The organism is Streptomyces sp. NPDC029122, from assembly GCF_055569445.1.
This window is the reverse complement of the sequence record NZ_JBVHWK010000014.1, coordinates 1-56,174: the sequence shown is the minus strand read 5'-3', so window position 1 is coordinate 56,174 and position 56,174 is coordinate 1. Positions and strand designations below refer to the sequence as shown.

The 56,174-nt window shown below is 72.0% G+C and carries 50 protein-coding genes (1 of these 50 running past the window's edge); 25 read left to right on the top strand and 25 right to left on the bottom strand.

Features of this window, described 5'->3' with window-relative positions:
* The 3 genes from ACZ4WZ_RS18055 to ACZ4WZ_RS18045 form a co-directional block, all read right to left on the bottom strand.
* Positions 1–1,129 carry the 5' portion of a SpoIIE family protein phosphatase gene (locus tag ACZ4WZ_RS18055; RefSeq protein ID WP_467891334.1) on the bottom strand. Its footprint begins 998 nt before the window's first position, so only the first 1,129 of its 2,127 coding nucleotides appear in the window; it begins with the start codon at positions 1,127–1,129; the stop codon falls past the left edge of the window.
* 251 nt (positions 1,130–1,380) lie between these two features.
* Positions 1,381–2,100 (bottom strand): cytidylyl-2-hydroxypropylphosphonate hydrolase, encoded by a 720-nt coding sequence (fomD, locus tag ACZ4WZ_RS18050; protein ID WP_467891332.1) that lies wholly within the window; start codon positions 2,098–2,100, stop codon positions 1,381–1,383.
* Positions 2,101–2,203: 103 nt separating this feature from the next.
* Positions 2,204–3,607 carry a class II fumarate hydratase gene (locus ACZ4WZ_RS18045; protein ID WP_467891329.1) on the bottom strand — a complete coding sequence of 468 codons (1,404 nt, stop codon included), beginning with the start codon at positions 3,605–3,607 and terminating at the stop codon, positions 2,204–2,206.
* A 107-nt stretch (positions 3,608–3,714) separates the two neighbouring features.
* On the opposite strand from ACZ4WZ_RS18045, the gene ACZ4WZ_RS18040 reads away from it, so the two are divergent.
* Positions 3,715–5,244, top strand: a complete 1,530-nt coding sequence (locus ACZ4WZ_RS18040) for a ricin-type beta-trefoil lectin domain protein (RefSeq protein ID WP_467891326.1) — start codon at positions 3,715–3,717, stop codon at positions 5,242–5,244.
* 91 nt (positions 5,245–5,335) lie between these two features.
* On the opposite strand, the gene ACZ4WZ_RS18035 is transcribed toward ACZ4WZ_RS18040, so the two are convergent.
* From ACZ4WZ_RS18035 to ACZ4WZ_RS18025, 3 genes are all read right to left on the bottom strand, one after another.
* A complete protein-coding gene (locus ACZ4WZ_RS18035) occupies positions 5,336–6,109 on the bottom strand; it encodes a glycerophosphodiester phosphodiesterase (protein ID WP_467891324.1) in 774 nt (257 codons plus the stop codon).
* A 56-nt stretch (positions 6,110–6,165) separates the two neighbouring features.
* Positions 6,166–6,786, bottom strand: a complete 621-nt coding sequence (locus ACZ4WZ_RS18030) for a hypothetical protein (RefSeq protein WP_467891323.1) — start codon at positions 6,784–6,786, stop codon at positions 6,166–6,168.
* 160 nt (positions 6,787–6,946) lie between these two features.
* Positions 6,947–8,617, bottom strand: a complete 1,671-nt coding sequence (locus ACZ4WZ_RS18025; RefSeq protein ID WP_467891321.1) for a fumarate hydratase — start codon at positions 8,615–8,617, stop codon at positions 6,947–6,949.
* Positions 8,618–8,766: 149 nt separating this feature from the next.
* On the opposite strand from ACZ4WZ_RS18025, the gene ACZ4WZ_RS18020 reads away from it, so the two are divergent.
* Positions 8,767–9,432: a DUF1707 SHOCT-like domain-containing protein gene (locus ACZ4WZ_RS18020; protein WP_467891319.1), complete on the top strand. Its 666-nt coding sequence runs from the start codon at positions 8,767–8,769 to the stop codon at positions 9,430–9,432.
* 131 nt (positions 9,433–9,563) lie between these two features.
* The gene (locus tag ACZ4WZ_RS18015; RefSeq protein ID WP_388934188.1) at positions 9,564–9,965 is read left to right on the top strand and encodes a WhiB family transcriptional regulator; all 402 of its coding nucleotides are present in this window, start codon (positions 9,564–9,566) and stop codon (positions 9,963–9,965) included.
* A gap of 137 nt (positions 9,966–10,102) precedes the next feature.
* On the opposite strand, the gene glpX is transcribed toward ACZ4WZ_RS18015, so the two are convergent.
* The gene (gene glpX, locus ACZ4WZ_RS18010; RefSeq protein WP_388934184.1) at positions 10,103–11,134 is read right to left on the bottom strand and encodes a class II fructose-bisphosphatase; all 1,032 of its coding nucleotides are present in this window, start codon (positions 11,132–11,134) and stop codon (positions 10,103–10,105) included.
* Positions 11,135–11,359: 225 nt separating this feature from the next.
* Here glpX and ACZ4WZ_RS18005 point away from each other — a divergent pair, with 225 nt between their 5' ends.
* Positions 11,360–11,887 carry a DUF4245 domain-containing protein gene (locus ACZ4WZ_RS18005; RefSeq protein WP_467891537.1) on the top strand — a complete coding sequence of 176 codons (528 nt, stop codon included), beginning with the start codon at positions 11,360–11,362 and terminating at the stop codon, positions 11,885–11,887.
* A gap of 121 nt (positions 11,888–12,008) precedes the next feature.
* Here ACZ4WZ_RS18005 and ACZ4WZ_RS18000 read toward each other — a convergent pair whose 3' ends face one another.
* From ACZ4WZ_RS18000 to ACZ4WZ_RS17985, 4 genes are all read right to left on the bottom strand, one after another.
* A complete protein-coding gene (locus tag ACZ4WZ_RS18000; RefSeq protein WP_388934181.1) occupies positions 12,009–12,599 on the bottom strand; it encodes a malonic semialdehyde reductase in 591 nt (196 codons plus the stop codon).
* Positions 12,600–12,701: 102 nt separating this feature from the next.
* Complete coding sequence (locus ACZ4WZ_RS17995) at positions 12,702–12,941, bottom strand: exodeoxyribonuclease VII small subunit (protein ID WP_467891315.1); 240 nt, start codon at positions 12,939–12,941, stop codon at positions 12,702–12,704.
* A 52-nt stretch (positions 12,942–12,993) separates the two neighbouring features.
* A complete protein-coding gene (gene xseA / locus ACZ4WZ_RS17990) occupies positions 12,994–14,319 on the bottom strand; it encodes an exodeoxyribonuclease VII large subunit (protein WP_467891312.1) in 1,326 nt (441 codons plus the stop codon).
* A 33-nt stretch (positions 14,320–14,352) separates the two neighbouring features.
* Positions 14,353–15,732 carry an APC family permease gene (locus ACZ4WZ_RS17985; RefSeq protein WP_467891310.1) on the bottom strand — a complete coding sequence of 460 codons (1,380 nt, stop codon included), beginning with the start codon at positions 15,730–15,732 and terminating at the stop codon, positions 14,353–14,355.
* An 86-nt stretch (positions 15,733–15,818) separates the two neighbouring features.
* On the opposite strand from ACZ4WZ_RS17985, the gene ACZ4WZ_RS17980 reads away from it, so the two are divergent.
* Both ACZ4WZ_RS17980 and ppgK read left to right on the top strand, forming a co-directional pair.
* A complete protein-coding gene (locus tag ACZ4WZ_RS17980) occupies positions 15,819–16,823 on the top strand; it encodes a 4-hydroxy-3-methylbut-2-enyl diphosphate reductase (RefSeq protein ID WP_467891307.1) in 1,005 nt (334 codons plus the stop codon).
* Between the two features lie 21 nt (positions 16,824–16,844).
* A complete protein-coding gene (ppgK, locus tag ACZ4WZ_RS17975; protein ID WP_467891305.1) occupies positions 16,845–17,594 on the top strand; it encodes a polyphosphate--glucose phosphotransferase in 750 nt (249 codons plus the stop codon).
* 19 nt (positions 17,595–17,613) lie between these two features.
* Here ppgK and ACZ4WZ_RS17970 read toward each other — a convergent pair whose 3' ends face one another.
* Positions 17,614–18,099 carry a DUF6542 domain-containing protein gene (locus ACZ4WZ_RS17970; RefSeq protein ID WP_467891302.1) on the bottom strand — a complete coding sequence of 162 codons (486 nt, stop codon included), beginning with the start codon at positions 18,097–18,099 and terminating at the stop codon, positions 17,614–17,616.
* 150 nt (positions 18,100–18,249) lie between these two features.
* On the opposite strand from ACZ4WZ_RS17970, the gene ychF reads away from it, so the two are divergent.
* Complete coding sequence (gene ychF / locus ACZ4WZ_RS17965; protein WP_467891300.1) at positions 18,250–19,338, top strand: redox-regulated ATPase YchF; 1,089 nt, start codon at positions 18,250–18,252, stop codon at positions 19,336–19,338.
* 125 nt (positions 19,339–19,463) lie between these two features.
* Here the strand turns inward: ychF and ACZ4WZ_RS17960 are convergent, their stop codons facing one another.
* The 4 genes from ACZ4WZ_RS17960 to ACZ4WZ_RS17945 all read right to left on the bottom strand — a co-directional run bounded on the left by ACZ4WZ_RS17960 (position 19,464) and on the right by ACZ4WZ_RS17945 (position 22,521).
* Entirely contained in the window at positions 19,464–20,423 is a 960-nt protein-coding gene (locus ACZ4WZ_RS17960) for an SMP-30/gluconolactonase/LRE family protein (protein WP_467891298.1), read from the bottom strand.
* Between the two features lie 137 nt (positions 20,424–20,560).
* Complete coding sequence (locus tag ACZ4WZ_RS17955; protein WP_467891295.1) at positions 20,561–20,740, bottom strand: helix-turn-helix domain-containing protein; 180 nt, start codon at positions 20,738–20,740, stop codon at positions 20,561–20,563.
* A 159-nt stretch (positions 20,741–20,899) separates the two neighbouring features.
* The gene (locus ACZ4WZ_RS17950; RefSeq protein WP_467891293.1) at positions 20,900–21,481 is read right to left on the bottom strand and encodes a Uma2 family endonuclease; all 582 of its coding nucleotides are present in this window, start codon (positions 21,479–21,481) and stop codon (positions 20,900–20,902) included.
* Positions 21,482–21,549: 68 nt separating this feature from the next.
* The gene (locus ACZ4WZ_RS17945; protein WP_467891291.1) at positions 21,550–22,521 is read right to left on the bottom strand and encodes an SMP-30/gluconolactonase/LRE family protein; all 972 of its coding nucleotides are present in this window, start codon (positions 22,519–22,521) and stop codon (positions 21,550–21,552) included.
* A gap of 77 nt (positions 22,522–22,598) precedes the next feature.
* Here ACZ4WZ_RS17945 and ACZ4WZ_RS17940 point away from each other — a divergent pair, with 77 nt between their 5' ends.
* The 4 genes from ACZ4WZ_RS17940 (at position 22,599) to ACZ4WZ_RS17925 (ending at position 26,459) form a co-directional block, all read left to right on the top strand.
* A complete protein-coding gene (locus tag ACZ4WZ_RS17940) occupies positions 22,599–23,036 on the top strand; it encodes a MarR family winged helix-turn-helix transcriptional regulator (RefSeq protein ID WP_467891289.1) in 438 nt (145 codons plus the stop codon).
* 136 nt (positions 23,037–23,172) lie between these two features.
* The gene (locus tag ACZ4WZ_RS17935) at positions 23,173–24,300 is read left to right on the top strand and encodes an alpha/beta hydrolase (RefSeq protein WP_467891287.1); all 1,128 of its coding nucleotides are present in this window, start codon (positions 23,173–23,175) and stop codon (positions 24,298–24,300) included.
* Positions 24,301–24,585: 285 nt separating this feature from the next.
* Positions 24,586–25,671, top strand: a complete 1,086-nt coding sequence (locus ACZ4WZ_RS17930; protein WP_467891285.1) for an alpha/beta hydrolase — start codon at positions 24,586–24,588, stop codon at positions 25,669–25,671.
* An 8-nt stretch (positions 25,672–25,679) separates the two neighbouring features.
* Entirely contained in the window at positions 25,680–26,459 is a 780-nt protein-coding gene (locus ACZ4WZ_RS17925; protein WP_467891282.1) for a trypsin-like serine peptidase, read from the top strand.
* 31 nt (positions 26,460–26,490) lie between these two features.
* On the opposite strand, the gene ACZ4WZ_RS17920 is transcribed toward ACZ4WZ_RS17925, so the two are convergent.
* The 3 genes from ACZ4WZ_RS17920 to ACZ4WZ_RS17910 all read right to left on the bottom strand — a co-directional run bounded on the left by ACZ4WZ_RS17920 (position 26,491) and on the right by ACZ4WZ_RS17910 (position 29,544).
* Positions 26,491–27,435 carry an EamA family transporter gene (locus tag ACZ4WZ_RS17920; RefSeq protein WP_467891280.1) on the bottom strand — a complete coding sequence of 315 codons (945 nt, stop codon included), beginning with the start codon at positions 27,433–27,435 and terminating at the stop codon, positions 26,491–26,493.
* Positions 27,436–27,480: 45 nt separating this feature from the next.
* On the bottom strand, positions 27,481–28,299 hold the full coding sequence (locus ACZ4WZ_RS17915; protein WP_467891277.1) for an isocitrate lyase/PEP mutase family protein: 819 nt from the start codon (positions 28,297–28,299) through the stop codon (positions 27,481–27,483).
* 123 nt (positions 28,300–28,422) lie between these two features.
* Entirely contained in the window at positions 28,423–29,544 is a 1,122-nt protein-coding gene (locus ACZ4WZ_RS17910; RefSeq protein ID WP_467891274.1) for a pyridoxal-phosphate dependent enzyme, read from the bottom strand.
* A gap of 241 nt (positions 29,545–29,785) precedes the next feature.
* On the opposite strand from ACZ4WZ_RS17910, the gene ACZ4WZ_RS17905 reads away from it, so the two are divergent.
* From ACZ4WZ_RS17905 to ACZ4WZ_RS17875, 7 genes are all read left to right on the top strand, one after another.
* Entirely contained in the window at positions 29,786–31,357 is a 1,572-nt protein-coding gene (locus ACZ4WZ_RS17905) for a S8 family peptidase (RefSeq protein ID WP_467891271.1), read from the top strand.
* A 155-nt stretch (positions 31,358–31,512) separates the two neighbouring features.
* On the top strand, positions 31,513–32,673 hold the full coding sequence (locus ACZ4WZ_RS17900) for a DUF4190 domain-containing protein (protein WP_467891268.1): 1,161 nt from the start codon (positions 31,513–31,515) through the stop codon (positions 32,671–32,673).
* A 137-nt stretch (positions 32,674–32,810) separates the two neighbouring features.
* Positions 32,811–33,563: a GntR family transcriptional regulator gene (locus ACZ4WZ_RS17895; RefSeq protein ID WP_467891265.1), complete on the top strand. Its 753-nt coding sequence runs from the start codon at positions 32,811–32,813 to the stop codon at positions 33,561–33,563.
* 300 nt (positions 33,564–33,863) lie between these two features.
* A complete protein-coding gene (locus ACZ4WZ_RS17890; protein WP_467891262.1) occupies positions 33,864–34,058 on the top strand; it encodes an SPOR domain-containing protein in 195 nt (64 codons plus the stop codon).
* A gap of 32 nt (positions 34,059–34,090) precedes the next feature.
* The gene (locus tag ACZ4WZ_RS17885) at positions 34,091–34,537 is read left to right on the top strand and encodes a (deoxy)nucleoside triphosphate pyrophosphohydrolase (protein ID WP_467891260.1); all 447 of its coding nucleotides are present in this window, start codon (positions 34,091–34,093) and stop codon (positions 34,535–34,537) included.
* 154 nt (positions 34,538–34,691) lie between these two features.
* Positions 34,692–35,120: an ATP-binding protein gene (locus ACZ4WZ_RS17880; protein WP_467891535.1), complete on the top strand. Its 429-nt coding sequence runs from the start codon at positions 34,692–34,694 to the stop codon at positions 35,118–35,120.
* Between the two features lie 182 nt (positions 35,121–35,302).
* Positions 35,303–37,921, top strand: a complete 2,619-nt coding sequence (locus ACZ4WZ_RS17875) for a SpoIIE family protein phosphatase (protein ID WP_467891533.1) — start codon at positions 35,303–35,305, stop codon at positions 37,919–37,921.
* Positions 37,922–37,978: 57 nt separating this feature from the next.
* Here ACZ4WZ_RS17875 and ACZ4WZ_RS17870 read toward each other — a convergent pair whose 3' ends face one another.
* The 6 genes from ACZ4WZ_RS17870 to ACZ4WZ_RS17845 form a co-directional block, all read right to left on the bottom strand.
* On the bottom strand, positions 37,979–38,695 hold the full coding sequence (locus ACZ4WZ_RS17870) for a PspA/IM30 family protein (protein ID WP_467891258.1): 717 nt from the start codon (positions 38,693–38,695) through the stop codon (positions 37,979–37,981).
* A gap of 35 nt (positions 38,696–38,730) precedes the next feature.
* The gene (locus ACZ4WZ_RS17865; RefSeq protein WP_467891256.1) at positions 38,731–40,836 is read right to left on the bottom strand and encodes a TPM domain-containing protein; all 2,106 of its coding nucleotides are present in this window, start codon (positions 40,834–40,836) and stop codon (positions 38,731–38,733) included.
* A gap of 79 nt (positions 40,837–40,915) precedes the next feature.
* Entirely contained in the window at positions 40,916–41,698 is a 783-nt protein-coding gene (locus ACZ4WZ_RS17860) for a succinate dehydrogenase/fumarate reductase iron-sulfur subunit (RefSeq protein ID WP_467891253.1), read from the bottom strand.
* Positions 41,695–43,620 carry a fumarate reductase/succinate dehydrogenase flavoprotein subunit gene (locus ACZ4WZ_RS17855; RefSeq protein ID WP_467891250.1) on the bottom strand — a complete coding sequence of 642 codons (1,926 nt, stop codon included), beginning with the start codon at positions 43,618–43,620 and terminating at the stop codon, positions 41,695–41,697. Before ACZ4WZ_RS17855 ends, ACZ4WZ_RS17860 begins: the two co-directional genes overlap by 4 nt.
* 1 nt (position 43,621) lies before the next feature.
* A complete protein-coding gene (locus ACZ4WZ_RS17850) occupies positions 43,622–44,446 on the bottom strand; it encodes a hypothetical protein (RefSeq protein ID WP_467891248.1) in 825 nt (274 codons plus the stop codon).
* Between the two features lie 124 nt (positions 44,447–44,570).
* Positions 44,571–44,795, bottom strand: coding sequence for a hypothetical protein (locus ACZ4WZ_RS17845; protein WP_467891245.1), 225 nt, complete (start codon positions 44,793–44,795; stop codon positions 44,571–44,573).
* 400 nt (positions 44,796–45,195) lie between these two features.
* Between ACZ4WZ_RS17845 and ACZ4WZ_RS17840 the strand changes: the two genes are divergently transcribed.
* The 7 genes from ACZ4WZ_RS17840 to ACZ4WZ_RS17810 all read left to right on the top strand — a co-directional run bounded on the left by ACZ4WZ_RS17840 (position 45,196) and on the right by ACZ4WZ_RS17810 (position 56,058).
* Entirely contained in the window at positions 45,196–47,649 is a 2,454-nt protein-coding gene (locus tag ACZ4WZ_RS17840) for an ABC transporter family substrate-binding protein (RefSeq protein ID WP_467891243.1), read from the top strand.
* A 352-nt stretch (positions 47,650–48,001) separates the two neighbouring features.
* The gene (typA, locus tag ACZ4WZ_RS17835; RefSeq protein WP_467891240.1) at positions 48,002–49,906 is read left to right on the top strand and encodes a translational GTPase TypA; all 1,905 of its coding nucleotides are present in this window, start codon (positions 48,002–48,004) and stop codon (positions 49,904–49,906) included.
* 426 nt (positions 49,907–50,332) lie between these two features.
* Positions 50,333–51,955 carry a peptide ABC transporter substrate-binding protein gene (locus ACZ4WZ_RS17830; protein ID WP_467891238.1) on the top strand — a complete coding sequence of 541 codons (1,623 nt, stop codon included), beginning with the start codon at positions 50,333–50,335 and terminating at the stop codon, positions 51,953–51,955.
* A 95-nt stretch (positions 51,956–52,050) separates the two neighbouring features.
* The gene (locus ACZ4WZ_RS17825) at positions 52,051–52,998 is read left to right on the top strand and encodes an ABC transporter permease (protein ID WP_467891236.1); all 948 of its coding nucleotides are present in this window, start codon (positions 52,051–52,053) and stop codon (positions 52,996–52,998) included.
* Entirely contained in the window at positions 52,991–53,950 is a 960-nt protein-coding gene (locus ACZ4WZ_RS17820) for an ABC transporter permease (RefSeq protein ID WP_467891233.1), read from the top strand. The genes ACZ4WZ_RS17825 and ACZ4WZ_RS17820 overlap by 8 nt, the downstream gene beginning before the upstream one ends.
* Before the next feature lie 13 nt (positions 53,951–53,963).
* Entirely contained in the window at positions 53,964–55,019 is a 1,056-nt protein-coding gene (locus ACZ4WZ_RS17815; RefSeq protein ID WP_467891231.1) for an ABC transporter ATP-binding protein, read from the top strand.
* Positions 55,012–56,058: an ABC transporter ATP-binding protein gene (locus ACZ4WZ_RS17810; protein ID WP_467891229.1), complete on the top strand. Its 1,047-nt coding sequence runs from the start codon at positions 55,012–55,014 to the stop codon at positions 56,056–56,058. The genes ACZ4WZ_RS17815 and ACZ4WZ_RS17810 overlap by 8 nt, the downstream gene beginning before the upstream one ends.
* Positions 56,059–56,174: the final 116 nt, after the last annotated feature.

The following is a 56,174-nucleotide window of genomic DNA, read 5'->3' as shown; positions in this document are numbered from 1 at the left end:
AGTCACCGCCCACCCGGGCCGTCTCGGCGGCGGGCAGGTAGCGGGAGGCCAGGCGGACCCCGGTGGGCTGGGGGAGGCCGTCGGGCAGCATGGTGCGCTGGAGCTCGTCGGCGATGTACGCCTCGCGCCCGTAGAGCACCGCCTTGTCGATGCCGAGCGCGGTGTGCGTGGCCAGCTGGGCGGCGACGAGCAGGTCGTTCTGCTCGAAGGCGTCCCGGTCCGGGGTGCGCAGGAAGACCGCCGCGCCGATCACGCGCCGGCGGCCCCGCAGCGGGGCCAGGATGGCCCGCTGGCCGCGGGGCACGGGGTGGTCGGCGCCCAGCAGCTCCGGGAGCGCGTCCTTGGCCCCGGCGGCCGACCCGAAGACGGGCCGTACGCCGCGCAGGACTTCGGCGAGGGCCCCGCCGGGGCGGATCTCGCACAGCTCGGCCGCGGGCAGGTCGCCCTGCGGGCCGACCAACGGCAGCTGGCTGAAGTCGAGTTCGCCGTCGGCCCCGCCGCCGCCCGCGCCCTCGGCGGCGTCGGTCAGGTCGTCGATCGGCCGGAGCCGGTCGGTGCGGCGCAGCCTTAAGACGACCGGGCCGGCGGGCCGTTCGTCGCCGACGGGCAGCGGGTCGCGCAGGTAGACGAGGATGGCGTCGGAGAAGGTCGGCACGGTCGCCCGGCACAGGCCGAGGACGATCTCGTCGAGGTCGATGCCGCGCGCGATCCGGCGCGTGGCGGCGCCGACGAAGCGCAGCCGGTCGCCCTCGCGCCGTGCCACGCCGGCCTCGCCCGGGCCGGATCCGGTGCCCGTGGCGGAGCCGGTGCCCGGGAGCGCCCGTACGGCCGTCGCCGCGGCGGCGGCCGGGTCGCCCGGGGTCCCGTCCGCCTGCCCGCCGGCCGGGATGCGCCGGCCCGCGTTGCGCGCGGCCTCGCCGTCGCGGTCGCGCGCGGCGGCCGGGGCGGTGTCCGCCGGGGCGTGCCCGGCGCCCTCGCCGGTGGTGCCGCGCGGGCGCGGGAAGTCGGCATGCGTGCGTACGGCCTCGGCGGCCGCGATGGGGGCCTTGCCGTGGCCGAGCTCATCCGTACCTCCGCCGGAGGCGACGGTGGGCTGCGGGCCCTCCTGGGAGGTGGGGTACTCCGTCACGCGTGGAATTCCGTCCGTTTGCGCTCGATGTGCGCTGCACTCAACTCGGTCAGTCGCGGTATACCCGCTCAGCGGCGGGGGCACCACCACCCCCGGGTACCGCGTCCCGCTCGTTACCTTTCGCTCGCGTCGACCTCCGGTCAAGTCCCGGTCGCCGCAGGTCATTTACGGGCGCGGGACCGGCCGGGCCCCCCGCGTACGACCGGCGGAGGACGATCCTACGTTTGAACCCCGGGGGCGCATCAAGGGTCTCATGAGGTCATATGCGCCGGGGTGCGGTCCCAGTCCTCGGGCAGAACCGGAACTCCCCAGGCCGGATCGGGCCTCCAGTCCTGCCATCCGTCGCAGAACGGAGCCCCCCAGGCCTTGACGACCTCCACCGCCGCGCGCCCCGCGTCCACCACGCGGCGCGCCTGCCGCTGGTCCATCAGGCCGATCCGCTGCGCCTGCGCGAACTCGTCCTCGTCCAGCCACTTCCAGCTGCGGTCCGGGTAGACCGCGATGTCGAGGAAGTGGTCCACGGAGTCCACCCCGCCGGCCCACCGGGTGCGCGGCTCCTCGAGGTTCACGTACCAGTTCTTCAGGTGCCAGTCGCCGTCCCAGAACAGCCAGACCGACCACGGCTCCCCGGGCCGGGCCAGCTTGAGCACGCCGCCGCCGAACCAGCGCGAGCGCGCGGTGGTGCGCGGCGCGGTGTACCGGGTGGCGAGCGGCTCCCGGTGCACCGGAGTGCCGTCGGCCAGTACCGGCCGGACGCATTCGGTGCCGGGCGCCATCCATACGGCGAGCAGGTCGTCGGTGTCCCGCACCACCGTCACCGGGCGGGCGATGTGGAACCCGCCGTCCGGCCCCGGGGCGTGGCCGCGGTAGCGCCAGAGGATCTGCTCCCCGGGCGCCCAGTGCTTCTCCCGCGTCCCGCCACGCGCGGCGGGACGCGCCGCGTCCCCCCCGGGCCCGTAGGTACCTGTCATGCGCAGATCTTAGGTCGGCGGTCCCGCGAGATGCTGCGGTGCAGGTCACGGAGGGGGCCGGGGACGGTAAACGACCGGATTCGGCCCCTGTCCGGAACCGGTCTCAAGGGCGCGTCATCCGCAGGACGTCGAGCGCCTCGTCCAACTGCGCGAGGGTGAGCGCCCCCCGGTCGACGTAGCCGGACTCCAGGACGACCTCCCTGATCGTCTTCCGCTCGGCGAGCGCCCGCTTGGCCACCTTGGCGGCCTCCTCGTACCCGATGTACCGGTTGAGCGGGGTCACCACCGAGGGCGAGGACTCGGCGTACTCCCTGGCCCGCTCGGCGTTGGCGGTGATCCCGTCCACGGTGCGGTCGGCCAGCAGCCGGCTCCCGTTGCCGAGCAGCCGGACCGATTCCAGCAGGTTCCGGGCCATGACCGGGAGCATCACGTTGAGCTCGAAGTTGCCGGCGGCGCCCGCCACGGCGACCGTCGCGTCGTTCCCCATCACCTGCGCGGCGATCATCAGTACGGCCTCGGGGACGACCGGATTGACCTTCCCGGGCATGATCGAGGACCCCGGCTGGAGATCCGGCAGATTGATTTCGGCCAATCCGGTGCGCGGACCGGAGGCCATCCAGCGCAGGTCGTTGCAGATCTTGGTGAGCGAGACGGCGATCGTACGGAGCACCCCCGAGGTCTCCACCAGCGCGTCCCGCGCCCCCTGGGCCTCGAAGTGGTTGCGGGCCTCGGTCAGCGGCAACCCCGTGGCCCGGGCGACCTCGGCGATCACGGCGGCCGAGAATCCGGGCGGGGTGTTGATGCCGGTGCCCACCGCCGTACCGCCCAGCGGCAGTTCGGCCAGCCGCGGCAGGGCGGCCCGCAGCCGTTCGACGCCGTAGCGGACCTGGGCGGCGTACCCGCCGAACTCCTGGCCCAGGGTCACCGGGGTGGCGTCCATCAGGTGGGTGCGCCCGGCCTTGACCACGCCGGCGAACTCCTCGGCCTTGCGCTCCAGGGCCTCCGCGAGGTGCTCCAGGCCCGGGACCAGCTCGCGGGCGACGGCGGCGGTGGCGGCGATGTGGATCGACGAGGGGAAGACGTCGTTGGAGCTCTGCGAGGCGTTCACGTGGTCGTTGGGGTGGACCTCGCGCCCGAGCCGCTCGGTGGCCAGGGTGGCGATCACCTCGTTGGTGTTCATGTTGGACGAGGTCCCCGACCCGGTCTGGAACACGTCGACCGGGAAGTGCTCGTCCCAGCGCCCCTCGGCGACCTCGGCGGCGGCGGAGCCGATCGCCCGCGCCACGTCCTCGTCCACCACCCCGAGCCTGGCGTTGACGTGGGCCGCGGCGGCCTTGATCCGGGCGAGGGCCTCGATGTGGGCGCGCTCGAGGCGCTGTCCGGAGAGCGGGAAGTTCTCCACCGCGCGCTGGGTCTGCGCGCGCCACTTGGCGTGCGCGGGGACCCGTACCTCTCCCATGGAGTCGTGCTCGGTCCGGAAGTCCTGCGGCTGCTGATCGTCAGTCATCTTCGTAGCCTCCTCAAAAACTTGAGCAATTGTCTTGTTCGAACTGTTCCCATCTCCCCTACCGGCCAGTAAATACCGGTGGTAACACCGATATCGGGGAGGCGTTCATGGCACGTGCCCGTACGAAACCCAGGCTCAGATCTACCTTCGCCGCCGTCGCGGCGTTCGCGGCCGCCCTCGGGGGCGTCACCGCCATCACCCCCATGGCCCAGGCGGCCCCCGCCGCGTCCGGCTCGATCACCCCCCTCCCGCCGGAACTGGAGGCCATCCGCGCCGCCGAGGCCACCAGGATCTACGGGGACCCGGCCGTCCGGCCGCCGGCCGAGCGCAAGACCGGCCTGATCTCCCTCGGCGACAGCGAGATCTCCGGCGAGGGCGTCGGCAACTACGACCCCGCCACCAACACCTCGTCCAACCAGTGCCACCGCTCACCCGACGCGGCCATCCACCGCACCGGCATCCCCGCCGACCTGACCTTCAACGTCGCCTGCTCCGGCGGCTACACCGGCAACATCCGCATCGGCGGCAGCAAGCAGTACGCCGACGAGCTGGTGCAGAGCGACAGCCTCGCCATCAAGGCCCGCAACACCAGGATCAAGATGGTGGTGCTGGTCGCCGGCGCCAACGACGACCTCCAGTTCGGCCCCGTCATGACCGACTGCGTCACCCGCTGGGTGCTCAGCCAGGGCACCTGTGAGCCCAAGTACGCCCCCGGCTGGCAGGCGCGCGTCGACGGGCTCAAGCCCAAGGTCGAGGCGACCGTCGCCGACCTCAAGACGGTCATGCGCGACGCGGGCTACGCCGACTCCGACTACAAGCTGGTCCTGATGGGCTACCCCAGCCCCATCGGCCCCGACTTCAACGACAACCCCAGCTTCCCCGGCAAGCTCCCCGGCGGCTGCGCGGGCTACGACTCCGACGCCACCTGGGGCCGCAACCACGCCGTCCCCGCCTTCGAGAAGGGCATGCGCGCCGCCGCCCTGGCCTCCGGCGCCGTCTACCTGGACAACTCCCGGCTCTTCCACGGCCACGAGGTCTGCATGGAGGACGCCTGGGCCCGCGGGCTCTACCTGGACCTCGGGGACCACTTCCCGTGGGATGAGAACACCGCCCGCCAGTCCTTCCACCCCAACTACCGCGGCCACGGCGCCTTCGCGTCCTGCCTGACCCAGCTCTACTCCTCCGGCCTGCGCGAGGCCTCCTGCGCCGACCCCGCGAGCACCGGCACGCCCGTCCTCCAGCCCGGAGCCTGGGACTCCCTCTACCGGCCCCTGAAGAACGAGGCCACCGGCAACTGCCTCGACTCCTTCGGCGGCGCCAGCGCCAACGACACCAAGGTGGTGGGCTGGGACTGCCACGGCGGCCGCAACCAGGGCTGGTGGTACGACTCCTCGAAGAAGTCCCTCCACATCGAGCTCACCCACGACCGCTGCCTGGACGCCCCCGGAGCCAACTACGGCGCCGGCACCGGCCTGATCCTCTACAACTGCCACGGCGGCGCCAACCAGCAGTTCGTCCGCGACGGCGCCACCCTGCGCCCCGCCGCCGCCCCCGGCATGTGCCTGACGGTCCCCGCCGCCCACGAGCAGCTGCGCCTCCAGCCCTGCAACGGCTCGGCGAACCAGCGCTTCGTGTAACCCCCCGCCCCCTCACCCCCACCGACCCCCCGCACCCGGCCGGACCGAACCCGGCCGGGTGTTCCCACGTCGGGGGAGGGGCGCGACGCCGTCACAGCGCTTCCAGCTGCTCCCGGACCAGACGGGGCCGGTTGGTGATGATCGTCTCCACCCCGAGCCGTACGCACAGCTCCACGTCCTCGGGCTCGTCCACGGTCCACACCCGCACCCGCAGCCCCTGCGCCCTCAGCCGCCCCACCAGCCCCGGATCCCTGCGCACCAGGTCGATACCGGGACCCGCGTGCCCCGCGAACGGCGGGCGCGGGGGCCGCAGGCTCCGCTCGATCAGGTACACGGCGGGCAGACCGGGTGCCAGCCGGTGCATCCGCATCAGCGCGCCGCGGGAGAAGCTCATCACCTCGACGCGGCCGTCGGAGCCGTCGGCGAGCCCGTGCTCCTTCAGGACCCGCACCAGCTCGGCCTCCAGCCGGCCGCCGGCCCGGGTGGGGTGCTTGGTCTCCACGGCCAGCCCCACGGGCCGGTCCGCCGCCAGGGCCTCCCTGAGCAGGTCCTCGAAGAGCAGCACCCGCGCGCCGCGGTGCTCCTCGCCCTTCCAGCCGCCGAAGTCGAACGCCGACAGCTCCTCGTACGTCATCGCGGAGACCACGCCCCGCCCGTCGGAGGTCCGTTCCACCGTCCGGTCGTGCACGCACACCAGCCGCCCGTCGCCGCTGAGGCGCACATCGCACTCCAGGGCGTCGGCCCCGTCGGCGATGGCCTTCCGGTAGGCCTCGATGGTGTGCTCGGGGTGCTCGTGCGAGGCCCCGCGGTGCGCGACCACCCGGACGGCGCGGGCGGTGCGGGGGGACGAGAGCGTCGGTGCCATGCGGGGATCCTTGCGAACCGGGGTGAACGGCCGGGTGCGGGCCTGTGACCCCGACGTTAACCGGTGGCCCCAGGACGCGCCGGGCGCGGGGCCAGCGGGGCGGGGGTCACCTTGAAGCCGCCCTTGACGACCTCCGTGAAGGGGGCCGGGGCCATGCAGGTGCCCACGGGGGCCGCGGAGGCGGATCCGTCGGCCTTCACGTCGACGTTGGCGATGCCCCAGGAGAAGCCGACCCGGTCCGGGGCCCCGCGCTCGCCGTCCTGGACGCTGATCCCGATCCGCTTGCCCTCCCAGCCGACGTTCGAGGAGATGACCACCGCGGTCACCGTGGCGGTCCTGCCGCCGGTGACCATGCAGTCCACCTCCGCCTCGGCGACGCCGGTGAAGTTCTGGTCGGGCATGGCGTGGAAGACGGTCACCTTGCCGCGCGCGTCGACCGGCATCCCCTGCTCCCCGCCCGGAGCCGGGAAGGGCCTGCTCCAGGGGGCGGCCTCGGCGTCGACGGTGAAGCGGATGTCGTGGTCCGCGGGCACGTACGGGTACGAGACCGTCCCGCCGCCGTGCACCGAGGCGGGCTTGTGCGCGGTGGGCGTGGCGGGGGCCGGAGCGGCGGCGACCAGCGTCGCGGCCAGGGCGGCGGAGCCGGCCAGGGCAAGGGTCCGCGTACGGTTCCTCATGGTGAACTCCCGGTGAGAGAAGGCTGTTTCCAGTGACGGGAACAGCCTCGTCGCGGCCCGCCGGCAGGGCATCTGCCCATCGGGCGACATGCGCGAGGGCCCCTCCCCCGCACGGGGGAGGGGCCCTCGGTCCCCCGGGCCACGGGCCCGGGCGGAGGCACTACGACAGCTGCGACCCCTGGCGCACCGGGATGTGGGTGAACGTCGGCTCCGGGGCCGGGTTCTGGAAGAAGTCGTTGCCCTTGTCGTCGACGACGATGAACGCCGGGAAGTCCTCGACCTCGATCTTCCAGACCGCCTCCATGCCGAGCTCCTCGTACTCCAGGACCTCGACCTTCTTGATGCAGTCCTGCGCCAGGCGCGCCGCCGGACCGCCGATCGAGCCGAGGTAGAAGCCGCCGTGCGCGCCGCACGCGTCCGTCACCTGCTGCGAGCGGTTGCCCTTGGCCAGCATGACCTTCGAGCCGCCCGCCGCCTGGAACTGCTCGACGTAGCTGTCCATGCGGCCGGCCGTGGTCGGGCCGAAGGAGCCGGAGGCGTAGCCCTCGGGGGTCTTCGCCGGGCCGGCGTAGTACACCGGGTGGTCCTTGAGGTACTGCGGCATGCCCTCGCCCGCGTCCAGCCGCTCCTTGATCTTGGCGTGCGCGATGTCGCGGGCCACGACCAGCGGTCCGGTCAGGGACAGCCGGGTCTTGACCGGGTGCTTGGTCAGGGTCGCCAGGATCTCGTCCATCGGCTGGTTCAGGTCGATCCGCACCACGTCCGCGGACTCGTCGAGGTGCGCGTCCTCGGTCTCCGGCAGGAACCGCGCCGGGTCCGTCTCCAGCTGCTCCAGGAAGACGCCCTCGGCGGTGATCTTCGCGACCGCCTGGCGGTCCGCCGAGCAGGAGACGGCGATCGCGACGGGCAGGGAGGCGCCGTGGCGGGGGAGGCGCACGACGCGGACGTCGTGGCAGAAGTACTTGCCGCCGAACTGCGCGCCGATGCCGATCTTCTGGGTCAGTTCGAAGACCTGCTGCTCCAGGTCCAGGTCGCGGAAGCCGTGGCCGAGGGGGGAGCCCTCGGTCGGGAGCTCGTCCAGGTAGTGCGCGGAGGCGTACTTGGCGGTCTTCAGGGCGTGCTCGGCCGAGGTGCCGCCGACCACGATCGCCAGGTGGTACGGCGGGCAGGCCGCCGTACCGAGCGAGCGGATCTTCTCCTCCAGGAACTTCATCATGGAGGCCTCGTTGAGGACCGCCTTCGTCTCCTGGTAGAGGAAGGACTTGTTGGCGGAGCCGCCGCCCTTGGCCATGAAGAGGAACTTGTACGCGCCGCCGTCGGTCGCGTACAGCTCGATCTGCGCGGGCAGGTTCGAGCCGGTGTTCTTCTCCTCCCACATGGTCAGCGGGGCCATCTGCGAGTAGCGCAGGTTCAGCTTCGTGTACGCGTCGTAGATGCCGCGCGAGAGCGCCGCCTCGTCGCCGCCCCCGGTCAGCACGTTCTGGCCGCGCTTGCCCATGACGATGGCCGTGCCCGTGTCCTGGCACATCGGCAGGACCCCGGCCGCCGCGATGTTCGCGTTCTTCAGGAGGTCGAGCGCGACGAACTTGTCGTTCGAGCTCGCCTCCGGGTCGTCGATGATCCGGCGGAGCTGCGCCAGGTGCGCGGGGCGCAGGAAGTGCTGGATGTCGTGGATGGCCTCCGCGGCGAGCGTGCGCAGCGCCTCGGGCTCGACCTTGAGGAACGTACGGCCGTCGGCCTCGAACGTCGAGACGCCCTCCGAGGTCACCAGCCGGTAAGGGGTGGTGTCCTCGCCCAGGGGCAGCAGGTCGGTGTACGCGAACTCCGGCATTTGGGTAGCCATTCCTCACTCGGCGGACAGCGCTGGCGACCAATTGGCAGCGCGACTGTCCAGCGTAGGACCTCTCGCGCCGACTGTGTCTGTGAGGTAAGGCTCACCCAGCGCTATCGCGATCTATCGTGTTTCGCTATGCTGGCGGCGTGGACCTGGAAAAGCACTCCGCCGCCCCTGCCCCCGCGCCCGCCGCCGGGCCCTCCGGACTGCGCGCCTCCGACGCCGACCGGGACCGGATCGCGCAGATCCTCTCGGACGCCCTCGCGGAGGGCCGGCTGAGCTCCGAGGAGCACGCCGAGCGCCTGGACGCCCTGTACGCCGTCAAGACGGTCGGGGAGCTGGACGTCCTGGTACGCGACCTCCCGGCGGCCGCCGGGCACCGGCCGGCCGTCGCGCCCGCCGTGGCGCCCCCGCCGGCCGCCGGACCCGTCGAGACGGTGGTCGCGGTGTGCAGCAGCTCGGCCCGCAAGGGCCGCTGGCGCCCCGGCGCCCGCACCCGTGCGGTCTCGGTCATGGGCGACGTCACGATCGACCTCACCGAAGCCGTCTTCGAGCAGCAGGTCACCGAGATCACCGTCGCCAGCGTCCTGGGCAACGTCGAGGTCCTCGTCCCCGAGAACGTCACCCTGCGCGGCTACGGCAGCGGCGTCCTCGGCAACTTCGAAGTGCGCGGCGAGGGCCTCGCCGCCGACCCGCAGGCCCCCGTGGTGATCGTCCGCGGCTTCGCCCTGCTCGGCAACATCGAGGCCCGCCCCCGGCGCGGCTCCCGCCTGGTCGACCTGGCGGCGAAGCTCCGCGAGCGCCGGGACTGAATCCGACCGGGCGGCGTCCGGTTTCGGACGAACCGGTCCGCCCCGGTGGCGCACGGGGCTTAGCGGCACGCGCAGCGGGTAGGGACTGGTGCATCGTCTCTCGCTCGCGTATACGTCGTCAGGAGTAGACCGTGCCGCATCCGCCGCATCAGTCCCTGCAGGCAGCCGCCGTCCAGAGTCTTCAGACGCGTCCGGCCGCCGTGCCGAAGCCGCGGGTTCCGGCCAGGGAAGAGGACGGCCCATGGCACGCCGAGGCCGTCTGCCGCAGGGATGAGGCGGGACTCTTCTTCGCACCGTCCAAGGAGCCGACCGCGGCCCGGCTCGCCCGCGAGGAGGCCGCCAAAAGGGTCTGCGCGCGCTGCCCCGTGATGGTCGCCTGCCGGGAGCACGCCCTGCTCCAGCCCGAGCCGTACGGGGTCTGGGGCGGGCTCACCGCCGCCGAGCGCCGCGTGGTGCTGGGGCGCAGGCGGCGCCGGGCCGCCGAGCTGCTTCCCGGCGCGGGTGCGCCCGGCCAGGTCGCCGCGGCGGGCTGACCGGCGCGGCGCGCGGCACCCCGGCACCGCACCCCGGCACCGCACCGCGGCACCCCGCCGCGGACACGGCACGCCGAAGGGGCGGTCCCCCGCACAGGGACCGCCCCTTCGCCGTGCCGTCGACGGCCGGACCGCTCCTACTGGGCGCGGTCGAAGTCGATGTCGCTGTAGGCGCGCAGCTTCGACAGGCGGTGCGTGGAGTCGATCTGCCGGATCGTGCCCGACTTCGACCGCATGACCAGCGAGGACGTGGTCGCGGTCTCCGAGCGGTAGTGGACGCCGCGCAGCAGCTCGCCGTCCGTGATGCCGGTGGCGACGAAGAAGACGTTCTCGCCGGACACCAGGTCGTTCGTGGTCAGGACGCGGTCCAGGTCGTGGCCCGCGTCGATCGCCTTCTGGCGCTCCGCCTCGTCCTTGGGCCACAGCTTGCCCTGGATGACGCCGCCGAGGCACTTTATGGCGCAGGCCGAGATGATGCCCTCGGGGGTGCCGCCGATGCCCATGAGCAGGTCGACGCCCGTACCCTCGCGGACCGCCATGACCGAGCCGGCGACGTCGCCGTCGGAGATGAACTTGATCCGGGCGCCGGTCTCGCGGATCTCCCTGACGATGCCCTCGTGACGGGGGCGGTCCAGGATGACGACCGTGACGTCCTCGGGGGCGATGCTCTTGGCCTTGGCGACGCGGCGGATGTTCACCGAGACGGGGGCGTTGATGTCGACGAAGTCAGCGGCCTCCGGGCCCGTGACCAGCTTGTCCATGTAGAAGACCGCGGACGGGTCGAACATGGTGCCGCGGTCGGCGGCGGCCAGGACGGCGATGGCGTTGGGCATGCCCTTGGCGTTGAGCGTGGTGCCGTCGATCGGGTCCACGGCGATGTCGACCTCGGCGCCGGTGCCGTCGCCGACGTGCTCGCCGTTGAAGAGCATCGGCGCTTCGTCCTTCTCGCCCTCGCCGATGACGACGACGCCGTTCATCGAGACGGTGGAGATCAGGGTGCGCATCGCGTTGACCGCGGCACCGTCGGCGCCGATCTTGTCGCCGCGGCCGACCCACCGGCCCGCGGCGAGGGCCGCGGCCTCGGTGACCCGTACGAGTTCCAGGGCGAGGTTGCGGTCAGGCGAATCGGGAGCGACTTCGAGCTGGGGCGGCAGGTTGTGCTCGGTCATCGGAGCGCACCTTTCTGTACGACGACGGCCGGGATGTGAGGGTGCTGGAACTCTATCGGTTCATCGACATATTGAGCAGACCGGGTCACGTATGAGCGGAATATCGGTGCGCCCGTACGGCTGAGCGGACATCGCGGCGCCCCGCCGCGGGAGCCGCCACCGCCGCCACGCCCACCCCGGCGGTGATCGCCCAGGACGATGCGGGACGATGGTGCCGTGGCAGGTATGAAAGGCAAGCAGACGGTCTGGGACATGGTCCGGTCGCTGGCGGTGATCGGCGTGGTCGTGGCGGGCATCTACATGTTCGTCCCCCACGACGAGGACGCCGACCCGACGCGCACGGTGGACTACCGGGTGGAGACCATCACGGCCCGGCGCGCGGCGCCGTACCCGGTGGCGGCCCCGGTGGGCCTTCCCGAGCAGTGGAGGGCCACCTCGGTGACCTTCGAGCGCAAGAACGCGCACGCCTGGCACCTGGGCTTCCAGGACCCGGACAGGCAGTACGTCGCCGTGGAGCAGTCCACCGACGCCTCCGCCAAGAACGTGGCCAAGCTCACCCAGCAGGCGAAGGCCACCGGGCAGACCCAGCAGGTCGGCGACCGGGCGTGGGAGCGCTGGGACGGCGAGAAGTACGACGCGCTGGTCCGGCAGGAGCAGGGCTACGTCACCGTGGTGACCGGCACGGCCTCCTATGAGGGGCTGGGCGCGATGGCGGCGGCGCTGGAGTTCAAGCAGGGGCCGCAGACCCCGTAGCGGCCGCGGCGGGACCCGTGCGCACGACCGACGCGAGAGGCCGCCCGCCCCGGATCCCGGGGCGGGCGGCCTCTCGCCGTACGCGGTGCCCGCGGCTGCCCTCGCGGGCGGCCCGGCGGGCTCAGACGGTGGTGACGACCTGGTCGAACTCCAGGCGCGGGGAGCGCGGGAACCAGGCGTCCTCGCCCGGCTTGCCGATGTTGACGACCATCAGCGGGGTGTGGTCGGCGTCCAGGAACTCCTTCTGCACGCCGGCGAAGTCCAGGCCGGTCATCGGGCCGGCGGCCAGGCCGGCGGCGCGGATGCCGATGATGAAGTAGGCGGCCTGGAGGGCCGCGTTCAGCACCGCGGACTGCTCGCGGACCGGGCGCTCGGAGAAGAAGGCGTCCTTGGCCTGCGGGAAGTGCGGCAGCAGCTGGGGGAGCTCCTCGTGGAACTCGTTGTCCGCGGAGAGGATCGCGACCAGCGGGGCGGCGGCGGTCTTGGGCTGGTTGCCCTCGGCCATGTGCTTGACGAGGCGCTCGCGGGCCTCGGGGGAGCGGACGAGGGTGATGCGCAGCGGGGTCTGGTTGAAAGCGGTGGGGCCGTACTTCACCAGGTCGTAGATGGCCTGGACCTGCTCCTCGGTCACGGGCTCGTCGGAGAACGAGTTGGCGGTGCGGGCCTCGCGGAACAGCAGGTCCTGAGCAGCGGCATCGAGCACGAGAGACATCGGTAAGCCTTCTTCGTCGGGTACGGAAGTGAAGCGGTATCACCGACCCTACGGCGAAAGTAGGTGAAATTTCAACTAACTGGTCGGGGCGGGTGAGCCGGATCACTCCTCGCGGCCGCCGCCGTCCTGGCCGGCCGCCGCCTCCCGGGCCGCCAGCGCCGAGTCGAGCCGGGCGCGAGCCCCCTCGAGCCAGTGCCGGCAGACCTTCGCCAGCTCCTCGCCGCGCTCCCAGAGGGCCAGTGACTCCTCCAGCGAGGTGCCGCCGGCCTCCAGTTTGCGGACGACCTCGACGAGCTCGTCGCGCGCCTGCTCATACCCCAGCGCCGTATCGGTGTCGGTCATTCCTTGGTATCCCATCGTAGGTGTGCGGTGCATCGGGTTGCGGTGGAATGTGTCAGTTTTCGAGGGGCCCTGCACCCGCGGTCGAGCCCGGTTCCACCGGCGTTTCCGGGCCCTCTCGCGGACCCGTCTCCGCGCCTGCTCCCGGGCCCGTTTCCGGGCCCCCGGCGCCGGACTCCGCGACCGCCACCGTGAACGCCCCCGCCGCCACCCGGGCGCGCAGCACCTCGCCCGCCGTGACCTCCGCGGCCGCCCGCACCACGTGCCCGTCCGCCCGCTGGAGCACCGCGTACCCGCGCTCCAGGGTGGCCGCCGGGGACAGCGCCACCACCCGGGCGAGGGTGTGCTCCAGCTCCGAGTCGGCCCGGTCCAGCAGGTGCCCGAGCGTGCGCCGGCTACGGGCCAGCAGCGCGTCCAGCTCGGCCTCCCGGGTCTCCACCATCCGCTGCGGGTGTACGAACACCGGGCGCGCGAGGCAGTGCTCCAGCCCGCGCTCCTCCCGGTCGAGCAGGGCGCGCAGGGCGCGCAGTCCCCGGCCCTGGAGCTGGCGCACCCGCTCCAGCTCCTCGCCCACGTCCGGGACCACCTTCTTGGCCGCGTCCGTCGGCGTCGACGCCCGCAGGTCCGCCACCAGGTCCAGCAGCGGGGAGTCCGGCTCGTGCCCGATCGCCGACACCACCGGGGTGCGGGCGGCCGCGACCGTCCGGACGACCTCCTCGTCGGAGAAGGGCAGCAGGTCCTCCACGCTGCCGCCGCCCCGCGCCACGATGATCACGTCCACATCGGGCCGCGCGTCCAGCTCCCTGACCGCCTCCACCACCTGGGGCACCGCGTGCACCCCCTGCACGGCCACGTTGCGCACCTCGAAGCGGACCGCGGGCCAGCGGCGGCGCGCGTTCTCCAGCACGTCCCGCTCGGCCGCCGAGGCCCGCCCCACCACCAGGCCGATCAGCTGCGGGAGGAACGGCAGCGGCTTCTTGCGGTCCAGCGCGAACAGCCCCTCGGCGGCCAGCGACCGCTTCAGCCGCTCCAGGCGCGCCAGCAGCTCCCCGATGCCGACCGGGCGGATCTCGCTCACCCGCAGGGACAGCTGCCCGCGCGGGGCGTACCACTCCGGCTTGGCCAGTACGACGACCCGCGCGCCCTCGGAGACCAGGTCCGCGACCTCGTCCCAGACCTGGCGGAAGCAGGTCACGCTGACCGAGACGTCGTGCGACGGGTCGCGCAGCGTCAGGAACACCACCCCGGCCCCCGGCCGCCGGGACAGCTGCGTGATCTGCCCCTCCACCCACACCTGGCCCAGGCGGTCGATCCAGCCCCCGATCAGCCGGGACACCTGACCGACCGGCAGCGGCGCGTCAGCCGACGTATTCAGACCCATGCACGCAGGCTAACCGGCGCCGCTGACAGCGTCTCAGGCGCCGCCCGGGGTGTCGGCGCCCGCGCGGTCGCGCCCGCGCTGTACGAGGAGCACCCCCAGCCCCACCAGCAGCCACACCGCTCCCACCAGCTGCGCGGTCCAGGAGGCCTCCACGATCACCGCCACCGTCACCGCCGCCCCCAGCACCGGCACCACCAGGTGCTTCCACCAGACCGGGGCCCCCTCCTGCCGCCGGACGACGAACCACCCCACCACCGAGGCGTGCAGCAGGGTGAAGGCCACCAGGGCCCCGACGTCCACCACGGAGACCAGATGGTCGAGGCCGTCGTCGCGCCGGGCCGCCCACACCGCCGCCACCAGCGTCACCGCGGCCGCCACCAGCAGCGCCGCCCTCGGCGTACCGCCCGAGGTGCGCGCCAGCGCGGCCGGCAGCCGCCGCTCCCGGGCCATCGCGAACAGCAGCCGCCCAGCCGCGGCCTGCCCGGCCAGCGCCGCGAAGGCCGCCCCGACCGCCTTGCTCACCGCCACCAGGTCGTGCAGCCAGGACCCGACCGAGGCCTCGACCGCGTCGTAGAAGGCCGGCCCCTGGAGCGCCGGGTCGGCCGCCAGCTCCGCCGAGGACACCGGGGCCAGCAGCGCCGCCAGGTAGGTCTGGGCGACGAACAGCACCCCGGTCAGCGCCAGGCAGAACAGCACCGCCCGGGCCACCCGAGCGCTCCCCCCGGTGACCTCCTCCGCGAAGGAGGCGATGGCGTCGAAGCCCAGGTACGACAGGACCGCCACGGACACCGCGCCCAGCACGGCCGCCGCCGAGAAGCCCAGCGAGCCGTCGCCGGTCAGCGGCGAGAGCCAGCCGCGCCGGGCCCCGCCCCCGGCCAGCACGGTCACCGCCGCCACCAGGAACACCACCAGCACCGTGATCTCCACCGCCAGCACGGCGAAGCCCACCCGCGCGGCCACCCGTACGCCCCACAGGTTCAGCAGGGTGGTGACCACCACGGCCAGCGCCGTCCACACCCAGCGGGACACCTCCGGCACCAGCGCGTGCATCGCGATCCCGGAGAACAGGTACGCCACCGCCGGGATCAGCAGGTAGTCCAGCATCGCCATCCACCCGGCGATCAGCCCCGGCCCCTCGCCGAGCCCCTTGCGCGCGTACGTGAAGACCGAACCGGCCTGCGGGGCCACCCGCACCATCTGCGCGTACGAGAGGGCCGTGAAGGCCATCGCCACGGTCGCGACCAGGTACACGAGGGCCACGGCGCCGTGCGACTTCGCGTCGAGGGTGCCGAACACCCCCACCGGTGCCATCGGCGCGATGAAGAGCAGCCCGTAGACCACCAGGTCGCGGAAGCCCAGGCTCCGGCGCAGTGCCGCGGGGGCCGCCGTGCTGGAATCCGTAGCGGATGCCATGGGTCCTCCGGGTGACGGTCGGTACGGACGTTCGGCCAAGTCTGTGCCGAACGGGCGACGTCCGGCCTGCTGGAGACCCCCGTACGATGGAGCGCATGACTGCTCCCGCCCCCGCTCCCGCCTCCCGCCGCGTCCTGCTCGCCGCCCCGCGCGGTTACTGCGCGGGCGTGGACCGTGCCGTGATCGCTGTCGAGAAGGCCCTCGAGCAGTACGGCGCTCCGGTCTACGTCCGCCACGAGATCGTGCACAACAAGTACGTCGTCCAGACGCTGCAGAAGAAGGGCGCCGTCTTCGTCGAGCGGACGGAGGAGGTCCCGCCGGGCAACATCGTGATGTTCTCCGCGCACGGCGTGGCGCCGGTGGTGCACGAGGAGGCGGCCAACGGCCGGCTCGCGACGATCGACGCGACCTGCCCGCTGGTCACCAAGGTCCACAAGGAAGCCATCCGCTACGCGAACGAGGACTTCGACATCCTCCTCATCGGCCACGAGGGCCACGAGGAGGTCATCGGCACCTCCGGCGAGGCCCCGGACCACATCACCATCGTCGACGGCCCGGACGACGTGGCCAAGGTCGAGGTCCGCGACGAGTCCAAGGTCGTCTGGCTCTCCCAGACCACCCTCTCGGTCGACGAGACGATGGAGACCGTCGACGCGCTGAAGACGAAGTTCCCGCTGCTCGTCTCCCCGCCCAGCGACGACATCTGCTACGCCACCTCGAACCGGCAGGCCGCCGTCAAGGCGATGGGCGCCGATTCCGACCTGGTCATCGTCGTTGGCTCCAAGAACAGCTCGAACTCCATCCGCCTGGTCGAGGTCGCCCTGGACGCCGGCGCCCGCGCCGCCCACCTGGTCGACTTCGCGAGCGAGATCGACGAGGCCTGGCTGGAGGGCGTCACCACGGTCGGGCTGACCTCGGGCGCCTCGGTGCCGGAGGTGCTGGTCGAGCAGGTGCTGGAGTGGCTCGCGGAGCGCGGCTTCGCCGACGTGGAGATCGTCAAGACGGCCGAGGAGTCGATCGTCTTCTCCCTGCCCAAGGAGCTGCGCCGCGACCTGCGCGCCGAAGCCGCCGAACTGGTCGCCGACAAGTAACTCCTTTCGTACCGTATGTCCATGCAGATCTTCGGCGTGGACATTGGCGGTTCCGGCATCAAGGGCGCTCCCGTGGACCTGGAGCGCGGCGAGCTGGCGCGGGAGCGCCACAAGGTGGCGACCCCACAGCCGGCCACCCCCGAGGGGGTGGCCGGCTGTGTCGCGGAAGTGGTGGGCGCCTTCTCCTGGGAGGGCCCGGTCGGTGTCACCTTCCCCGGCGTGGTCACCGGCGGCGTGATCCGGACGGCGGCCAACATGGACAAGGGCTGGGTGGGCGTCGACGCGGCCGCCCTGCTGTCGGACCGGCTGGGCGGCAGGCCGGTCACGGTCCTCAACGACGCCGACGCCGCGGGCGTCGCGGAGATGACGTACGGCGCGGGCCGCGGGGTGGCCGGCACCGTGCTCCTGCTGACCCTGGGCACGGGCATCGGCAGCGCGCTCTTCCTGGACGGCAGGCTCGTACCGAACACGGAGCTGGGCCACCTGGAGCTCAAGGGCCACGACGCGGAGACGCGGGCCTCGGTCAAGGCCAAGGAGGACGGGGACCTCAGCTGGGAGCGCTGGGCGCAGCGGCTGGAGAAGTACCTGGCCCACGTGGAGATGCTCTTCTCCCCGGACCTGCTCATCCTGGGCGGCGGCGTCAGCCGCAAGCCGGAGAAGTTCCTGCCGCTGATCAAGGGCATCCGGGCGGAGATCGTCCCCGCGAAGCTCCAGAACAACGCGGGCATCGTCGGCGCGGCCATGGCCGCCCGCGACCGCGCCGCCCGGTAGGCGGGGGCCGGCGGGCGGGTCAGTAGGCGGCGCTGGACGTCCTGCGCTGCTGCCGGGCGGCCCGCCTGCGCCCGCTCAGCGCGGCCCTGCGCACCAGCGCGATCAGCCCGGCGATCAGCGTGCCCGCGTACAGCCACCCGGCGTGCAGGGACAGCGCGGACACCACCCCCATGAGCTGCCCGCCGAAGCCGCCGGAGCCGCCCGAGACCGGCCACACTCCGGCGGCGAAGGCGATGGGGGCCGAGATCGGCGCGGTGATCAGGTCCGCCGGCCGCACCCACAAGGCGACCGCGGCGGCGACGGGCAGGAAGAGGAGCCCGTACGCGAAGAGCGAGGAGCCGAACAGCAGCCGGCAGACCCCCGCCACCAGCAGCATCGCCACGCAGGCGAACAGCCCGCCGCCGAGCCCGGTCAGCATGGGCCGCGGCAGCCGCCGGGGCGCGGCGGGCCGCCGCGCCTGGGCGGGCACCGGGGCGGGCACCCGCGGGTGACGTACCGAACGCATCCTGTATTGCTCCACCCCACCAAACTAGGCGGGAAGGCGCCCGGATCCCGGTCCGGACACGCGTACAACCAGCGCCGCTCAGCGGAAAGTAAACTGTCCGGTGGCCCACCTCCGGGCCGCCGCCCCCTCCAGCTACGGGAAGTCGCCAACGTGTCGCTCACGATCGGAATCGTCGGCCTGCCGAATGTCGGCAAGTCGACCCTGTTCAACGCCCTGACCAAGAACGACGTGCTGGCGGCCAACTACCCGTTCGCCACCATCGAGCCGAACATCGGCGTGGTCGGCGTCCCCGACCCCCGCCTGGCCAAGCTGGCCGAGATCTTCGGCTCGCAGAAGGTCCTCCCCGCCACGGTCGACTTCGTCGACATCGCGGGCATCGTGCGGGGCGCCTCGGAGGGCGAGGGCCTGGGCAACAAGTTCCTGGCGAACATCCGCGAGTCGGACGCGATCTGCCAGGTCATCCGCGCCTTCAAGGACGAGAACGTCGTCCACGTCGACGGCAAGGTCTCGCCCAAGGACGACATCGAGACGATCAACACCGAGCTGATCCTCGCCGACCTCCAGTCCATCGAGAAGGCCGAGCCGCGCCTGACGAAGGAGTCCCGCCTCCAGAAGGAGAAGGTCGCGGTCCTGGCGGCGGTCGTCGAGGCCAAGAAGATCCTCGAAGCCGGTGACACCCTCTTCTCCAAGGGCATCACCAAGGGCACGGAGAAGGGCGACCTCCTCCACGAGCTCCACCTCCTCACCACGAAGCCGTTCCTGTACGTCTTCAACGTGGACGAGGACGAGCTGACGGACGAGGCCTTCAAGGCGGAGCAGTCCGCCCTGGTCGCCCCGGCCGAGGCGATCTTCCTGAACGCGAAGCTGGAGGCGGACCTCGCGGAGCTGGACGACGAGGAAGCCCTCGAGCTCCTCCAGTCCGTCGGCCAGGACGAGCCCGGCCTCGCCACCCTCGGCCGCGTCGGCTTCGCCACCCTGGGCCTCCAGACCTACCTGACGGCCGGCCCGAAGGAAACCCGCGCCTGGACCATCCAGCAGGGCGCCACCGCCCCCGAGGCGGCCGGCGTCATCCACACCGACTTCCAGCGCGGCTTCATCAAGGCGGAGGTCATTTCCTTCGCGGACCTGGTCGAATGCGGCTCGGTCACGGAGGCCCGCGCCAAGGGCAAGGCCCGCATGGAGGGCAAGGACTACGTCATGCAGGACGGCGACGTGGTGGAGTTCCGCTTCAACGTCTGAGCGGATGAAATGACACCACGTCGCTGACGTGGCGAACATGCAGGTCAGGCTGACCGCCCGTGCCGGGAAAGCCCCTGCGGAGGAGCGTTTCCGCAGGGGCTCGGGGCTGGTTGCGGCCCCGGGGTTCAGAGGGAGGACGGGGCCGGCCAGGGGCGGGGGCCCGGGCCCGTCGGGTGGGTGCCGGTGACGGCCATGACCACCGAGTACAGGCTGGTCTCCGCGGTGATGAACAAGCGGTTGCGCTTGGCGCCGCCCCAGGAGATGTTGGCGACCGTCTCGGGGACGTTGAGGCGGCCGATCAGGGTGCCGTCGGGGTCGTAGCAGTGCACGCCGTCGGCCATCGCGGCCACCCAGAGCCGGCCGCCGTCGTCGAAGCGGAGGTTGTCGAAGCGGGCGTTCTCCCGGGCCCCGGCCTCGGCGAAGACCTCGCCGTCGGACAGGGTGCCGTCGTCGCGCACGTCGAAGACCCGGATGAAGCCCGCCCGGGTGTCGGAGACGAACAGCTGCCGCTCGTCGGCCGAGAAGACCAGCCCGTTCGGCGCGCCGAAGCAGTCCGCGACCAGGCGTACCTCGCCCGTGGCCGGATCGATCCGGTACACGTTGTTGGAGCCGATCTCGCTCTGCGCGCGGTAGCCCTCGTAGTCGCTGGTGATGCCGAAGTCGGGGTCGGAGAACCAGACCGAGCCGTCGGACTTCACGGCCGCGTCGTTCGGGCTGTTCAGGCGCTTGCCCTGCCACCGGTCGGCCAGCACGGTGACGGTGCCGTCGTGTTCGGTCCGGGTCACCCGGCGGTTGCCCTGCTCACAGGTGATCAGCCTGCCCTCGCGGTCGAGGGTGTTGCCGTTGGTGTGCCCGGCGGAGCGGCGGAAGACGGCGACCGAGCCGGTCTCCTCGTCCCACCGCAGCATCCGGTCGTTGGGGATGTCGCTCCAGACCAGCTGGCGCCAGGCCGGCACGTAGATCGGCCCCTCGGCCCAGCGGCAGCCGGTGTACAGGACCTCCAGGGCCTCGTCACCGTTCATGCACCGCCCGGTACGGAACCGGTCGTCCAGCATCTCGTACAGCCCCGGGTGCTCGCTGCTCATCGGGCCCGCTCCTCACTAAGGACATCCTGCCGAATGTGAATCGGCCTGATGGGGAGATTGCAGGATCACGTATGGCAGCTGCAAGAGGATTCCGAACGGAGAGTTGTGGATCACATTCGAGAGCGCGTTGTCGGGGCTCAGGTGGTCCGGAGGGCCGCCAGGAAGTCCAGGCGGGTTTCCAGGCGGGCCAGGTCCGTGTCCGTCAGCTCTTCGATACGGGCGATGCGGTGGCGCAGCGAGCTGACGTGGAGGTGGAGCCGGGCGGCGGTTCTCGTCCAGGACGCGTCGCACTCCAGGAACGCCTCCAGCGTGGTCATCAGTCCGGTCCGGTGGCGGCGGTCGTGGTCGCGGAGGGGGCCGGGCGGCGAACGACCGGCGGGTGTCGGCCGGGATGAGCGGCAGCAGCGAGGGGAAGGCGGGGCTCTGACGGCCCGTGCCCGGGGCGGTACGCGCCGCCCCGGGCATACGAGCGGCGTTCAGGCGCTGCGCGACGGTGTGAGCTTGTCGAGGTCCAGGGTGATCTCGAAGGGCACCGGGCGCCGGAGGGCGCCCCGGAAGATCCCGGCGGGCGCGTAGGCGCCGGTGGGTTCGTCGAGCTCGTAGACGTGGACGACGGGCGCCCCGTCCTCGTCCTCGATGCACCAGTAGTGCGGGATGCCGGCCTCCGCGTACTTGCGGAGTTTGACCGTGCGGTCCCGGTGGGCGGATTCGGGGGAGACGACCTCGATGACGAGCTTTACGTCCTCGGGGGCGTACCAGGTGCGGTCGGGGTCGTAGGGAAGGTCCGTCAGCAGGAGGTCCGGCTCCGGGCGGTTGCGGGGGTCCAGGCGAATCGTCATCTCCCGCTCGACCTCGAAGCGGGCTGGTGCCTGTGCCATGAGCGTGGTGGTGAGGGCGGTCACGAGGCGGCCGTGCCAGGCACGCTGGGGCGACATCATGAAGACGAGGGCTCCGTCGATGAGCTCGGTGTGGCGGGGTGCCTCGGGGAGGCGGTCCAGGTCCTCCGCGAACCAGCCTTCCGCGCGCGGCGGGCGCATCCAGTCGGGCAGTGCGGTCATGGCTTCACGGTAGCGGTCCCGAGCCCCCTCCGAACGCGGTTCCCCGCCGCTTTGCTTTCTCGCCGGCGTCACAGCCCCCGGACCTCGGCCACCGAGAAGGTGACCGGCTCGCCGGTCGAGGGGGTCATGGGGCCGCCCTTGTCGAACTGGGAGCGGACCACCAGGGTGCGGCCCGGGGTGTGGGCCAGGGTGGTGGGGATCTGGAGGGAGGCGTCCGTCAGGGTGCGGGTCAGTCGGGCGCGGGTGCCGTCCGGGCTGAGCTGCCAGCGGGTCAGGGTGTTGGTGACGTTGTGCGCCGCCCGGAGGGTGCCGGCGGGGGAGAGCTGGATGCCGTCGGCGGCCTTGAGATCACCGCCGGTCAGGGCGACCCGGCTCAGGGCGCCGGTGCGCAGGTCGACGCGGTGCAGCTCGCCTCCGGTCATGTCGACCGTCAGCAGGTAGCGGCCCGCCCGGTCCGAGGTGATCCCGTTGAGCGTGAGGTGGCCGGGCGGCGGCGGGGTGACGTGCCCGCTCAGGTCGTACGCCACCGTCAGCGGGCCGGAGCCGGCGCGCAGCTGCCCGGGGGTGACGCGGTAGATCACCGCGCGGACGCTGTCCGTCAGGTAGGCGGTGCCGTCCGGGGTGACGGTCAGGTCGTTGATGAAGTGCGGGGTGTCCGCCGCGGCCTCGAACCGCGCCAGGCGGGTGCCCGTCGCCGTGTCGTACACCGCCACCCCCGCCGTGGAGTCCGTGACCCACAGCCGGCCCCGGGCGTCGACGCGCAGGCCGTTCGCCGTGCGCCGGCCGTCGGTGCCGGACGGGAGGAACACCTCGGCGGTACGGGCACCCGGACGGGCGCGGTACACGGTGCCGTCCGCGTACGAGCCGACGTACACGGTGCCCGTGCGCGGGTCGGCGGCTATGCCCTCCGGGTAGACCTTCGAGCCGGGGAGGGTGAAGGCGGTCCCCACGGGGGACGGTGCGGGCGCGGCGCCCGTGGTGAGGGCGGCGGTCAGGGCGACGGCGGCGGCGGAGAGCAGGACGTGAGTGAACTTACGCACAGGTGAACCCTTCTTGATCAGTGAGTTCGCAGAGTAGTTAGGGCTCTAATGATTGGCAAGGGTCGTAGGATGCCGCAATGACCTCCATGCCTCCCGAGGAGCGCATCGGTGCGCACATCAAGCGCGCCGAGCAGGCGCTCCTCGCGGCGAAGACCGCCGCCTGCAAGCCGGCCGCAGTAACGGTTCCGCAGTACGCGGCCCTGCTCTGGCTCGCCGAGAAGCCGGGCATCTCCGCGGCCGCCCTCGCCCGGCTCTGCGGGGTCACACCCCCCACCATGAACACCGTTCTGAAGAACCTCCACGAGCGCGGCCTCATCGAGCGCACCCCCCACGAGTGGCACCGCAACGTGCTGGAGACCCGGCTCACCCCCGAGGGCCGCGCCGCGATGGAGCTGGCCGACGCCGGCGCCGTCCGCGTCGAGACCGCCCTCGCCGCCGCCCTCACGGACCAGGAGCGCACCCAGCTCATCGAGCTGCTCGGACGGTGCGCGGAGGTGCTCGACGGCCAGCGGTGAGCCGCCGGAAACCTGATGCTCCGGGCAGGTCTTTGCAAGGATTTGGAACTTTTCACAGGCTCCGCACATCAGGACTAGGGGATGTCCATCCGCACTGTCCCGCCCGGGGCAGGCCGAACCGTTCGGAGCGAAGCCCGTGCACGAGTACCCGCAGCAGTCGTCCGGCCATGAGCCCGAGCGGGGGCAGGGCCGCAGGAAGTCGCGGCGCGCGATGTGGATCGGCGCCGGCGTCGCCGGCGCGCTGCTCCTCGGCGGCGGCGGCTTCGCCGCCTACGAGAACGAGTGGTTCGACGGCAACGGCGAGGCCGTCAGCTTCGGCAAGCCCGCCCCGCCCGCCGCCACGGACGCCGGCGCCGGAGGGAAGAAGGCGGAGCCCTCCGCCCCGGCCAGACCCACCGGCGACCCGGACGTGCAGATGCCGTCCGGCCCGAAGTCCGACTTCAAGCAGACCACCAAGCTCGACGACGGCACCGTCATCGCCAAGACCCGCCTGGCCGGCGCCAAGTCGGGCTTCGAGGGCGACGTCTGGGTCTGGGCCCCCAAGGAGTACGACGACCCGAAGTACGCCAAGAGCGCCTTCCCGGTCCTCATAGCCCTCCCCGGCGGCAACGGCTTCCCGACGAACTACTGGGCCGACCGCAGCCTCGGCCTGCAGAAGGCCGTCTCCGAGGGCGTCCAGGCCGGTACCAGCCTGCCCTTCGTCCTGATCATGCCGGTGCTCAACCCGGACAACAAGTACTACTACGACGGTGCCGACATACCGGGTCAGCCGAAGATGGGCACCTGGATCGCCGAGGACGTCCCGGACTTCGCCCGCGCGAACTTCCGTACGTACAAGTCCCGCGACGGCTGGGCCTTCATGGGCTCCTCCTCGGGCGCCTTCGTCGGCATGAAGACGCTCCTGCAGCACCCGGACAAGTTCAAGGCCGTGATCGCCAGCGGCGGCGAGATCACCCCCGACTCCCCGCTCTGGAGGGGCCACCAGGCGGAGATGGACGCCAACAATCCCGAGAGGCTCGCCGAGAAGCTGATCGAGAGCGGCGGCCCGGACGTCTACATCAACTTCCAGGTGGGCACGAAGGAGTCCGGCAAGGACCGGATGGCGAAATTCGTGCAGCAGTACGGCAAGGGCCCGGTCAAGACGACCATCCGCGACATCCAGAACGGCGAGCACAACGGCTGGCACTACGTGCGCGGCATGAAGGAAGGCTCGCTGGAGTGGGTCAGCAAGGTGCTGAAGGGCCCCAAGCCCGAGGCCGGCTGACCGGCGCCCGTACGCCCGGACCGCGCCCCGTTCCCGCGGCCCGTTCCGCCCCCTCCCCTCCCGCGGCCCCTTCCTCGCCCCTTCCTCGCCCCGTTCCCGCACGCCGGACCGCCGCCCGCCCCGCCGCCCGACCCGTCGCCGGACTCCGCCACGTGGCCCTCGCCACGTCGCCCCGGTCCCAGGCAACCCATACGGTCGTTCACACCTCTGTACAGGTGTCAAGGGGGACCAATCGGTCCGACCCGCGCCCAACCAGGGCGCCGGAGAAGGAACGGGAACAATTCAGTGCAGTATGACCACCAAGGCGACGGTAGCCCCCTGACCAAGGGCGGCCGTCGCCCCCCGCGCCCGCGCAGGCGCCACGTCCTGATCGGCGGCGGGCTCGCGCTCGCCCTCGCCGCCGGGGGCGGCGCGGCGTACAAGGCCGGCCTCTTCTCGGACGTGGGGGACCCGGTCTCCTTCGGGAAGATCCAGGAGTCGGCGGCCGCCGAGGACGTCCGCCCCGAGGTGCTGATGCCGACCGGCCCCAAGGCCGAGTTCACGCGCACCAGCCGGCTGCCGGACGGCACGCAGATCGCGGTGACCACCGTGACCGGCCGGAAGTCCGGCTTCACCGGTGACGTGTGGGTGTGGGTGCCCAAGGAGTACGACGACCCGAAGTACGCCAAGAGCGCCTTCCCCGTGCTGATCTCCCTGCCCGGCGGCCGCGGCTACCCCAAGAACTACTGGGGCACCGGACCCGGCCTCGGCCTCCAGCAGGCCGTGATCGACGGGGTCAAGGCCGGCACCAGCCTGCCCTTCATCCTCGTCATGCCGGTGATCAACGCGGACACCAAGCACCACTTCGACGGGTCGGACATCCCCGGTCAGCCGAAGATGGGCACCTGGATGGCCGATGACATCCCGGATTTCACGAAGGCCAATTTCCGCACCTTCACCTCCCGCGACGGCTGGGCCTTCATGGGCTCCTCCTCGGGCGGTTTCGGCGCCTTCAAGCACGTGCTGAAGTACCCCGAACGCTTCAAGGCGGTCATCGCCAGCGGGACCGACTTCGTCCCCGACTCCCCGCTGTGGAAGGGGAACCAGCAGGCCATGGACGAGAACAACCCCGAGAAGCTCGCCGAGAAGCTGATCAAGGAGGGGGGTCCGGAGGTGTGGATCAACTTCCAGATCGGCACCAAGGAGAGCGGCCGCGACCTGGCCGAGCGGTTCATGCGCGAGTACGGCAGGGGCCCCGTGCACACTCGGCTCCAGGTGATCCAGGATGGTGAGCACAACGGAAAGTCCTACGTGCGCGGAATGAGGGAGGGCTCCCTGGAGTGGATCAGCAAGGTGATGCGAGGACCGACACCCGACCCCGCCGTGCGATGAGCCCCGCGGTGAAGGGGGCCACCGCGGTGGCCGCCGCCGGGATCGCGATGGTGTGCGCCGTCGCGTTCCTCAAGGCGCCCGGCGACCGCCCGGTGCACCCCTTCCCCACCGTCGGCGTGCTCATGGCCAACGGCGAGCACTGGTGCACGGCGAGCGTGGTCGACAGCCCCAGGGGCAACGTCGTCGCGACCGCCGCGCACTGCGTCGCCCCGGCGGGCGAGCACGGAGTGCCGGGCGAGGTCGCCCACGACGGCCTCGCCATCGGCGAGCTCTCCTTCGCGCCCGCCTTCTCCGGGGAGGGCTCGGGCACCCAGCCCCTCGGCGTGTGGAAGGTCCGCTCGATCCACGTCGACGAACGCTGGACGAAGTGGGGCGAGGACACCGCCGACTTCGCCTTCCTCACCATCGAGCCGGACGAGGACGGCCGCAGCGTCCAGGAGGCCGTCGGGGGCAAGGGCGAGGCGCCCGCGCCCGACTGGACCTCCGGGTACGAGCGGGAGGTCACCGTCGTCGGCTACCCGGAGTCCGAGCACAACCCGCAGAACAAGCCCGTGTCCTGCACCACCCAGACCCGCCACGACCTCGACGACCCCGACCTGCTGTACATCAGCTGCTCGGGCTTCTGGACCGGCACCAGCGGCAGCCCCTGGATCGCCGACCGCGGGGGCACGGGACAGCCGGGCCGGCTGATCGGCGTGCTCAGCGGCGGGGAAACGGACGTGGACTCCACCGCCGCGCTGTACGACGAGCGGGCCAAGGCCCTGTACGAGCGCGCGGCCAGGGGCTGAGCCGGGCCGCGCGCGTCCGCCCCGGGCGCGGCTACGCGCGGCGTTCCGTACTGACGATCACGCCCACCGCCGCCACCACGATCGCGCCGCCGAGCACGATGGGCAGGGTCAGCGGTTCGTCCAGGATGAGCGCGCCCAGCGCGACGGCCACCACCGGATTGACGTACGCGTACGTGGCCACGAGCGACAGCGGCGCCGCCTGGAGCAGCCACGCGTACGCCGTGAAACCGACCACCGACCCGATCAGCACGAGGTAGCCCAGCGCCACCCACGAGGCGGTGGAGAAGGCACCCACGTCCAGGCCGCGCTGCTCGCCGCGCACCAGCCCCACGACCACCCCGCCGACCCCGCCCGCCAGCATCTGGTACGCGGAACCCGCGAACGGATTCTCCGGCAGCGGCAGCTTCGACGCCGAGAACGAGCCCAGCGACCACAGCACCGAGGCCGCCAGCACCATCAGCACCCCCCACAGCCGCACCTCCCCGCTGAGTCCCGGGCTGGTCAGCACCCCCAGCCCGGCGAGCCCCACCAGCACCCCGGCCACGGTGCGCGGCGACGGCCGGTCCCCGCTGCCCGCCCGCAGCACCACCACCCACATCGGCACCGCCGCCACCAGCAGCGCGGCCAGCCCGGAGGGGATGGCGGTCTCGGCCAGCACCACCAGCCCGTTGCCGCCCAGGATGAGCAGCAGGCCGACCACGACCGCCGAGCGGGCCTGCGCGGCCGTGACCCTGAGCGCGGCCGGCCCGTACCGCCAGGCGACGATGCCGGCCAGCACCAGGCCGGCGGTGATGAAGCGGGCCCCGGCGGAGAGGAAGGGCGGCATGGTCTGGACGACGATCCGGATGCCGAGGTAGGTCGAGCCCCAGACCACGTACACGAGCGTCAGCGCGAACCACACGGCCCCGGTCGTCCTGCGGCGCGCGGTGTCCGCCGTCGCGCCGCCCGTGCCGTTTATCGGAGTCGAGGTTCCCATGGCCGGATCCTACGGTCGTTGCCCCCTGCAAGCTTCCCGGTTATCTCACCCCTTGAGCAGCGCGTTCAGCTCCCCGTACGGCAGCGCGCCGGCGAGGGACCCGTAGGTGCCGCCGGCCAGCAGTTCCTCGGTGGCGCGGCGGACGACCGCGTACGCGGCCTCGGCCACCCAGGAGCCGAGGCTGACGCGGGCCACGCCGAGGGCGCCGAGCTCGGCGACGGACGGGGCGCCGGGACCGACGAGGACGTTGAGCGGGGCGCCGATCCCCTTGGCGAGCTCGGCGACGGTGGCGGGATCGGTGACCCCGGGCACGAAGACCCCGGTGGCGCCGGCGGCGAGGTAGGCCGCGGCGCGGGAGAGGGTCTCGTCGAGGCGGGTGCCGCTCTCGCCGAGGCCGAAGAGGTACGTGTCCACGCGGGCGTTGATGTACAGCGGCACCCCGGCCGCCTCGGCGGCGGCACGGGCCGCGGCCAGGCGCTCCGCCTGCTCGGCCGGGGCGCGGCGGCCGTCCTCGATGTTGATGCCGACCGCGCCGGCGGCCAGCACCCCGGTGACGGTCTCGCCGACCCCGGCGGCGTCGGCCGCGAAGCCGCCCTCGATGTCGGCGGTGACGGGTACGGAGACGGCCGAGGCCACCCGGGCGATCAGGTCCAGCGCCCGCTCCCGCGCGAGCGCGTCCCCGTCGGGGGACCCGAGCGACCAGGCGACACCGGCGCTGGTGGTGGCCACCGCCGGCGCCCCGGCGGCCTCCACGACGCGGGCACTGGCGACGTCCCAGGCGTTGGCGAGGGCGAGGGGGGCGGCGGGGGTGTGCAGCGCGGTGAAGGCGGCGGCCCGGGCGGCGTGGTCAAGGTGGGTGGTCATGGGGCCAGTTGACCAGACCGGGCGGCCCCGCGGCTGGCGGTTTTCCGACGTCCACGTCACGGCGCCGCCCGGGTCACGGTGCCGCCCACCTCACGGCGCCGCCCGGGCCGGTGCCGCCGCGCCTCAGGACGGAAGGGCGGCCAGGCCCGATGTGGCGCCGGCGCCGCACAGCGGGAGGACCGCCGTGCGGCCGCGCAGGGGGTCGCCGGGGGCGGTGGGGCACACCGCCGCCCAGCAGGCCGCCGCCGTCGGTTCCACGAACAGGCCGCGCCGCGCCAGGTCCTGCTGGGCCTCGCGCAGCCGGTCGTCCGCAACCGTGAGGAAGGTGCCGCCGGACTTGCGGACCGCGGCCAGGATCTGCCGGGCCCGCGGCGGGGCGGGGATCGCGATGCCCTCCGCCAGGGTCGGCAGCTGCGGTACCGCGGCGGCGTCCTCGGCGCCCGCCGCGAAGGCCGCCGCGAGCGGGGACACCGCCTCCGCCTGGACTCCGATCAGCGCGGGCGGCCGTACCCCGCGCCGGGCCAGTTCCTCCACCGCCAGCGCGGCGCCCAGCAGCAGGGTGCCGTTGCCCACCGGTACGACCAGCGCCTCCGGGAGCCGCCCGCCGAGGGCCTCCCAGATCTCGTAGGCGTACGTCTTCGTGCCGTGCAGGAAGTACGGGTTGAAGACGTGGCTCGCGTAGAAGACCCCCGGTTCGTCCGCGGCGGCCCGCGCGGCCAGCGCCGTGGCCTCGCGCCCGCCCGCGACGACCCGTACGGCCGCGCCGTGGGCCCGCATCTGCCCGGTCTTCTTCTCCGAGGTGCCCTCCGGCACGAAAACTTCACAACTCAGCCCGGCCCGGGCGCAGTACGCCGCCACGGACGTCCCGGCGTTGCCGCTGCTGTCGGCGATCACCCGCTCCGGGGCCAGCCGCCGCGCCAGTTCGGCGAGCATGACCGCGCCCCGGTCCTTGAAGGACAGCGTCGGCATCAGGAAGTCGAGTTTGGCGTGAATCCTCTCCGCGAGCGGCACCAGCGGGGTGTGCCCCTCCGAGAGCGAGACCGAGAACGCCCCCGGCAGCGGCAGCGCGGGCGCGAACCGCCACAACGAGTGGGGGCCGGCGGCCGGTTCCAGCGCGATGGCCGGATCGGGTGTGAAGTCGAGGTCCCAGGGACCGCCGCAGAGAGGGCAGCACCACGGGGCGGTCCGCACGTCCGCGCGCGTGCCGTCCTCGGGACAGACGTATCCGGGAAGTGCGTGCGTCATGTGCGGAGCGCCTTTGCTCGTTCATGGCCGTTGTATGGCGCAGATGTTACGCGTCCGTTGTGCCTCCGTTGTGCTCTTGTGGGATGCGGCACGGGTGGGTCAACCTTTGCGGGACGACGGCCCGTTCGGGCGGAATCGTTGTCATGGACATGCCTGAAACAGGAAATCCCCGCGTGTCCGGGCACCGCCGCACCGCCGCACGCGCCGTCGCACTCCACCCCCTACGAGGAGGACCCCCCACATGTCCGTGATCCGTCACACCCGCCGGAGGATCGCCGGCGTCAGCGCGACCGCCGTCGTGGCCCTCGCGCTCGGCGCGGCCGCCGCCCTGCCCGCCTCCGCGGCCGACGGCCCCCAGGGCGTCATCGAGAACGCCGGAGCTCCCGGGGCCGTCCCCGGCAGCTACATCGTGACCCTGGAGGACTCCGCCGCCCGCTCCACCGCCGACAGCGGAAAGGCCGTCGCCAAGCGGTACGGAGCGAAGATCGACCGGGTCTACAGCGCGGCCCTCAACGGCTACTCCGTCGAGGTCTCCGAGGCGCAGGCCAGAAAGCTCGCCGCCGACCCGGCCGTGCGGTCGGTCGTGCAGAACCGGACCTTCACCGTGGACGCCACCCAGCCCAGCCCGCCGTCCTGGGGCCTGGACCGCATCGACCAGCGGGCCCTCCCGCTCGACCAGAGCTACACCTACCCGGACAAGGCCGGCGAGGGCGTCACCGCGTACATCATCGACACCGGCGTCCGCAAGACGCACCAGGACTTCGGCGGCCGCGCCGTCGACGGCTACGACGCGATCGACAACGACAACACCGCCCAGGACGGCCACGGCCACGGCACGCACGTGGCCGGTACCGTCGGCGGCGGGGCGTACGGCGTGGCCAAGAAGGTCAAGATCGTCGGCGTCCGCGTGCTCAACAACCAGGGCTCGGGCACGACCGCCCAGGTCGTCGCCGGCATCGACTGGGTGACCCGCAACGCGGTGAAGCCGGCCGTGGCCAACATGTCGCTCGGCGGCGGCGCGGACTCCGCGCTCGACACCGCCGTACGCAACTCCGTCGCCGCAGGCATCACCTACGCGGTCGCGGCGGGCAACGAGTCCACCGACGCCTCCACCAAGTCCCCCGCGCGCGTCGCCGAGGCCATCACGGTCGGCGCCACCACCAACACCGACGCGAAGGCCAGTTACTCCAACTACGGCTCCGTCCTGGACATCTTCGCGCCGGGCTCCTCCATCACCTCCACGTGGGGCACGGGCGACACCGCCACCAACACCATCTCCGGCACCTCGATGGCCTCGCCGCACGTCGCGGGCGCGGCGGCCCTGTACCTCTCGCAGAACCCGGCGAGCACCCCGGCGCAGATCCGTGACGCCCTGGTCGCGGCGTCCACCCCGAACGTGGTGACCAGCCCCGGCACCGGCTCCCCCAACCGCCTGCTCAACGTGGGCGGGAGCACCACGCCGCCGAACCCGGGCACCAGGTTCGAGAACACGGCGGACTACGCGGTCAACGACAACGCCACCGTCGACTCGCCGGTGACCGTCAGCGGGATATCCGGCAACGCCCCGGCGGCGCTGAGCGTCTCGGTCGACATCAAGCACACCTACATCGGTGACCTGAAGGTCGACCTCATCGCCCCCGACGGAACGGCCTACAACCTGCACAACCGCAGCGGCGGCAGCGCCGACAACATCATCAAGACCTACACGGTCAACGCCTCGGCCGAGGTGGCCAACGGTGTGTGGAAGCTGCGGGTGAACGACAACGCCAACGTCGACACCGGCAAGATCGATTCCTGGGCGCTGCAGTTCTGACGCCCGAGGCCTCCGCCCGGGCGACCGGGTGGCGAGGGGCGCGATAACAGGCTGGATCGCGCGATGAACGCGGGGGCGACCGACTGCTCGGTCGCCCCCGCTGCGTACTATTTCGCGCATTCGTTCGCGCCCCCCGTGATGGAGCACCTCACCCCGTGAGCATCCCGCCCCCGCAGCCTCCCTCCGCCGGCCCGGGCCACTCCTGGCCCCCGCCGTCGCCGCCGCTGTGGGGGCCGCCGCCCGCCCACGGGCACCCGCCCGCGCTCAACGGCTTCGCGCTGGCCTCCCTGCTGGTCGGGCTGCTGTGCTTCCCGCCGCTCGGGATCGTCTTCGGGATCGTGGCGCTGGTGCAGATCGCGCGCAAGGGGGAGCGGGGCCGGGCCCTGGCGATCGTCGGCCTGGTGGTCTCGGTGCTGACGACCGCTGTCCTCGTGACCGGCGTCTCGCGGTACGCGGAGCACTTCCTGGGCCGGCTCGGCGAGGGGCGGGAGCTCGAACACGTCGAGGGCCGGCTGACGGGGATGGACGAGCTGCGTCAGGGCGACTGCTTCAACGTCCCCGGCGGCGACCTCCTGGACGAGGCCCGCTTCACCTACCGGGTGGGCTGCGACCAGGTGCACGACGCCGAGGTGACCTCCACGACGGTGCTCGGCCCCGGCGGCTTCCCCGGCAAGGGGAGGCTCAAGGGGACCGCAACGGACACCTGCTGGAAGGCGCAGGACGCGTACGCGATGGACACGTGGGCGCTGCCCGCGTACGCGGAGATGTTCTACTTCAGCCCCACCGCGGAGAGCTGGCAGGGCGGCGACCGGCGGCTCCTGTGCATCATCGGCACGTCGACGGAGGAGCACCGGGGCAGTCTGCGCAAGGATGCGGGCATGCTGACGCCGGACCAGGTGACCCTGCTCAGCGCGCTGAACACGGCGGACCAGGCGCTGGGGCGCGCCCCCGACGAGGACCTGGACGAGGCGCTGCCCGAGTACCGGGCGTGGGCGCGGGCGGTCGACGAGGCGCTGGCGGCGGAGGAACGGATGCTCCAGGGCGTCACCTCCCGGGAGGGCACGGGCCCGGCGGCGGGTGCTCAGCTCAAGGAGGTCGCGGCCGCGCGCGGGCAATGGCAGCGGGCGGCCCGGGCGACGCGGCCGGCCGATTTCCAGCGGGCGTGGGACGCGGCGCTGTCGTCGCTGTCGGTGGACACGGAGAAGGCGCTGCGGGGAGCGTACGGGCTCTCGACGCGGGTGCCGGAGTGGCTGCGGTCGGATCCGGGAGGGCCGGGGGCCGGTTCCGGGCGCGGGCCTTCGGCGGAATCCGTCTGAGGTCTTGTGGGTAACGCGCGGTAAGGGGTTTGAGTGACCTGCGTTCATCACATCGGGTGAAACTCTGGCCCGTGCTTGCGCTGCTCAACCGTCGGTTGCCAGGGTGTGGCTGTCTGTCAACCTGATGGGAGTGGCTCGTGACTTTCGGTGAGCAGCCGGCCTATCTCCGCGTCGCCGGGGATCTGCGACAGAAGATCGTCGATGGGTCCCTGCCCCCGCACGCCCGGCTCCCTTCCCAGGCCCGGATCCGCGAGGAGTACGGGGTCTCGGACACCGTGGCGCTGGAGGCGCGCAAGGTCCTGATGGCGGAGGGGCTGGTCGAGGGCCGCTCCGGGTCCGGCACGTACGTCCGGGAGCAGCCCGTGCCGCGCCGGGTCGCCCGCTCCGGCTACCGGTCGGCCGGGGCGTCGACGCCGTTCCGCCAGGAGCAGGCCGACGCGGGCGCGCGCGGCACGTGGGACTCCAGCAGTGAGCAGACGCCCGCGCCGGTCCAGATCGCGGAGCGGCTGGGCATCGAGCCGGGGGACCGGGTGATGCGCACCCGGTACGTCTTCCGTGACGCGGGGGAGGCCATGATGCTCTCCACCTCCTGGGAGCCCCTCGCGGTGACCGGCCGGACCCCGGTGATGCTGCCGGAGGAAGGACCCCTGGGGGGCTCGGGGGTGGTGGACCGGATGGCCGCCATCGACGTGATCGTGGACAACGTGGTCGAGGAGGTCGGGGCGAGGCCCGGGCTGGCCGAGGAGATCACCTTGCTGGGCGGGGTCCCGGGGCACGTGGTGCTGGTGGTGAGCCGTACGTACTTCGCCTCGGGTCGCGCGGTGGAGACCGCGGACGTGGTCGTCCCCGCGGACCGCTACCGCCTCTCGTACCACCTGCCCGTCCGGTAACGGGGCACGGGCCGGGTTTTCGGTCGTATCGCAAGGGTCCGGGGGCGCGCCCCGGACCCTTGTTCGATCCGTCCCCCGACGGCGGGGTGAACGGCTTCCGCGTCGTCACGCCGCGGCTCCGCGCCGCGCGCCGGGTCCGGACCGGCGCGCACGGCCCGCTCGTACGCCTGGCCGGATGCGTACGCCCCCCAGGTACCTCTTCGTGAAAAACCGTATCCGCTCGGTAAAGGTCGGGCGTAAGCTCCGGCATATGCGCAATGCGGTTTCCTGGGCAGGTACGGCGGCGGAGGGTGGAGCGCGATGACCGACAGCGGTGCCCTGCTTCCATGGCTGGTCATACGTCAGGACGACAACGGCAACCGCTACCGGGTGGGCCGCTATCCCACCCGGGCCGAGGCCCAGAAGGTCGTCGACAGCCTCGACGACCGAGGACACGAGCAGCTCTACTGGGTCGAGCGGATCGGACAGGAAAGCCAGACCGCCACCACCGGCTGAACCGGCTGAAGGCGCTGGCATAGGCTCCGTCCATGACTGTACGCGTGGTCGTGGGCGGAGCCCTTTGTCATGACGGACGCCTGCTGGCCGCCCGCCGCAGCGCGCCGCCCGAGCTGGCCGGCCGGTGGGAGTTCCCGGGCGGCAAGGCCGAGCCGGGTGAAACGGTGCCCGAGGCGCTGGTGCGCGAACTGCGCGAGGAACTCGGCGTGGAGGCCGAGCCCCTGGAGCGGATCCCGGGGCAGTGGCCGGTGAGGCCCGGTCTGGTCCTGCACGTGTGGACCGCCCGGCTGGTCTCGGGGGAGCCCGCCCCGCTGGAGGACCACGACGAGCTGCGCTGGCTCGCTCCGCACGAGCTGGACTCGGTGGACTGGCTCGACCAGGACCGGCCCTTCGTCGAGGAGGCCGGCCGCCGGCTGCGCGCCGGAGCGGGCGGCGCGGTGCGCACCGAGTCGCACGGCGGGGCGCACCGGGGCGCGTGAAGCTCCCGCTCTAGGCCGTCTGCGCCACAGTGCGCCGGTGCGTGGGGGGTCGGGTGGTACGGCGCCCCAAATATCGGGTATGTCGCTATTAGTCCCTATCTCGTCCCCCTTTCGTCCCCGACGAACCTGACTGGGGTCGCTGGTGGCCCGGGAAGTGATCGGCGTGATGGACACAGACGGTGAATGCGCCGAGTGGGCCTTCCCCGCCGAGCCCGATGTCGTCCGCACCGCACGCCACGCCGTGCGCGGGACCCTCCGCTCCTGGGGCCTGGACTCCGTCGGCGATGTGACCGTCCTGCTGGTCAGCGAGCTGGTCACCAACTCCCTGCGCTACGCCTCCGGCCCCATCGGGGTGCGCCTGGTACGGCGCGATCCGGCCGCGCCCGGCCTCGCCGGCGGCCCGGCCCTGCTCGTGGAGGTCTCGGATCCGCTTCCGGATCCACCCCGCGAGCGCATCGCGCAGCCGGACGACGAAGGCGGGCGCGGCCTGCACCTCGTCGCCGTCTCCGCGCGCCGCTGGGGAACCCGGCACGGGAAAACGGGGAAGACCGTGTGGTTCGAGTTGGCTCTTCCTGGTGAGTAACAAGGAGAAGGGCGGCAGTGGGTCTCCCGGGCGGCGTCTGGGAAGACCACCGGACGTGGCCGGAAAACAACGGGACCCTTTTGTGATCGTGAACGCCGTGCCGTACGGGGCCGTGGTGCTGAATACTTCGGTCATGGCCGGTCCGGTTGCGGTGAGCTGGAGGGGACGGTCGCGTGAGCGAGATACCTGCGCAGACACATCAGGCCCGCGTGCCCGGGGAGCCCTTGCGCGACTCCCTGTGGCACAGCAGTCCGCCTGGCTCGATATACGACCACATCAAGGTGGCTTCCTTCTCGATCGGCCCTGACGGGCTCATCGACCAGTGGAGCCTGCGCGCCGAAGAGCTGTTCGGGCTGCGCGCGGCCCAGGCGGTCGGGCGCGACCCGGTCGAGGCCTTCATGCCGCCCGAGCTGCGCGAGGGCGGCCACCGCAAGGTCGCCGAGATCCTCGACGGCAAGGAGTGGACCGGCCTGATCCCCTTCCGCATCCCCGGCGGGGACGGCGCCCACGGCGTGGCCGAGATCTATGTGATGCCGACCCAGACCGAGAGGGCCGAACGCGCCGCGCTCTGCGTCGTCGTGGACGTACGCGCGCTCCGGCGCATCGAATCCGACCTCGCCGCCTCACAGGCCATATTCGGCCAATCCCCCTTCGGCTTCCTGCTGTTCGGCACCGACCTCACCGTGCAGCGCGCCAACCGCCGCTTCGCGACCGTCTTCGGCGGAGCGGTCGAGGAGCACCGCGGCCGCACCGTCCACGACTACCTGCCGCCCCACGAGGCCGACCGGATGGCCGATGCCCTGCGCCGGGTCCTGGAGACCGGCGAGTCCGTCACCGACCTGCGGATCACCGGAGCCACCCCCCGCAGCCGCGACGACCGCCACTGGTCCATCAACCTCTACCGGGTGCACGACGGCGCCGGCCGCCCCATCGGCATCGCCGGCCTCGGCACCGACGTCACCCGCCGCCACCTCGCCGCCCGCGAGGCCGCCGGGGTCCGCCGCAACCTCGCCCTCCTCAACGAGGCCGGGCACCGCATCGGCAACTCCCTCGACCTGGAGACCACCGCCCGGGAACTCCTCGACGTCACCGTCCCCGGCTTCTGCGACCTGGCCGCCGTCGACCTCTACCAGGGGCTGCTGCTCGGCGACGACGACCGTCCCGCCCGCCCCCAGGGCCCCGGAGTCCCCTCCCTGCCCGGGCAGGGGGCCGGCCGCGCCCCCTCCGCACCGCTGCGGCGGGTGGCCTTCGCCTCCGCCGTGTCCGACGCCCCGCTGTCGGGACCCGGCGCACTGGTCTCCGTGGGGGAGACGCACCGCTACCCGGCCGCCTCACCCGGAGCGCTCGCGCTGCGCACGGCACGGCCCCGGCTCGTCTCCGGCGCGGACCCGGACGCCCTCGTCCAGTCCACGCTGATCGTCCCGATGGTCGCCCACGACACCGTGGTCGGCCTCGCCCAGTTCTCCCGGACCAAGGGCAGCGAGCCCTTCGGCGAACGCGACCGGGCCGTCGCCGTGGAACTGGCCGCACGGGCCGCCGTGTGCATCGACAACGCCCGCCTCTACCGGCGCGAGCACGAACGGGCGCTGATCCTCCAGCGCAGCCTGCTGCCGCCCGGCGACCCGGAGGCGGCCGGCCTCGACATCGCCTGCCGCTACCTCCCGGGCAACGCCGCCACCGAGGTCGGCGGCGACTGGTTCGACGTCATCGAACTGCCCGGGCACCGCACCGCCCTGGTCGTCGGCGACGTGATGGGCCGCGGACTGCGCGCCGCCGTCGCCATGGGCGAGCTGCGGACCGCCGTGCGCACCCTCGCGCTGCTGGACCTGGAACCCGCCGAGGTGCTCACCGCCCTCGACGAGGTCGCCCGCGGCCTCGGCGCCCCCGGCGGCGCCCAGCAGGCCTCCCGCGCCGCCCTCCACTCCCGCGACGCCGACCGCTCGGAGGTGTACCTCGCCACCTGCGTGTACGCCGTCTACGACCCGGTCACCCGGCGCTGCACCATCGCCAACGCCGGCCACATGCCGCCCGTCCTCGTCGAACCCACCGAGGACGGCGCCGCCCCGCCCCCCGGGCTGCTGCTGGAGATCCCGACCGGGATGCCGCTCGGGGTGGGCGGCGAACCCTTCGAGGAGGTCGAGGTGGAACTCCCCGAAGGCGCGCTGCTCACCCTCTACACCGACGGGCTGGTCGAGTCCCGCGACCACCCCCTCGAAGAGGGCCTGCGCGGCCTGCGCGGGGCGGTCGCCGATCCGTCCCGCCCCCTGGAGGAGGTCTGCGACCACGTCCTGAACACCCTCCACACCCGGCACGGCGAGGACGACATCGCCCTGCTGATGGCGCGGGTCCAGGGGCTGCCCGTCGACGCCGTCGGGGACTGGCAGCTGCCCCGCGAGGCCCGCTCGGTGGGCAAGGCCCGGGAACTGGCCCGGGCGAAGCTCCCCGCGTGGGGCCTGGAGGGCCTGCTCGACACCACGGAACTGCTGGTCAGCGAACTCGTCACCAACGCCCTGCGGTACGGGGAGGGGGACATCCGGCTGCGGCTGCTGCTGGACCGGACCCTGGTGTGCGAGGTCTGGGACGGCAACCTCGCCCAGCCGAGGCGCCGCCGCGCCCGGGACACGGACGAGGGCGGCCGCGGCCTCCAGCTCGTCGGCCTGCTCTCGGCCGGCTGGGGCACCCGCCGCACCCACCGGGGCAAGACCGTGTGGTTCGAGCTGCCCCTCCCCATGCCGGGCGGAGCACCGGGAGAGGCGGTCACCGAGCTGTCGGCGGAACAGCTGCTGAGCATGTACGGATGAGCCGGCCGGGGGGTGCCGGGCGGACCAGGGCGCGGCCATGGTCCGTCGGACGCCCCCTCAGGCCGCCCGGGACTTGAGGGCGGCCAGGCGGGCCTCGATCTCCGCGGCCCTGCCCAGGTCCTCCAGCGACTCGAACTGGGCGTCCAGGGAGGAGGCCGCCAGCTCCGACTTGCCCATGGCCATCGCCTCCTCCCGCCGGACCTTCTCCTCGAAACGGCTCAGGTCGCTCGTCGGGTCCAGCACGTCGATGTTCTTGACCGCGTCCAGCATCGTGTTCTGCGCGTGCGCCGTCCTCGCCCGCGCCACCAGCTCGTCCCGCTTGGCCTGGAGTTCCGTCAGCTTGTCCTTCATCGAGGCCAGGCCTTCCCTCAGCCGGTCCACGACCTCCGTCTGGGCGGCGATCACCGGCTCCGCCGTCGCCGCCTCCTTCTCCGACCGCAGCTGCCGGCCCAGGGCCACCTTCGCCAGGTTGTCGAACCGGTCCGCGTCCGCCGCCGCGCCCGACGCGCGCAGCTCGTCCGCCTTGCGGCTGGCCGCGAGGGCCTTGCCGCCCCACTCTGCGGCCGCGTCCACGTCCTCCTTGTGGTCGGCCTCCAGCATCCGCAGGTTGCCGATGGTCGTGGCCACCGCCTGCTCGGCCTCCGAGATGTTGTTCGAGTAGTCGCGGATCAGCTGGTCGAGCATCTTCTGCGGGTCCTCCGCCTGGTCCAGCAGCGCGTTGATGTTGGCCTTCGCGAGCTGGGTGACACGGCCGAGGACGGTCTGCTTGCCCATGGGGTCCCTTTCTGATGGGTCTGGTGCCTCGTCGTTCAGAAGCGGCCGCCGCCGCCCATGCGGCCGCGGGTACCACCGCCCCCGTAGGAGCCGGGCCCCCCGCCGAAGCCCCCGCCGCCGAAGCCACCGCCTCCGCCTCCGCCGAAGCCGCCCCGGCCGCCCCCGCCCCGGAGGATCTCGCCGAGGATGATCCCGCCGAGCACGGCACCGCTCCGGCCGCGCTGCCCCGCGTACGGGTTCTGGTACGCCCCCACGTCCTGCTCCGCCAGCTGCTGCGCCTGCCGGGCGAGGGAATCCGCCCGCTGCGCCTCCGCCAGCGCGCCCGCCGGGTCCCGGCCGGCCAGCGACACCGACCGCTCCAGGTGCCGCTGCGCCTCCGCCAGCCGGGTCCGGGCCTGGCTGCCCACCGCGCCCCGGCTGGTGGTCACGTAGTCCGTCGCCGCGCCGATCGCGCTGCGGGCCGACAGCTGGGCCTGGTCCAGCAGCGCCGCCGCCCGCCGCCGCCCCGACTCCTGCTCCCGCGCCCCCGCCAGGGCCTCGTCGAGGGCCGCGTCCGCTTCCTCGACCCGGCGCAGGGCGTCGATCGGGTCGTACCGGCCCGACGCCTCCTCCCGGCGCACGTCGGCCAGTACGGACTCCGCCCGGCCGATCCGGCCGCGCAGGTCGCCCGTCGGGGAGCCCGCCGCCGCACCGGTGAGCAGGCCGCGAGCGTCGGCGAGGTCCGTCTCCGTCGCGGTGAGGGCGCCCGGCAGCTTTCCGGCCGCCTCCGCCAGCTCCTGCGCCCGCCGCTCGACCGCGTCCACCAGGGTCGCCGCCTGGTCCACCGCGCCCTCGGCGGCCCGGACGTGCACGGCGGCCCGGCCGTTGTCCCCGGAGCCGAGGGCCGCCCGCGCCTCGCCGAGACTGGTCGCCGCGAAGAGGAGCCGGTCCTCGGCCTGCCCGGGGTTGGCGGCCACCGGCGCGGACGCGGATTCCGCGTACCGTCCCGTCAGCGCGGTCAGGGTCGCCGCGGCGGTGGTCGTACGGCCGCTCAGCGCCCGGAAGTGCGCCTCCACCGTGGCGAGGGCCTGCGGGGCGTTCCTCTCCAGGTCCCGCAGCCGGTCGAAGCCGGCCGACTCGGCGTCGAGCCTGCGGTTCGCCTCCGTGCAGCGGGCCACGATCTCCTCCAGCATCCGGCGCCGGGTGGCCTCGTCCTCCGGGTAGGCGTCGTCCAGCTGCTGGCGCAGCCGGAAGGCGTGCGTCAGCTCGTCCCTCGCGTACCGCACCGCCCCGGTGAAGGGGCCGACCGCGTCATCACCGAACTGGGCCGTGGCGAAACCGAGTTCCTCGGTGCTGGTGCGGACGGCGTCGTCCGTCTCCACCAGCAGGGCCTTCGCCCGGGCGTCGAGCTCGGGCAGCGGGGCCGGCGCGGCCCGGGCACCGTCCCAGCCGGCATGGCCGGTGGTGGTGCCCCTCCCCGACCCGCCGCGCTTCCCGCGGCGCCGGTACGCGTACACCCCGAGGGCCCCGGCCGCGCCGACGGCGACCACCGGCAGCACGAAGTCCCCGGCCCCGCTGCCCCCGTCGGCCCCGCCGCCGGGGTCGGCCGCGCCGGGGGTGATGGCGGGCACCGGGACGGGCCGCCCGCCGAGCACGGCGTCGTAGCCGTTCGCCGCGCCGATCGCGGCGCCCGCCCAGTCGTTCCGGCGCAGCGCCGGCTCGACGGCGGTACGGGCGACGGCGTCGAGCTGCTCCTGGGTGAAACCGGAGTCCACGTCGGCCGAATGGGCGTACTGGCGGGTGCCGGTCGCCACCGCGAGCAGGACGTCGTCCCGGCCCAGGCCGTTCTTCTGGGCGGTGGCGTCGGCCCAGCTCTGGGGGGACCGGTCGGAGAAGTCGTGCACATAGGTGACGAACAGCTGGATCCGGCGGTCGGCGTAGAGCCGGTCGAGGGCTGCCGTCACGGCGGGGGCGCGGTCCCCGAGGGCGCCGACGCGGTCGGTGACCTGCCCCTGCCGCGACAGCGTGACGGGGTCCTCGGCGCGGGCCGGCCCCGCTCCGGCCACCCCCAGACCACCGAGCGCGAGCCCGAGCAGGGCGGCGGCGAGGAGCAGCCCGGGGGTGGGGGTGCGGGGGAGCGTCCTGCGTCTCGGGGGGTGCACATTTGGGAGGTTATGGTCCCGGCGGCGGACCCGCACCCGGAGCCGCCGCCCTGGCCGGGCGGGGTGCGGGTCGCCGGTTCTAGCGGGGGTCGGGGTCCGGGCGGCGCCGGATCTTGTTCCCCAGCCACACCAGGGGGTCGTACTTGCGGTCCACGGCCCGCTCCTTCAGCGGGATCAGGGCATTGTCGGTGATCTTGATGCCCTCGGGGCAGACCTCCGTGCAGCACTTGGTGATGTTGCAGTAGCCCAGTCCGTGTTCCTCCTGGGCGGTGCGCCTGCGGTCCAGGCCGGCGCCCGCGGCCGCGTCCAGCGGGTGCATGTCCAGCTCCGCGACCCGCATCAGGAAGCGCGGGCCGGCGAAGGCCGCCTTGTTCTCCTCGTGGTCGCGCACCACGTGGCAGGTGTCCTGGCACAGGAAGCACTCGATGCACTTGCGGAACTCCTGCGAGCGCTCCACGTCCACCTGCTGCATCCGGTACTCGCCCGCCGCGACCCCCGGCGGGGGCACGAAGGCCGGCACCTCCCGGGCCTTGGCGTAGTTGAAGGACACGTCCGTGACCAGGTCGCGGATCACCGGGAAGGCCCGCAGCGGGGTGATCGTGACCGTCTCGTCCCGCTCGAAGACGGACATCCGCGTCATGCACATCAACCGCGGCCGGCCGTTGATCTCCGCGCTGCACGAGCCGCACTTGCCCGCCTTGCAGTTCCAGCGGACCGCGAGGTCGGACGCCTGCGTCGCCTGGAGCCGGTGCACGATGTCCAGGACCACCTCGCCGTCGTGCACCTCGACGGTGAAGTCCCGCAGTTCCCCGCCCTCCGCGTCGCCCCGCCAGACCCGGAAGCGTGCGTCGTATGTGGTCACCCGTAGAGCTCCTCTTCGGCGAGGTACTTGGCCAGCTCTTCCTTCTCGAAGAGCGCGAGCAGGTCGGGGCGGATCGGCTCGGTACGGACCCGCTCCAGCGCGATCCGCGCCGCGGCGGGATCGGCTGGGGCCGGATCGACCGGGCGGCACAGCAGGTTCACCGGACGCCACTGCCGCTCCATCGCCGGGCAGTCCTCGCGGGTGTGCCCGCCCCGGCTCTCGGTGCGCTCCAGGGCGGCGCGGGCCACGCACTCGCTGACCAGCAGCATGTTGCGCAGGTCCAGCGCCAGGTGCCAGCCCGGGTTGAACTGCCGGTGCCCCTCGACCCCGGCACGGGCCGCCCGTACGCGCAGGGCCGCCAGCCGCTCCAGGGCCTCGGCCATCTCGCCCGCCCGGCGGATGATGCCGACCAGGTCGTTCATCGTCGTCTGCAGCTCCTGGTGGAGGGTGTACGGGTTCTCCGCGCCCTCGTCCGCGTGGAAGGGGGCCAGCGCCTCGGTGGCCGCCGCGTCGATCTGCGCCTGGGACACCTCGGGCCGCCGGCCCGGGGCGGCCGCGTACCCGGCCGCGTGCAGCCCGGCCCGCCGGCCGAAGACCAGCAGGTCGGAGAGGGAGTTGCCGCCGAGCCGGTTCGAGCCGTGCATGCCGCCCGCCACCTCACCGGCGGCGAACAGCCCCGGTACGCCGACCGTGGCGGCGGTGTCGGAGTCGACCGCGATGCCGCCCATCACGTAGTGGCAGGTCGGGCCGACCTCCATGGGCTCGGCGGTGATGTCCACGTCCGCCAGCTCCTTGAACTGGTGGTACATGGACGGCAGCCGGCGTTTGATCTTCTCGGCCGGCATCCGGGTGGACACGTCGAGGAACACCCCGCCGTGCGGGGAGCCGCGGCCGGCCTTGACCTCGGAGTTGATGGCGCGGGCCACCTCGTCGCGGGGCAGCAGCTCGGGCGGGCGGCGGTTGTGGTCCGGGTCCTCGTACCAGCGGTCGCCCTCCTCCTCCGACTCGGCGTACTTGTCCTTGAAGACGTCGGGGACGTAGTCGAACATGAACCGCCGGCCGTCGGAGTTGCGCAGCACCCCGCCGTCGCCGCGCACGGACTCCGTGACGAGGATCCCCTTCACCGAGGGGGGCCAGACCATGCCCGTGGGGTGGAACTGCACGAACTCCATGTTCAGCAGCGGGGCGCCGGCGAGCAGGGCCAGCGCGTGTCCGTCGCCGGTGTACTCCCAGGAGTTGGAGGTGGTCTTGAAGGACTTGCCGATCCCGCCGGTGGCCAGCACCACCGCCGGGGCCTCCAGGACGAAGAAACGGCCGGACTCGCGCTCGTAGCAGAAGGTCCCCGAGACGCGGGAGCCCGCGGCGGAGCCGCTGTCGGACTCGGTCTTGAGGACCCTGGTGACCGTGCACTCCTGGAAGACCTTCAGGCGGGCCTCGTAGTCGCCGGTCTCCTTGAAGTCCTCCTGCTGGAGGGCGACGATCCGCTGCTGGAGGGTGCGGATCAGCTCCAGGCCGGTCCGGTCGCCGACGTGCGCGAGGCGCGGGTACTCGTGCCCGCCGAAGTTGCGCTGGGAGATGCGCCCGTCGGGCGTGCGGTCGAAGAGCGCGCCCCAGGTCTCCAGCTCCCAGACCCGGTCCGGGGCCTCCTTGGCGTGCAGCTCGGCCATCCGCCACTGGTTGAGGAACTTCCCGCCGCGCATGGTGTCGCGGAAGTGGACCTGCCAGTTGTCGCCCTCGTTGACGTTTCCCATGGAGGCGGCGATCCCGCCCTCCGCCATCACCGTGTGGGCCTTGCCGAAGAGGGACTTGCAGATCACGGCCGTCCGGGCCCCGCGCTCGCGGGCCTCGATCGCGGCCCGCAGCCCGGCACCGCCCGCGCCGACCACGACCACGTCCCACTGCTGCCGTTCCACTTGAGCCATCTCAGAAGATCCTCGGGTCGGTGATGGTGCCGCTGGCCAGCAGGTACACGTAGAAGTCGCACAGGGCCACGCTGATCAGGGAGGCCCAGGCGAGCTGCATGTGGCGGGCGTTGAGCCGGCTGACCCAGCCCCACAGGCGGTAGCGGACCGGGTGCTTCGAGAAGTGCCTGAGGCGGCCGCCCATGATGTGCCGGCAGGAGTGGCAGGAGAGGGTGTACGCCCAGATCAGCACGATGTTGGCGAGGAAGACCAGGGTGCCCAGCCCCATGTGGCCCCACGCGTAGTTCGCGTCGCGGAAGGTCAGCACGGTGTCGTACGTCAGGATGCCCGCCACCGGCACCGCCGCGTAGAAGAAGTAACGGTGCAGGTTCTGCAGGACCAGCGGGAAGCGGGTCTCGCCGGTGTACGAGGCGTGCGGCTCGGCGACGGCGCAGGCGGGCGGCGAGGCCCAGAAGCCCCGGTAGTAGGCCTTGCGGTAGTAGTAGCAGGTCAGCCGGAAGCCGAGCGGGAAGACCAGGATCAGCAGGGCGGGCGACAGGCCCCACCAGCTGCCGAACAGGTCGAGGTTCGGGCCGTCCCGCATCGGCAGGCAGTTCTCCGCCAGACAGGGGGAGTAGAAGGGGGAGACGTACGGGGCCGCGTAGTAGTGGTCGTTGGCGAAGGCCCGCCAGGTCGAGTACGCGATGAAGGCGAGCAGCCCGGCCGCGGTGCCGGCGGGCGACAGCCACCACCGGTCGGTGCGCAGGTGCCGGGCCGCGATCGCGGCCCGGGAGGGGCCGTGGACCCCGCCGGGCCGCTGCTGGGGTGGTTCCGTGCCTGTGGCCAAGGGGAACTCCGGGTGGAGTGAACGAGGGGTGGCCCAGGAGGCCCGGCCGCCGGAGCGGCCGGGCCAGATGGGGGTGCGGTGCGGTGCGCGGACGGCCGGCCCGGTGGACGGGTCGGCCGGACGGCTAGGGGGCGCGGCGGTCGCGGGCGCCGAGGCCCTCGTCGTCGGTGTCCGTCCACAGCGCGTTGTCGTACGGGGTGTCCGGGATGGTCACCATCCCGGATTTCTCCGGCGGCCGGGAGCCGGCGGCCGGCACCTGCCGGGCGACGTCCTTCTCCAGCTGCTCCACCGAGCGGACCAGCTGGTCGAGGTTGCGCCGTACGGCGGTCAGATCGTCTTGCAGGGACATGACTTGCCCTCACTTCCGCAGGGTGCGGTGGCAACGCTCACGGGCGCCTGCGAGTGTCGCGCCTCCCGTCCCCGGTTGTGAAGGGACGTGCAGCGATTCCGGGCGCGCAGGCGCAAACCGTGCGCCCCTCCCTGCCCCCATTTTCATCCCTCGAACGAAGGAACGCGCGCCTGGGCGCGGAACCCGGCGGCCGCCCCGGGGCGGGGCGCGCGGCCCCGGCCGCAAGCCGGATTGGTCCGCACGGGTGGGGTTCGCGGCGTGGCGAGGGGCCACTGCGATCCACGCGGGCGGTGGTCGATTTCAGTGGGTTTCCACACCGGTGTGATCAGCTCCATATACCGCCGAACGTGATCAAGACCCTTCTTAACGGCCCTCGCGCCCCGCCCCGGAGGTACCACCCATGACCCAGAGAAGGCGCAGGTCCTTGGCGCTCCTCACCTCGGGAGTCCTCGCACTGCCGCTGCTCGCGGGGTGCGGGGCGGGTGAGGACGAGGGCGGCCCGGCCGCCGCCGGGCCGGACATCGCGGCGACCGTCCGCGAGCAGGTCGCCGACGGCGGCGTGCTGCGCTGGGCCGTGGACTCCCTGCCGGAGACCCTGAACACCTTCCAGGCCGACGCGGACGCCGCCACCAACCGGATCGCCGGCGCGGTCCTGCCCCAGCTGTTCACCCTGGACGCCAAGGGCCGGCCGGTGGCCAATCCCGACTACCTGGAGAAGGCCGAGGTCGTCGAGCGCGAGCCCAAGCAGGTCGTCCTGTACAAGCTGAACCAGCAGGCGGTGTGGAGCGACGGGCGCGAGATCGGGGCCGCCGACTTCGTCGCCCAGTGGCGGGCGCTGAACGGCAAGGACTCGGCGTACTGGACCGCCCGCAACGCCGGATACGACCGGATCGAGAAGATCGAGCGCGGCAAGAACGACCTGGAGGTCAGGGTCACCTTCGCCAGGCCGTACGGCGACTGGCGCTCCCTGTTCAGCCCGCTCTACCCCAAGCAGGTCATGGGCAACCCCGAGGCCTTCAACGAGGGCGCCCGCGGCGCCCTGAAGGTCACCGCCGGGCCCTTCGGGCTCGGGGCCATCGACAAGAAGACCGGCACCGCCGCCCTCACCCGCAACCCCCGCTGGTGGGGCCGGCCCGCCAAGCTGGACACGCTCGTGCTGGCGGCCGTGCCCCGGGCGGGCCGCCCGGCCGCGCTGGCCGCCGGGAAGATCGACCTGGGCGAGATCGACCGCGCGGGCGCCGACCGCATCGCCCTCGCGCACCGGGACGCCGGACGCGTGGACGGTACGCACGGCCCGGGCGCCTCCCTCACCCCCGCGCAGGCCACCCTCTCCTGGGCGCTGGCGCACGGCGCCGACGAGGACCGGGCCAAGACGGAGCAGGAAGCGCGCCAGGAGAAGGCCGCGGCCGTCAAGAAGTACGCCGAGGAGCAGGCGGCCCTGCGCCGCTTCACGGTCCGCAAGTCCCTGGAGCCCGCCTACACGCAGCTGGCCATGAACGGGGCCTCCGGCCCGCTGTCGGACGAGCGGGTCCGCCGGGCGATCGCCCGCGCCCTGGACCGCAGGACACTGGCCGAGACCGTCCTCAAGCCCCTGGGGCTGCCCGCGAAGCCGGTCGGCAGCCACCTGGCGCTGGCCGGGCAGCAGGCGTACGCCGACAACAGTCAGGCGCTCGGCGGCCAGGACACCCAGGCGGCCCAGGCCCTGCTCGCGGACGCGGGCTGGCGCAGGGGCGGCAAGCTGAACGAGCCGGCCGGGGCGAAGGCGGGGGCCGAGAGCGCCGGGGGCGCGCAGGACGACTCCAAGACTCCGGCGGGGGCGAAGCCCGCCCCGGGCGACGGCACCGGGAACGACGGCCTCTACATCGTGGGCGACGACGACGGACGCAACGGCGACCTGCGCTCCGCCACCGCCGACCTCGGCATCCGCCGGGCCCGCCCGGGCCTGCCCGGTGCCCCCGCCGCGGGGCTGCGCGTCCTCCCGGAGGGCTCCCCGCGCGGCTTCGGGACGGACCCGGCCGACGGGCTCGCCACCTTCGGCCGCACCGACCTGCCCGCGCCGGCCCTGGCCCCGGCCTCCCTCGCCGCCCAGCAGGAGCAGGTACTCCTCGCCCAGGCGGAGTCCCTCGCGGCGGCCAAGGCGGTCCCGGCGGCGGGTGACGACGGCAAGGCCCCCGCGGAGGGCGACGACGCCAAGGCCGCCCCTGCCGCGGACGAGGACGGCAAGGATCCCGCCGCCAGCCCGGCCCCGCTCCCCGCCAAGCAGGCCGCCCGCACCTCCGGCGCGATGCTCGCCAAGGACGGCAAGGCGCTCAGCCTGCGCTTCGTCCTCCCGTCCGGCCCCGGCTCGGAGGCCCTGCGCTCGGTCGGCGAGCGGATCTCCCAGATGCTCCAGAAGATCGGCATCGGCACCGAGATCAAGAAGGTCGCCGACGAGAGCTTCTTCAAGGACCACATCGCCTCGGGCCAGTACGACCTGGCCCTCTACTCCTGGCCCGCGACGGCCTTCCCGGCCACCGACGCCCGGCCCATCTTCGCCAAGCCGGAGCCGGCCGCCGACGGCTCGCTCCTCGTCGAGCAGAACTACACCCGGGTCGGCACCGACCACATCGACCAGCTCTTCGACCAGGCGGCCGGCGAGCTGGACGAGGAGCAGGCCCGCGAGCTGATGCGCAAGGCGGACGCCCGGATCTGGGCGGCGGCCGGCTCCATCCCGCTCTACCAGCGCCCCGAGCTGGTCGCCGTCAAGCCGGGCCTGGCCAACGCGGGCGCCTTCGGTCTCGCGACGCCCCGCTACCAGGACATCGGCTGGAAGAAGCCGCCCCAGGCCAAGGACGCCAAGAAGGAGAAGAAGTAGCCGGGGCGTGAGGCGCCCGGGAGAAGAAGTGGTGAAAAAACGGGGCCTGTCAGGTTGACCCCGGGGCGCCAAGCTCAGAAGTGACTCAATTTCCTTGCCCGCCGGATTCCCGGCGGGCAAGGTCGTGCCCACACCCATTGACCCGCACGAACACAGGCCCCACCGACAGCCGGGACCCCCCACCCCAAGCCCGGCCGTCCTCAGTCGTCCGGCCTCTTGACAGACCCCCCGGCAGGCGGTTCCCGCCATTCGACGTACCATGGGGTAAGGCCGTGGCAGGTTTTCCGCCCGGTCGAGGCGCGCGTGCCGGACCGTACGCGTCGCCATCCACGATCCCGGGAGAAGCGCCGAAGTGCCCACGCGCCACGACATCCGTAACGTCGCCATCGTCGCCCACGTCGACCATGGAAAGACGACCATCGTCGATGCCATGCTCAAGCAGGCCGGTGCCTTCGCCGCCCACCAGCAGCTCGACGACCGCATGATGGACTCGAACGACCTGGAGCGTGAGAAGGGCATCACGATCCTCGCCAAGAACACGGCGGTGAAGTACCACCCCAAGGACGGCGGGGCCCCGATCACGATCAACATCATCGACACCCCCGGCCACGCCGACTTCGGTGGTGAGGTCGAGCGCGGTCTGTCGATGGTGGACGCCGTCGTCCTGCTGGTGGACGCCTCCGAGGGTCCGCTGCCCCAGACCCGCTTCGTGCTCCGCAAGGCCCTCCAGGCCCGGATGCCCGTCATCCTCTGCATCAACAAGACGGACCGCCCGGACTCCCGGATCGACGAGGTCGTCAACGAGACGTACGACCTCTTCCTGGACCTGGACGCCGACGAGGACCAGATCGAGTTCCCGATCGTCTACGCCTGCGGCCGTGACGGCGTCGCCTCGCTGACCAAGCCCGAGGACGGCACCGTCCCCGCGGACAGCGACAACCTGGAGCCGTTCTTCTCCACCATCCTGGAGCACGTCCCGGCCCCGGTGTACGACGAGGAGGCCCCCCTCCAGGCCCACGTCACCAACCTGGACGCCGACAACTTCCTCGGCCGCATCGCACTGCTGCGCGTCGAGCAGGGCGAGCTGCGCAAGGGCCAGACCGTGGCCTGGATCAAGCGCGACGGGACGATCTCCAACGTCCGCATCACCGAGCTGATGATGACCGAGGCGCTCACCCGCAAGCCCGCCGAGGTCGCCGGCCCCGGTGACATCTGCGCCGTCGCCGGTATCCCCGACATCATGATCGGCGAGACCCTCGCCGACCCGGAGAACCCGATCGCGCTCCCGCTGATCTCGGTCGACGAGCCGGCGATCTCCATGACCATCGGCACGAACACCTCCCCGATGGTCGGCCGCGGCGGCACGGGCAAGGGCGCGGACGCGAAGGCCGCGGTCAAGGACCGCAAGGTCACCGCCCGCCAGGTCAAGGACCGCCTCGACCGCGAGCTGATCGGCAACGTCTCGCTGCGCGTCCTCGACACCGAGCGTCCGGACGCCTGGGAGGTCCAGGGCCGTGGTGAGCTCGCGCTCGCCATCCTGGTCGAGCAGATGCGCCGCGAGGGCTTCGAGCTGACCATCGGCAAGCCGCAGGTCGTCACGCAGGAGATCGACGGCAAGGTGCACGAGCCGGTCGAGCGCATGACCATCGACGTGCCCGAGGAGCACATGGGCGCGGTCACGCAGCTCATGGGCGTCCGCAAGGGCCGCATGGACAACATGTCGAACCACGGCTCCGGCTGGGTGCGCATGGAGTTCGTCGTCCCGTCGCGCGGCCTCATCGGCTTCCGTACGGAGTTCCTGACCAACACCCGCGGTACGGGTATCGCCCACTCGATCCACGAGGGCCACGAGCCGTGGTTCGGCCCGCTGGTCACCCGTAACAACGGTTCGCTGGTCGCCGACCGCGCCGGTGCGGTCACGCCGTTCGCGATGATCAACCTGCAGGAGCGCGGCGTCCTGTTCACCGAGCCCGGCACCGAGGTGTACGAGGGCATGATCGTCGGCGAGAACTCGCGCTCCGACGACATGGACGTGAACATCACCAAGGAGAAGAAGCTCACCAACATGCGTGCGGCTTCGGCGGACAACACGGAGAACGTGATCCCGCCGCGCAAGCTCTCCCTGGAGCAGTCCCTGGAGTTCTGCCGCGACGACGAGTGCGTCGAGGTGACCCCGGAGGCCGTGCGCATCCGCAAGGTCGTCCTGGACCAGAAGGAGCGCTCGCGCACCGCGTCGCGCGCCAAGTCCGCCAAGTAGTACGCGAGTCGGACTCTGGCCGAAAGCAGTACGGCTGACAGCGGCCCCTCCCCGCACCGGACCGGTGCGGGGAGGGGCCGTTCGCGTTTGTCAAACGGATTATTGCGTTCTGATGTCCGCATACCGACCGTGACGCTCCGGATGATGAGCTAACCGTCCGTTTCGCACGTGTCTGTCTCCTATCCGTTTGTCCGGATTTCGGGTTTTGGCCATGCGGTGATGTTGTGAAAACGAGACCACTTAAGTGTGGTTTACGGCCTGGCAGTCCCTGAGGATGGCTCCATTGAGCTCGGGTCAATGGGTCACACGCTGTGGGGAGCGTCGACTCACGAGCACACACGATGGGACCGGATTTCGCTGTCAGGGGTGTCAGCGGGAACCGGGTCCTTCACGAATCGACAGTGACTCCTGAGGAGGCAAATACCCATGCGCGGAGCAACGAGCGCCAAGTGGGTCGCGGGTGCCGTGATCGTGGCCATGGCCGCGACGGCCTGCAGCACCGGTAGCAACGACGCCGGTGGCAAGGGCGGCAGCATCACGGTTGTGCTCGGCGAGCCGCAGCACGAGCTGGTGGGTCAGAACACCGCCGAGTCCGAGGGCGCCGAGGTCCTCAACGCGCTCTTCGACGGTCTGGTCGACTACGACACCAAGACCAACGAGCCGAAGCTCGACGCGGCCGAGTCCATCGAGTCCACGGACTCGAAGACCTGGACCATCAAGGTCAAGGAGGGTCGCACCTTCCACAACGGTGAGAAGGTCGACGCGCAGTCCTTCGTCCGTGCCTGGAACTGGGGCGCCAACCAGGAGAACGCGGCCGAGGGCCTCCCGTTCTTCTCCAAGATCGAGGGCTCCGACGAGCTCGCGCCGGGCAAGGGCAAGAAGCCCACCGCCAAGGAGCTCAAGGGCCTCAAGGTCGTTGACGAGAAGACCTTCACCGTCACGCTGAAGGAGCCCTTCTCCCAGTTCAAGACCATGCTGGGCTACAACGCCTTCTACCCGCTGCCGAAGGCCTTCGAGACCACCGACCTGAAGAAGTTCGGTGACAACCCGATCGGCAACGGCCCCTTCCAGATGGACGGCGCCTGGGAGCACAACAAGCAGATCAAGGTCAAGCGCTTCGAGAAGTACCCGGCCGAGGGCCGCGCGAAGCTCGCGGGCGTCACCTTCAAGATCTACGACAACATGGACACGGCGTACAACGACCTGCGCGCCGACAACATCCAGATCGTCGACAAGCTCCCGATCTCCGCGATGGCCACCGTCTCCCAGGAGTTCGGCGACCGCTACATCTACAAGCCCGAGTCGGCCGTCGGCTACCTCGGCCTCCCGCTCGAGACGAACCCCGAGGCGTTCGGCAAGCTGGAGATCCGTCAGGCCATCTCCATGGCCATCGACCGGGACACGCTGACGAAGACCATCTTCAACGGCACCCGCAAGCCGGCCGACGACTTCATCAGCCCCATCATCCCGGGCTACCGCAAGGGCGCGCTGGGCGAGTTCGGCCAGTACAACCCGACCAAGGCCAAGGAGCTCTTCGACAAGGCCGGCGGTGTCCCCGGCAACAAGATCGAGCTCGGCTACAACGCCGACGGCGGCCACAAGGAGTGGATCGAGGCCGTCGCCAACCAGCTGAAGGCGAACCTCGGCATCGAGGTCACCGCCAAGCCGTACGCCAAGTTCGGTGACATGCTGGACGACCTCCAGGCGTCGAAGTACAAGGGCGCGTTCCGCATGGCGTGGTCCATGGACTACCCGGCGGCGGAGAACTACCTGCGTCCGGTCTTCTCGAAGGTCGCGATCGAGCAGGGCTCCAACTACGGCCACTACCGTAACGACGAGTTCGAGAAGGTCATGGCGGAGGCCGACAAGGCCACCGATGCGGCCGAGGGTCTGAAGCTGTACCAGAAGGCCGATGACATCGTCATCCGCGACCTTCCGTACATCCCGGTGTTCACGTACATGTCCTCCGCGGCCTACTCCAAGTCCGTGAAGAACGTCGAGGTCGACGCCCAGGGCCGCATGGACCTGGCCAACGTCGAGCGCAACTAACACCCCTCGTCACTTAGGGGATTTCCGGGGGGCGGGCATACGGAATCAGGTTTCCGTATGCCCGCCCTTTCCCCCTGTTCTTTGCTGGAGGTCTGATGGGCCGCTACCTCATCCGCCGACTCATACAGGCGATCCCTGTTCTGATCGGTGCCACGTTCCTGATCTACCTGCTGACCTTCGCCATGCCCGGCGCTGACCCGATTCAGCTCCTCGCCGGCGAGAAGAAGGCAGACCCCATCGTCGCCGCGATGCTGCGCGAGAAGTACCACCTCGACGACCCGTTCCTGCTGCAGTACTGGAACTACATCACCGGTGTGTTCCAGGGTGACCTCGGCGAGACCCTCACCGGGCGCAAGGTCATCGACATGATCGGTGAGGCCTTCCCGTACACGGTGAACCTCGCGATCTTCGCCTTCGTCATCGAGGCCATCGTCGGTGTCGCGGCCGGCATCATGGCCGCCCTGCGCCGCGGCAAGTTCCTCGACCAGCTGGTCCTCATCTCCACCCTGATGGTCATCTCGATCCCCGTCTTCGTGACCGGTTTCGTCCTCCAGCTGACCCTCGGCGTCCAGCTGAAGAACAGCTGGGGCATCGAGCTGTTCTCCGTCTCCTTCAACGAGAACGACGGGCTCAAGGCCTACCTCCTCCCGGCCTGGGTGCTCGCGTCCACCTCGCTGGCGTACGTCGCCCGACTGACCCGCACCAGCCTGATGGAGACCATGCGCGCGGACTACGTGCGCACCGCCACGGCCAAGGGCCTGCCCCGCCGCCGCGTCGTGGTCAACCACGCGCTGCGCAACGCGCTGATCCCGATCGTCACCTTCCTCGGCGCCGACCTCGGTTCCCTCATGGGCGGTGCGGTCATCACCGAGCGCATCTTCAACATGCACGGCCTCGGCGGCCTGCTCGCCCAGTCCGTCTACCTCAAGCAGGGTGCCGTCGTCGTGGGTGGTGTGACCCTCCTGGTCCTCATCTACCTCGTCGCCAACCTTCTCGTGGACCTGCTGTACGCCGTGCTCGACCCGAGGATCCGCTATGCGTGACACGAATACGGTGGAGGACTCGATGACCGACACCCAGACCGCCGCGTCCGCCTCCGGCGGCACGCGGGCCGGCAAGGTCCAGGACAAGAAGAAGAAGGACCGCGAGGCCAGCCTCTGGTCCGACGCCATCGACGACCTGCGCCGCAACCCGATCTTCATCATCGGCGGCGCCCTCGTGGTGTTCCTGCTGATCGTGGCCGCCGTGCCGCAGCTGTTCACCGACGGCACCCCGTTCGACGCGGGCGCCTGCAAGCTAGAGGACTCGCTCAAGACCCCGAGCGCCGCCCACTGGTTCGGCTATGACATCCAGGGCTGCGACGTCTACACGCGTACCGTGTGGGCCGCCCGCAACTCCGTGATCGTCGGCGTCGTCACCACCTCGCTCGTGCTGCTCGTCGGCGGCGCCCTCGGTCTGATCGCCGGCTGGGTCGGCGGTGTCGTGGACAGCTTCCTGTCCCGCTTCACCGAGATCTTCTTCGCGATCCCGCTGCTGCTCGGCGGCATGCTGATCATGTCCGCCATGCCCGGCAACGCCTGGACCGTCTCGCTGGTCCTCGCCGTCCTCGGCTGGCCGCAGATCTTCCGCATCATGCGGTCCTCGGTGCTGCAGAACAAGAACAACGACTACGTGGTGGCCGCCCGCGCCCTCGGCGCCGGCACCATGCGCATCACGATCCGCCACATCCTGCCGAACGCCGTCGCCCCCGTCATCGTGGTCGGCGCGATCAGCCTGGGTGTGTACATCTCCGCAGAGGCGGCACTGTCCTACCTCGGTATCGGTGTCCAGCCCCCGGAGATCTCCTGGGGCCTGATGGTGAGCGACGCTTCGGCCCGCTGGCTCCAGGCACCGCACGTGCTGCTGTTCCCGTCCATTGCGCTGAGCATCACGGTGCTCGCGTTCATCATGGTCGGCGACGCGGTGCGCGACGCCCTCGACCCGAAGCTGCGCTGAGGAAGGGCGTACGTTGACCATCATCGACAAGACCTCGAACGTCCCCGCGCCCCGCTCGGCGCCGGAGGGGACCCACCTGCTCGAAGTGCGCGACCTGCACGTCGAGTTCCACACCCGCGACGGAGTCGCCAAGGCCGTCAACGGTGTCTCGTACTCCGTGGACGCCGGCGAGACCCTCGCCGTGCTCGGCGAGTCCGGCTCGGGCAAGTCCGTGACGGCGCAGGCCATCATGGGCATCCTCGACATGCCGCCCGGCAAGATCCCCTCCGGTGAGATCCTCTTCCGGGGCCAGGACCTGCTGAAGCTCCCGGCCGAGGAGTACCGCAAGATCCGCGGCTCGAAGATCGCCATGATCTTCCAGGACGCGCTCTCCTCGCTGAACCCGGTGCACACCGTCGGCGCCCAGCTCGGCGAGATGTTCCGGGTCCACCGGGGCATGTCCAAGAAGGACTCCCTCGCCAAGGCCGTCGAGCTCATGGACCGGGTGAAGATCCCCGCCGCCAAGGCGCGCGTGGGCGACTACCCGCACCAGTTCTCCGGCGGCATGCGCCAGCGCATCATGATCGCGATGGCGATGGCCCTGGAGCCGGACCTGATCATCGCCGACGAGCCGACCACGGCCCTCGACGTGACGGTCCAGGCCCAGGTGATGGACCTGCTCGCGGAACTCCAGCGCGAGATGAACATGGGCCTGATCCTGATCACCCACGACCTCGGCGTCGTCGCCGACGTCGCGGACAAGATCGCCGTCATGTACGGCGGCCGGATCGTCGAGACCGCCCCGGTCCACGAGATCTACAGCCGCCCGGCACACCCGTACACCCGCGGCCTGCTCGACTCGATCCCGCGCCTGGACCAGAAGGGCCAGGAGCTCTACGCGATCAAGGGCCTGCCGCCCAACCTGCTCAACATCCCCCCGGGCTGCGCCTTCAACCCGCGCTGCCCCAAGGCGCAGGACGTCTGCCGCACCGACGTGCCGGCCCTGCACCAGGTGACCGAGCAGGACGGCACCGAGCTGCCCGGCCGCGGCAGCGCGTGCCACTTCTGGAAGGAGCAGATCCATGGCTGACCTCACCAAGGACCGGGGCGAGCCGATCCTCCAGGTGCGCAACCTGGTCAAGCACTTCCCGCTGACCCAGGGCATCCTGTTCAAGAAGCAGATCGGCGCGGTCAAGGCCGTCGACGGCGTCTCCTTCGACCTCTACCGGGGCGAGACCCTCGGCATCGTCGGCGAGTCCGGCTGTGGCAAGTCCACCGTCGCCAAGCTGCTGATGAGCCTGGAGAAGGCCACCGCCGGCGAGGTCTTCTACAAGGGCCAGGACATCACCAAGCTGTCCGGCGCGGCCCTGAAGGCGGTCCGCCGCAACATCCAGATGGTGTTCCAGGACCCGTACACCTCGCTGAACCCGCGCATGACGGTCGGCGACATCATCGGCGAGCCGTACGAGATCCACCCCGAGGTGGCCCCGAAGGGCGACCGGCGCCGCAAGGTCCAGGAGCTCCTGGACGTGGTGGGCCTGAACCCGGAGTACATCAACCGCTACCCGCACCAGTTCTCCGGCGGCCAGCGCCAGCGCATCGGCATCGCCCGCGGCCTCGCGCTGAACCCGGAGATCATCATCTGCGACGAGCCGGTCTCCGCGCTCGACGTGTCGGTGCAGGCGCAGGTCATCAACCTGATGGGCAAGCTCCAGGACGAGTTCGACCTCTCCTACGTGTTCATCGCGCACGACCTGTCCATCGTCCGGCACATCTCGGACCGCGTGGGCGTCATGTACCTGGGCAAGATGGCCGAGATCGGCACCGACGCCGAGATCTACGACCACCCCACCCACCCGTACACCCAGGCGCTGCTCTCCGCCGTGCCGGTGCCGGACCCGGACGCGCGCGAGGGCCGCGAGCGGATCATCCTCACCGGTGACGTCCCCTCACCGGCCAACCCGCCCTCGGGCTGCCGCTTCCGCACCCGCTGCTGGAAGGCCGAGGAGAAGTGCGCCACGGAGGAGCCGCTGCTGGCGATCCCGACGCGCTTCGTGGGCTCCGCCAGCCCGGCCGCGCACGAGTCCGCCTGCCACTTCGCGGAGGAGAAGGCCGTCCTGGCCGTCTGACCCCCCGCGAGGCGTACGCGTACCCGGGCGGGGGGGGGGGGGGGGGGGGGGGGGGGGGGGGGGGGGGGGGGGGGGGGTGTTGGCGCGGGGGGGGGGGGGGGGGGGGGGGATGTTGG

Excerpts from the sequence above, each read along its gene's own strand:
- ACZ4WZ_RS17995 (WP_467891315.1), bottom strand. The coding sequence starts at position 12,941 with ATGACCGACACCGATACGGCGCTGGGGTATGAGCAGGCGCGCGACGAG.
- ACZ4WZ_RS17985 (WP_467891310.1), bottom strand. The coding sequence starts at position 15,732 with ATGGCATCCGCTACGGATTCCAGCACGGCGGCCCCCGCGGCACTGCGC.
- ACZ4WZ_RS17960 (WP_467891298.1), bottom strand. The coding sequence starts at position 20,423 with ATGAGCAGCGAGCACCCGGGGCTGTACGAGATGCTGGACGACCGGTTC.
- ACZ4WZ_RS18025 (WP_467891321.1), bottom strand. The coding sequence starts at position 8,617 with ATGCCGGAGTTCGCGTACACCGACCTGCTGCCCCTGGGCGAGGACACC.
- ACZ4WZ_RS17915 (WP_467891277.1), bottom strand. The coding sequence starts at position 28,299 with ATGACCACCCACCTTGACCACGCCGCCCGGGCCGCCGCCTTCACCGCG.
- ACZ4WZ_RS17980 (WP_467891307.1), top strand. The coding sequence starts at position 15,819 with ATGGAGCGCATGACTGCTCCCGCCCCCGCTCCCGCCTCCCGCCGCGTC.
- ppgK (WP_467891305.1), top strand. The coding sequence starts at position 16,845 with ATGCAGATCTTCGGCGTGGACATTGGCGGTTCCGGCATCAAGGGCGCT.
- ACZ4WZ_RS17905 (WP_467891271.1), top strand. The coding sequence starts at position 29,786 with ATGTCCGTGATCCGTCACACCCGCCGGAGGATCGCCGGCGTCAGCGCG.
- ACZ4WZ_RS18000 (WP_388934181.1), bottom strand. The coding sequence starts at position 12,599 with ATGTCTCTCGTGCTCGATGCCGCTGCTCAGGACCTGCTGTTCCGCGAG.
- ACZ4WZ_RS17845 (WP_467891245.1), bottom strand. The coding sequence starts at position 44,795 with ATGTCCCTGCAAGACGATCTGACCGCCGTACGGCGCAACCTCGACCAG.
- ACZ4WZ_RS17885 (WP_467891260.1), top strand. The coding sequence starts at position 34,091 with ATGACTGTACGCGTGGTCGTGGGCGGAGCCCTTTGTCATGACGGACGC.
- ACZ4WZ_RS17940 (WP_467891289.1), top strand. The coding sequence starts at position 22,599 with ATGACCTCCATGCCTCCCGAGGAGCGCATCGGTGCGCACATCAAGCGC.
- ACZ4WZ_RS17950 (WP_467891293.1), bottom strand. The coding sequence starts at position 21,481 with ATGACCGCACTGCCCGACTGGATGCGCCCGCCGCGCGCGGAAGGCTGG.
- ACZ4WZ_RS17840 (WP_467891243.1), top strand. The coding sequence starts at position 45,196 with ATGACCCAGAGAAGGCGCAGGTCCTTGGCGCTCCTCACCTCGGGAGTC.
- ACZ4WZ_RS18005 (WP_467891537.1), top strand. The coding sequence starts at position 11,360 with ATGAAAGGCAAGCAGACGGTCTGGGACATGGTCCGGTCGCTGGCGGTG.
- ACZ4WZ_RS17810 (WP_467891229.1), top strand. The coding sequence starts at position 55,012 with ATGGCTGACCTCACCAAGGACCGGGGCGAGCCGATCCTCCAGGTGCGC.
- ACZ4WZ_RS18035 (WP_467891324.1), bottom strand. The coding sequence starts at position 6,109 with ATGGCACCGACGCTCTCGTCCCCCCGCACCGCCCGCGCCGTCCGGGTG.
- ACZ4WZ_RS17920 (WP_467891280.1), bottom strand. The coding sequence starts at position 27,435 with ATGGGAACCTCGACTCCGATAAACGGCACGGGCGGCGCGACGGCGGAC.
- ACZ4WZ_RS18040 (WP_467891326.1), top strand. The coding sequence starts at position 3,715 with ATGGCACGTGCCCGTACGAAACCCAGGCTCAGATCTACCTTCGCCGCC.
- ACZ4WZ_RS17870 (WP_467891258.1), bottom strand. The coding sequence starts at position 38,695 with ATGGGCAAGCAGACCGTCCTCGGCCGTGTCACCCAGCTCGCGAAGGCC.
- ACZ4WZ_RS17910 (WP_467891274.1), bottom strand. The coding sequence starts at position 29,544 with ATGACGCACGCACTTCCCGGATACGTCTGTCCCGAGGACGGCACGCGC.
- ACZ4WZ_RS17890 (WP_467891262.1), top strand. The coding sequence starts at position 33,864 with ATGACCGACAGCGGTGCCCTGCTTCCATGGCTGGTCATACGTCAGGAC.
- ACZ4WZ_RS17830 (WP_467891238.1), top strand. The coding sequence starts at position 50,333 with ATGCGCGGAGCAACGAGCGCCAAGTGGGTCGCGGGTGCCGTGATCGTG.
- ACZ4WZ_RS18030 (WP_467891323.1), bottom strand. The coding sequence starts at position 6,786 with ATGAGGAACCGTACGCGGACCCTTGCCCTGGCCGGCTCCGCCGCCCTG.
- xseA (WP_467891312.1), bottom strand. The coding sequence starts at position 14,319 with ATGGGTCTGAATACGTCGGCTGACGCGCCGCTGCCGGTCGGTCAGGTG.
- ACZ4WZ_RS17825 (WP_467891236.1), top strand. The coding sequence starts at position 52,051 with ATGGGCCGCTACCTCATCCGCCGACTCATACAGGCGATCCCTGTTCTG.
- glpX (WP_388934184.1), bottom strand. The coding sequence starts at position 11,134 with ATGACCGAGCACAACCTGCCGCCCCAGCTCGAAGTCGCTCCCGATTCG.
- ACZ4WZ_RS17820 (WP_467891233.1), top strand. The coding sequence starts at position 52,991 with ATGCGTGACACGAATACGGTGGAGGACTCGATGACCGACACCCAGACC.
- ACZ4WZ_RS17970 (WP_467891302.1), bottom strand. The coding sequence starts at position 18,099 with ATGCGTTCGGTACGTCACCCGCGGGTGCCCGCCCCGGTGCCCGCCCAG.
- ACZ4WZ_RS18045 (WP_467891329.1), bottom strand. The coding sequence starts at position 3,607 with ATGACTGACGATCAGCAGCCGCAGGACTTCCGGACCGAGCACGACTCC.
- fomD (WP_467891332.1), bottom strand. The coding sequence starts at position 2,100 with ATGACAGGTACCTACGGGCCCGGGGGGGACGCGGCGCGTCCCGCCGCG.
- ACZ4WZ_RS17855 (WP_467891250.1), bottom strand. The coding sequence starts at position 43,620 with ATGGCTCAAGTGGAACGGCAGCAGTGGGACGTGGTCGTGGTCGGCGCG.
- ACZ4WZ_RS17955 (WP_467891295.1), bottom strand. The coding sequence starts at position 20,740 with ATGACCACGCTGGAGGCGTTCCTGGAGTGCGACGCGTCCTGGACGAGA.